This is a genomic window from Pseudoxanthomonas sp. USHLN014 (assembly GCF_037153335.1).
Classification (GTDB): domain Bacteria; phylum Pseudomonadota; class Gammaproteobacteria; order Xanthomonadales; family Xanthomonadaceae; genus Pseudoxanthomonas_A; species Pseudoxanthomonas_A winnipegensis.
This window is the reverse complement of the sequence record NZ_JBBCKO010000010.1, coordinates 114,437-168,829: the sequence shown is the minus strand read 5'-3', so window position 1 is coordinate 168,829 and position 54,393 is coordinate 114,437. Positions and strand designations below refer to the sequence as shown.

Annotated in this window: 51 protein-coding genes (1 of these 51 running past the window's edge); 22 read left to right on the top strand and 29 right to left on the bottom strand. The window is 68.1% G+C overall.

The features are described from left to right. Positions 1-101: 101 nt before the first annotated feature. From WFQ05_RS17175 to WFQ05_RS17150, 6 genes are all read right to left on the bottom strand, one after another. Positions 102-266: a hypothetical protein gene (locus WFQ05_RS17175; protein WP_337054684.1), complete on the bottom strand. Its 165-nt coding sequence runs from the start codon at positions 264-266 to the stop codon at positions 102-104. Next, positions 245-1,345 (bottom strand): AI-2E family transporter, encoded by a 1,101-nt coding sequence (locus WFQ05_RS17170; RefSeq protein WP_337054683.1) that lies wholly within the window; start codon positions 1,343-1,345, stop codon positions 245-247. The genes WFQ05_RS17175 and WFQ05_RS17170 overlap by 22 nt, the downstream gene beginning before the upstream one ends. Before the next feature lie 13 nt (positions 1,346-1,358). Next, positions 1,359-1,946 (bottom strand): hypothetical protein, encoded by a 588-nt coding sequence (locus WFQ05_RS17165; RefSeq protein WP_337054682.1) that lies wholly within the window; start codon positions 1,944-1,946, stop codon positions 1,359-1,361. Continuing rightward, the gene (locus WFQ05_RS17160; RefSeq protein WP_130524470.1) at positions 1,943-2,437 is read right to left on the bottom strand and encodes a phage holin family protein; all 495 of its coding nucleotides are present in this window, start codon (positions 2,435-2,437) and stop codon (positions 1,943-1,945) included. The genes WFQ05_RS17165 and WFQ05_RS17160 overlap by 4 nt, the downstream gene beginning before the upstream one ends. Before the next feature lie 31 nt (positions 2,438-2,468). Beyond that, positions 2,469-2,825, bottom strand: coding sequence for a hypothetical protein (locus WFQ05_RS17155; RefSeq protein WP_130524469.1), 357 nt, complete (start codon positions 2,823-2,825; stop codon positions 2,469-2,471). Between the two features lie 108 nt (positions 2,826-2,933). Next, positions 2,934-4,415, bottom strand: a complete 1,482-nt coding sequence (locus WFQ05_RS17150; protein ID WP_130535007.1) for a Do family serine endopeptidase — start codon at positions 4,413-4,415, stop codon at positions 2,934-2,936. A 508-nt stretch (positions 4,416-4,923) separates the two neighbouring features. Between WFQ05_RS17150 and WFQ05_RS17145 the strand changes: the two genes are divergently transcribed. The 5 genes from WFQ05_RS17145 to WFQ05_RS17125 all read left to right on the top strand — a co-directional run bounded on the left by WFQ05_RS17145 (position 4,924) and on the right by WFQ05_RS17125 (position 11,512). After that, positions 4,924-7,077 (top strand): adenosylcobalamin-dependent ribonucleoside-diphosphate reductase, encoded by a 2,154-nt coding sequence (locus WFQ05_RS17145; protein ID WP_337054681.1) that lies wholly within the window; start codon positions 4,924-4,926, stop codon positions 7,075-7,077. A gap of 143 nt (positions 7,078-7,220) precedes the next feature. Further along, positions 7,221-7,766, top strand: coding sequence for a hypothetical protein (locus tag WFQ05_RS17140; protein ID WP_165403008.1), 546 nt, complete (start codon positions 7,221-7,223; stop codon positions 7,764-7,766). Between the two features lie 114 nt (positions 7,767-7,880). Next, positions 7,881-8,765, top strand: coding sequence for an NrdJb (locus tag WFQ05_RS17135; RefSeq protein WP_337054680.1), 885 nt, complete (start codon positions 7,881-7,883; stop codon positions 8,763-8,765). 24 nt (positions 8,766-8,789) lie between these two features. Next, on the top strand, positions 8,790-11,114 hold the full coding sequence (locus WFQ05_RS17130) for a hypothetical protein (RefSeq protein WP_337054679.1): 2,325 nt from the start codon (positions 8,790-8,792) through the stop codon (positions 11,112-11,114). Between the two features lie 179 nt (positions 11,115-11,293). Next, positions 11,294-11,512: a hypothetical protein gene (locus WFQ05_RS17125; RefSeq protein WP_337054678.1), complete on the top strand. Its 219-nt coding sequence runs from the start codon at positions 11,294-11,296 to the stop codon at positions 11,510-11,512. A 161-nt stretch (positions 11,513-11,673) separates the two neighbouring features. On the opposite strand, the gene WFQ05_RS17120 is transcribed toward WFQ05_RS17125, so the two are convergent. From WFQ05_RS17120 to WFQ05_RS17110, 3 genes are read right to left on the bottom strand one after another with little or no spacing between them, the layout of a single operon-like run. Then, entirely contained in the window at positions 11,674-12,282 is a 609-nt protein-coding gene (locus tag WFQ05_RS17120) for a DNA-3-methyladenine glycosylase I (protein ID WP_337054676.1), read from the bottom strand. Between the two features lie 31 nt (positions 12,283-12,313). Next, positions 12,314-12,601 carry a YciI family protein gene (locus tag WFQ05_RS17115; RefSeq protein ID WP_337054675.1) on the bottom strand — a complete coding sequence of 96 codons (288 nt, stop codon included), beginning with the start codon at positions 12,599-12,601 and terminating at the stop codon, positions 12,314-12,316. A gap of 41 nt (positions 12,602-12,642) precedes the next feature. Further along, a complete protein-coding gene (locus WFQ05_RS17110; RefSeq protein ID WP_337054674.1) occupies positions 12,643-13,224 on the bottom strand; it encodes a helix-turn-helix domain-containing protein in 582 nt (193 codons plus the stop codon). A gap of 412 nt (positions 13,225-13,636) precedes the next feature. Here WFQ05_RS17110 and WFQ05_RS17105 point away from each other — a divergent pair, with 412 nt between their 5' ends. The 5 genes from WFQ05_RS17105 to WFQ05_RS17085 all read left to right on the top strand — a co-directional run bounded on the left by WFQ05_RS17105 (position 13,637) and on the right by WFQ05_RS17085 (position 17,945). Beyond that, on the top strand, positions 13,637-14,230 hold the full coding sequence (locus WFQ05_RS17105) for a hypothetical protein (RefSeq protein WP_337054673.1): 594 nt from the start codon (positions 13,637-13,639) through the stop codon (positions 14,228-14,230). A 4-nt stretch (positions 14,231-14,234) separates the two neighbouring features. Next, positions 14,235-14,813, top strand: coding sequence for a hypothetical protein (locus WFQ05_RS17100; protein ID WP_337054672.1), 579 nt, complete (start codon positions 14,235-14,237; stop codon positions 14,811-14,813). A gap of 230 nt (positions 14,814-15,043) precedes the next feature. Further along, positions 15,044-16,144 carry a M28 family peptidase gene (locus WFQ05_RS17095; RefSeq protein ID WP_337054671.1) on the top strand — a complete coding sequence of 367 codons (1,101 nt, stop codon included), beginning with the start codon at positions 15,044-15,046 and terminating at the stop codon, positions 16,142-16,144. Between the two features lie 334 nt (positions 16,145-16,478). After that, positions 16,479-17,141 (top strand): hypothetical protein, encoded by a 663-nt coding sequence (locus WFQ05_RS17090; RefSeq protein WP_337054670.1) that lies wholly within the window; start codon positions 16,479-16,481, stop codon positions 17,139-17,141. A 351-nt stretch (positions 17,142-17,492) separates the two neighbouring features. Continuing rightward, the gene (locus tag WFQ05_RS17085) at positions 17,493-17,945 is read left to right on the top strand and encodes a hypothetical protein (RefSeq protein WP_337054669.1); all 453 of its coding nucleotides are present in this window, start codon (positions 17,493-17,495) and stop codon (positions 17,943-17,945) included. A gap of 406 nt (positions 17,946-18,351) precedes the next feature. On the opposite strand, the gene WFQ05_RS17080 is transcribed toward WFQ05_RS17085, so the two are convergent. Beyond that, positions 18,352-19,632 (bottom strand): carbohydrate porin, encoded by a 1,281-nt coding sequence (locus tag WFQ05_RS17080; protein ID WP_337054668.1) that lies wholly within the window; start codon positions 19,630-19,632, stop codon positions 18,352-18,354. 472 nt (positions 19,633-20,104) lie between these two features. Here WFQ05_RS17080 and WFQ05_RS17075 point away from each other — a divergent pair, with 472 nt between their 5' ends. The 3 genes from WFQ05_RS17075 (at position 20,105) to WFQ05_RS17065 (ending at position 21,948) form a co-directional block, all read left to right on the top strand. Continuing rightward, the gene (locus tag WFQ05_RS17075; RefSeq protein ID WP_337054667.1) at positions 20,105-20,752 is read left to right on the top strand and encodes a dihydrofolate reductase family protein; all 648 of its coding nucleotides are present in this window, start codon (positions 20,105-20,107) and stop codon (positions 20,750-20,752) included. A gap of 108 nt (positions 20,753-20,860) precedes the next feature. Continuing rightward, positions 20,861-21,319 carry a hypothetical protein gene (locus WFQ05_RS17070; protein WP_165494604.1) on the top strand — a complete coding sequence of 153 codons (459 nt, stop codon included), beginning with the start codon at positions 20,861-20,863 and terminating at the stop codon, positions 21,317-21,319. A 131-nt stretch (positions 21,320-21,450) separates the two neighbouring features. Beyond that, positions 21,451-21,948, top strand: a complete 498-nt coding sequence (locus WFQ05_RS17065; RefSeq protein WP_337054666.1) for a TspO/MBR family protein — start codon at positions 21,451-21,453, stop codon at positions 21,946-21,948. A 105-nt stretch (positions 21,949-22,053) separates the two neighbouring features. On the opposite strand, the gene WFQ05_RS17060 is transcribed toward WFQ05_RS17065, so the two are convergent. Together WFQ05_RS17060 and WFQ05_RS17055 are read right to left on the bottom strand one after the other, a co-directional pair. Then, complete coding sequence (locus tag WFQ05_RS17060; RefSeq protein ID WP_337054665.1) at positions 22,054-23,274, bottom strand: hypothetical protein; 1,221 nt, start codon at positions 23,272-23,274, stop codon at positions 22,054-22,056. Positions 23,275-23,472: 198 nt separating this feature from the next. Beyond that, positions 23,473-24,003 carry a GNAT family N-acetyltransferase gene (locus WFQ05_RS17055; protein WP_130535029.1) on the bottom strand — a complete coding sequence of 177 codons (531 nt, stop codon included), beginning with the start codon at positions 24,001-24,003 and terminating at the stop codon, positions 23,473-23,475. A 140-nt stretch (positions 24,004-24,143) separates the two neighbouring features. On the opposite strand from WFQ05_RS17055, the gene WFQ05_RS17050 reads away from it, so the two are divergent. From WFQ05_RS17050 to WFQ05_RS17040, 3 genes are all read left to right on the top strand, one after another. Continuing rightward, positions 24,144-24,605, top strand: a complete 462-nt coding sequence (locus tag WFQ05_RS17050; protein ID WP_337054664.1) for a YbaK/EbsC family protein — start codon at positions 24,144-24,146, stop codon at positions 24,603-24,605. Between the two features lie 403 nt (positions 24,606-25,008). Next, positions 25,009-26,502: a DUF1800 domain-containing protein gene (locus tag WFQ05_RS17045; RefSeq protein WP_337054691.1), complete on the top strand. Its 1,494-nt coding sequence runs from the start codon at positions 25,009-25,011 to the stop codon at positions 26,500-26,502. Between the two features lie 29 nt (positions 26,503-26,531). Then, positions 26,532-27,734 carry a DUF1501 domain-containing protein gene (locus WFQ05_RS17040; protein ID WP_337054663.1) on the top strand — a complete coding sequence of 401 codons (1,203 nt, stop codon included), beginning with the start codon at positions 26,532-26,534 and terminating at the stop codon, positions 27,732-27,734. 64 nt (positions 27,735-27,798) lie between these two features. Here WFQ05_RS17040 and WFQ05_RS17035 read toward each other — a convergent pair whose 3' ends face one another. Both WFQ05_RS17035 and WFQ05_RS17030 read right to left on the bottom strand, forming a co-directional pair. Further along, entirely contained in the window at positions 27,799-28,596 is a 798-nt protein-coding gene (locus WFQ05_RS17035; protein WP_337054662.1) for a hypothetical protein, read from the bottom strand. Positions 28,597-28,769: 173 nt separating this feature from the next. Then, a complete protein-coding gene (locus WFQ05_RS17030) occupies positions 28,770-29,123 on the bottom strand; it encodes a DUF3147 family protein (protein ID WP_130516726.1) in 354 nt (117 codons plus the stop codon). A gap of 316 nt (positions 29,124-29,439) precedes the next feature. Between WFQ05_RS17030 and WFQ05_RS17025 the strand changes: the two genes are divergently transcribed. After that, positions 29,440-30,387, top strand: coding sequence for an amidohydrolase family protein (locus tag WFQ05_RS17025; protein WP_337054661.1), 948 nt, complete (start codon positions 29,440-29,442; stop codon positions 30,385-30,387). A gap of 80 nt (positions 30,388-30,467) precedes the next feature. On the opposite strand, the gene WFQ05_RS17020 is transcribed toward WFQ05_RS17025, so the two are convergent. The 3 genes from WFQ05_RS17020 to WFQ05_RS17010 all read right to left on the bottom strand — a co-directional run bounded on the left by WFQ05_RS17020 (position 30,468) and on the right by WFQ05_RS17010 (position 32,772). After that, positions 30,468-30,902: a DUF3597 domain-containing protein gene (locus WFQ05_RS17020; protein WP_130516731.1), complete on the bottom strand. Its 435-nt coding sequence runs from the start codon at positions 30,900-30,902 to the stop codon at positions 30,468-30,470. Between the two features lie 84 nt (positions 30,903-30,986). Further along, entirely contained in the window at positions 30,987-32,144 is a 1,158-nt protein-coding gene (locus WFQ05_RS17015) for a hypothetical protein (protein ID WP_337054660.1), read from the bottom strand. Between the two features lie 37 nt (positions 32,145-32,181). After that, entirely contained in the window at positions 32,182-32,772 is a 591-nt protein-coding gene (locus WFQ05_RS17010) for an NAD(P)H-dependent oxidoreductase (RefSeq protein WP_337054659.1), read from the bottom strand. A 126-nt stretch (positions 32,773-32,898) separates the two neighbouring features. Between WFQ05_RS17010 and WFQ05_RS17005 the strand changes: the two genes are divergently transcribed. Beyond that, the gene (locus tag WFQ05_RS17005) at positions 32,899-34,140 is read left to right on the top strand and encodes a DUF1444 family protein (RefSeq protein WP_337054658.1); all 1,242 of its coding nucleotides are present in this window, start codon (positions 32,899-32,901) and stop codon (positions 34,138-34,140) included. A 71-nt stretch (positions 34,141-34,211) separates the two neighbouring features. On the opposite strand, the gene WFQ05_RS17000 is transcribed toward WFQ05_RS17005, so the two are convergent. The 4 genes from WFQ05_RS17000 to WFQ05_RS16985 all read right to left on the bottom strand — a co-directional run bounded on the left by WFQ05_RS17000 (position 34,212) and on the right by WFQ05_RS16985 (position 41,472). Next, positions 34,212-35,828, bottom strand: coding sequence for an alpha/beta hydrolase-fold protein (locus WFQ05_RS17000; protein ID WP_337054657.1), 1,617 nt, complete (start codon positions 35,826-35,828; stop codon positions 34,212-34,214). Between the two features lie 179 nt (positions 35,829-36,007). Further along, positions 36,008-37,621, bottom strand: a complete 1,614-nt coding sequence (locus WFQ05_RS16995; protein WP_337054656.1) for an alpha/beta hydrolase-fold protein — start codon at positions 37,619-37,621, stop codon at positions 36,008-36,010. 67 nt (positions 37,622-37,688) lie between these two features. After that, entirely contained in the window at positions 37,689-39,923 is a 2,235-nt protein-coding gene (locus tag WFQ05_RS16990; protein WP_337054655.1) for a penicillin acylase family protein, read from the bottom strand. A 187-nt stretch (positions 39,924-40,110) separates the two neighbouring features. Beyond that, positions 40,111-41,472, bottom strand: coding sequence for a glycoside hydrolase family 16 protein (locus WFQ05_RS16985; RefSeq protein ID WP_130516743.1), 1,362 nt, complete (start codon positions 41,470-41,472; stop codon positions 40,111-40,113). Positions 41,473-41,790: 318 nt separating this feature from the next. On the opposite strand from WFQ05_RS16985, the gene WFQ05_RS16980 reads away from it, so the two are divergent. Next, positions 41,791-42,321, top strand: a complete 531-nt coding sequence (locus tag WFQ05_RS16980) for a DUF2059 domain-containing protein (RefSeq protein WP_286575433.1) — start codon at positions 41,791-41,793, stop codon at positions 42,319-42,321. Positions 42,322-42,499: 178 nt separating this feature from the next. Beyond that, on the top strand, positions 42,500-44,224 hold the full coding sequence (locus tag WFQ05_RS16975; RefSeq protein ID WP_337054654.1) for a cellulase family glycosylhydrolase: 1,725 nt from the start codon (positions 42,500-42,502) through the stop codon (positions 44,222-44,224). Positions 44,225-44,228: 4 nt separating this feature from the next. On the opposite strand, the gene WFQ05_RS16970 is transcribed toward WFQ05_RS16975, so the two are convergent. From WFQ05_RS16970 to WFQ05_RS16960, 3 genes are all read right to left on the bottom strand, one after another. Continuing rightward, the gene (locus WFQ05_RS16970; protein WP_337054653.1) at positions 44,229-45,248 is read right to left on the bottom strand and encodes a purine nucleoside permease; all 1,020 of its coding nucleotides are present in this window, start codon (positions 45,246-45,248) and stop codon (positions 44,229-44,231) included. Between the two features lie 52 nt (positions 45,249-45,300). Beyond that, positions 45,301-45,771: a DUF1456 family protein gene (locus tag WFQ05_RS16965; protein WP_130516751.1), complete on the bottom strand. Its 471-nt coding sequence runs from the start codon at positions 45,769-45,771 to the stop codon at positions 45,301-45,303. A gap of 202 nt (positions 45,772-45,973) precedes the next feature. After that, positions 45,974-47,422, bottom strand: coding sequence for a GGDEF domain-containing protein (locus WFQ05_RS16960; RefSeq protein WP_337054690.1), 1,449 nt, complete (start codon positions 47,420-47,422; stop codon positions 45,974-45,976). A 160-nt stretch (positions 47,423-47,582) separates the two neighbouring features. On the opposite strand from WFQ05_RS16960, the gene WFQ05_RS16955 reads away from it, so the two are divergent. Both WFQ05_RS16955 and WFQ05_RS16950 read left to right on the top strand, forming a co-directional pair. After that, the gene (locus tag WFQ05_RS16955) at positions 47,583-48,563 is read left to right on the top strand and encodes an NAD(P)H-quinone oxidoreductase (protein ID WP_337054652.1); all 981 of its coding nucleotides are present in this window, start codon (positions 47,583-47,585) and stop codon (positions 48,561-48,563) included. Between the two features lie 108 nt (positions 48,564-48,671). Then, on the top strand, positions 48,672-49,994 hold the full coding sequence (locus tag WFQ05_RS16950; RefSeq protein ID WP_337054651.1) for a glycoside hydrolase family 2 TIM barrel-domain containing protein: 1,323 nt from the start codon (positions 48,672-48,674) through the stop codon (positions 49,992-49,994). Here WFQ05_RS16950 and WFQ05_RS16945 read toward each other — a convergent pair. From WFQ05_RS16945 to gndA, 5 genes are all read right to left on the bottom strand, one after another. Then, the gene (locus tag WFQ05_RS16945; protein WP_131660405.1) at positions 49,978-50,412 is read right to left on the bottom strand and encodes a VOC family protein; all 435 of its coding nucleotides are present in this window, start codon (positions 50,410-50,412) and stop codon (positions 49,978-49,980) included. The genes WFQ05_RS16950 and WFQ05_RS16945 overlap by 17 nt on opposite strands. A gap of 105 nt (positions 50,413-50,517) precedes the next feature. Next, entirely contained in the window at positions 50,518-50,769 is a 252-nt protein-coding gene (locus tag WFQ05_RS16940; protein WP_130516760.1) for a hypothetical protein, read from the bottom strand. Positions 50,770-51,139: 370 nt separating this feature from the next. Continuing rightward, on the bottom strand, positions 51,140-52,768 hold the full coding sequence (locus tag WFQ05_RS16935; RefSeq protein WP_337054650.1) for a GGDEF domain-containing protein: 1,629 nt from the start codon (positions 52,766-52,768) through the stop codon (positions 51,140-51,142). Between the two features lie 121 nt (positions 52,769-52,889). Beyond that, positions 52,890-53,732 carry an endonuclease/exonuclease/phosphatase family protein gene (locus WFQ05_RS16930; protein ID WP_337054689.1) on the bottom strand — a complete coding sequence of 281 codons (843 nt, stop codon included), beginning with the start codon at positions 53,730-53,732 and terminating at the stop codon, positions 52,890-52,892. Positions 53,733-53,957: 225 nt separating this feature from the next. Continuing rightward, positions 53,958-54,393, bottom strand: the end of a protein-coding gene (gene gndA, locus WFQ05_RS16925) for an NADP-dependent phosphogluconate dehydrogenase (protein ID WP_337054649.1). 977 nt of this gene lie beyond the right edge of the window; only the last 436 of its 1,413 coding nucleotides appear in the window; its start codon lies off the right edge, out of view; the stop codon is at positions 53,958-53,960.

The following is a 54,393-nucleotide window of genomic DNA, read 5'->3' as shown; positions in this document are numbered from 1 at the left end:
TGCGCTCCTCGCGAAGCAGGGCACGGCGCCCAAACTCGCTTCGCTCAAACAGGGCGCCTCTTCGGCCCTGCTTCGCTGCGGTGCTCGGCGTGCTTTACGGCTCAGACAGGTGGAGCAACCGCAAAGGCAAAGGCAAAGGCAAAGGCAAAGGCAAAGGCAAAGGCCAAAGCAAAGGCCAAAGCAAAGGCCAAAGCAAAGGCCAAAGCAAAGGCCAAAGCAAAGGCCAAAGCAACAGCAAGCTGCGCTATTCCATCAGCCGCGCCCACCCCTCCATCCCCTGCACCCGCGCCAACACCAGCTTGATGCACACCAGCATCGGCACCGCCAACAGCAGCCCCACGATCCCCCACAGCGAACCGAACACCATCAGCGACAGGATCAGGATCAGCGGCGACAGGCGCATCTGCCGGCCCAGCACGATCGGCGTGACCACCTGGCCCTCCAGCGTGTGAAGGCCCAGGTAGATCGCCGCCGGCAGCAGCGAGGGCCAGGCATCGTCGAAGGTGGTCAGGCCCACCACCAGCATCATCACGATGCCGATCAGCGGGCCCACGTAGGGGGCGAAGTTGAGGATCGCCACCATCGTGCCCCACAGCAGCGCATCGGCCAGCGGGAACTTCAGCAGCATCAGCGCGCCGGCGAACAGCAGGCCCACCACACAGTTGATCAGGCTGATGGTCAGCACATAGCGCGAGACCGCGCGCTCGATGGACTGCAGGATGCCCACGGTCAGCTTCTGTTGCTGACGCCTAGGCATCAGCGCCACGGCATGGCGCTGCAGCGGCTGGCCATAGACCATGAAGAAGAACGTCAGCAGCACCACCGCCAGCACCGAGGCGATCATGCGCGGGGTGGCGGTCAGCGTGCGGTACGGATCGTCGGCGGTGCGCATCACCTGCGGGCGCCGGCCGGTGTCGCCGGCGGCGGCGCGGGCGAAGTTCTCGGCCGCCTGGTTGGCGTCGTAGACCGGCTTGGTCAGCTCATGCAGCTTGGGCGCGAGCTGGCGCAGCTCGCGCGGCGCTGCCTTGGCCCAGGCCGCGGCCGGCGGCACCATCTGGTAGGCCAGCGCCCCGGCCGCGGCCAGGCCCAGCAGCAGCACCAGCAGCGCACCGAGGAAGCGCGGCACGTACAGCCGCTGCAGGCCGCGCAGCAGCGGGTTGCCGACCAGCGCCAGGAACACCGCCAGCAGCACCGGCAGGATCACCGCCTGCGCCAGCCACAGCGTGTAACCGCAGGCCAGGAAGGCCAGGATCACCAGCGACAGCGGCCCGCGCGGGCGCGGCGCCACCGGTTTGACGGGCAGGGGCGTGGGTGCCGGCGAGAGATCGGCTTCGGACGTGGACATGCGGCGGCTGGCGTTAGCGTTCGGAGACGTCGGTGGCCGCTTCGGCCGGGCGCGGCGCCTGCGCCGCCCAGGCCTCGGTCTCACCGCGCGCCTCGGCGGCGCGGCCATAGGATGACACGCCGCGCGCCGGTGTCGGCGCCGGCCCGCCGTCGGCGGTGGCCAGCCCGGCCGCCCGCGCCGTGGTGTTGCCCTGCGCCAGCCGCGCCGCGTCGTCTGCGCCGGTGCTGGCGGCCGCCGCACCCGCCGCGGCGGCGGCCTGATGGGTGGCGCCGGCCGCCGACTGCGCGCTGCCGGCCGCATCGTGCGCCTTGTCCGCCGCCTGATCGGCCTGCCAGGCGGCCATGGCCGCCTGCAGCGAGGTGAACATGCCGGAGATCGCGCTCACCGAGCGCAGCCACTTGGTCGCCCCGACCGCGCGCATCGGCCGGGTCTGGCCGATCACGAAGCCCAGCCCCAGGCCGGCCAGCACGATGCGCCACGGCGTCCAGCCGCGCTTCCAGTGCCCGATCAGGGCATCGGCATCGGCCAGGGTCTGGGCGCGGCGGTGCTCAACCAGGGCCTCGGCGCGGTCCACGCGATGGCGCAGGTGAGCGAACTTCATGGCGTGCCTCCTTGCTGGGCGCGCAGCTGCTCGGCGGCCGAGCGCGCCTCCGGCCCGGCGTCTTCCTCATCGTCGTCGCCCAGGCCCATGGCCTTGAGCTGGCGCCGGGTAGCATCCATCCGGCTGAAGCCGAAATAGCGCAGCGTCTGCCACACGCCCAGCGCGGTGATCGCCAGGCTCAGGCCCGCGGCCACCGACAGCGCGCCGAGCCAGGACAGCCCAAGCCGCTGCAGCAGGGCGATCAGCGCGCCCATCAGCAGCAGCCAGCTGGACACGCCGAACGCGGCGGCCACCGACATCCACACCATCGCCCGCGCCAGCGAGGCGCGGGCCAGAGCGAAGTCGGCCAGGACCAGCCGGCGCAGCGATTTGGCGGTAGCCACCGCCGAGGACAGGCTGTCCTTACCGGCCTTGCCGACGCGCCGCAGGCTCTCGTCCAGCGAGGGCGTTGCGTCGTCGCCGGGGGCGGCGTCGTGGTCGGGCGCGCTCACGCCGGCTCCGGTGTCGCGGTGGTGCGGGCGATCAATCGCTGCTGCGTCCCAGCTTGGCGATGACCCAGCCGGCGGCCAGGGCGATGCCGAAGGAGGCCAGCGGACGCTCGCGGATCAGTTCGGCGGCGCTGTCGATCAGGTCGCGGCCCTTTTCCACCAGGGCGTCGACCTGCTCGCGGGCGGCTTCGCCGCCGAATTCGGCCGCGCTCAGGCCGGCCAGCGCGCCGTCGGACAGCTCGGCCTTGGCCGTGGCCTTGCCCAGGCGCAGCTCGTCGCCGGCGACCGAGGCGGCGCCCTTGACCGCATCGCTGGCGGCCGAGGCGGCGGACTTCAGGTGTTCCCCGGCCTCACCGAGGGAGGACTTCATCTTGTTGGCAGCGTCGGACATGGCATGGCTCCTTGAACGGGTGGGACAGCAGGTGGTCGAGCCTACCCCAGGGCCGCATGAATGCCCCGTCAGCGTGCCGCATGCGGCCCGTGACGGGACGGCCAGCATTCAGCGCATCAGCAGCGTGCCGTCCTCGCCGTCGCGCAACACGCGCAGCACCAGCTGCTGCGGCGGCTTGGCGAAACTGCTGCGGAAGCTGGGCAGGTCGGCGAAGCGGCCATTGCTGCCCTCGATGATCACATCGCCGCTGCGCAACCCGTTGGTCCAGGCACGGCTCCGCGGCTGCACCTGGCCGACCTGCACGCCACCGCCCACGCCGTTGGCGCGCAGGGTCTGGCGCAGGGCCTCGTCGACCTCGTTGAAGGTCGCACCGGACAGGCGCGGGTCCAGCTGCGCGCCGGGCAGGTCGCGCTGCTGTTCCTTCAGGCCTACGCGCAGGCTCAGCGGCTTGCCGTCGCGGCGGATGTCCAGGGTGACCTGGCTGCCCACGCCCTGCAGGCCTTCGAAGTTGTGCAGCGCCGCGCTGTTGTCGATGCGCTGGTTGTTGGCCTGCAGCACCACGTCACCAGGCTTGAGCCCCGCGGCGGCTGCGCCCGAACCGGGATACACCCCAGTCACCAGCGCACCGCGCGGCGTATCCAGGCCCAGCGCCGTGGCCAGGCGCTGATCCACGTCCTGCGTGGTCACGCCCAGCGTGCCGCGCTTGACCACGCCCTTGTTGGTGTAGAGCTGCTCGGCGATGTTGCGCGCCAGGTCGATCGGGATGGCGAACCCTAGGCCGATGTTGCCGGCCATCGAGCCGGAAGGATTGAAGCTGGCGGTGTTGATGCCCACCAGCTGGCCCTGCAGGTTGACCAGCGCGCCGCCGGAGTTGCCCGGGTTGATCGAGGCATCGGTCTGGATGAAGTTCTGGTAGCCGGCCACCGGGATGCCGCTGCGGCCCACCGCCGAGACGATGCCCGAGGTCACCGTCTGGCCCAGGCCGTAGGGGTTGCCGACCGCGACGACGAAATCGCCGACCTGCAGCTTGTCGCTGTCGCCCAGCGGGATCTGGGTCAGGTCCTTGGGCGGGATGCGGATCAGGGCCACGTCGGTGTCCGGGTCCGAGCCGAGGAACTCGGCCTCCACCGTGCGCCCGTCGCTCAAGGTCACCGACACGCCGTCGGCGTTCTCCACCACGTGGTGGTTGGTGAGCACCAGGCCGCGCTGGGCGTCGATGATCACGCCCGAGCCGAGCGCGCGCTGCACGCGCTCCTGCGGCATGTTGGGGATGCCGAACAGCCGGCGGAACACCGGATCGTTGGCGAACGGCCCCAGCGGGCTGGCCACGCGCACGGTCTGGCGGCTGTAGACGCTCACCACCGCCGGGGTGACGCGCTTGAGCATCGGCGCCAGCGACGGCACCGCCTGGCCTTCCACCGCGGCCGGCAGCGCCGCGCCCGCGGCGGCGGCCGGCAGGATCGCCGAGGACGGCGGCCCGTCCTCGCGCGCCAGCGCGGGATGGTCGAAGGTCTGGTACAGGCCAAGGGCGACGAAGCCGCCGAAGGCAGCGGCGGCGGTCAGGGACAGCAGAGTCGGCAGTGGGCGCATACGGGTCGGGTGGCGATCGGCATGGAAGGAGGCGCCCGGGGGCGTGCGGCATCGCGGCAACGCGCCTGTCCTCACCGCCCCCGGCAACCTGAACGAGTGTGATCAGCGGCGCCTAAACCGGCAATGAAATCGGCCCGCGCAGGCGCGGCGCGGGTTCCATGGAAGGTGCACCCGAGCGTTCCACGCAAACTGCGTGACGCGTGGTTGACAGCCCTCGGGGGCGGGACTACTTTCCATGGCTTGCGGCCCCAAGATGTAGCGAGGTGTCCGCGCAATGGCCCCAAGCCATAGGGTTTGGCTTGGGTTTCCCGGCGCCAGTGGGGAAGCGGCGCATGCATCAGGTGTGCAGGCGGTCCAGGCCGGACCGTCACCACAATCTGTCCGACGCTTCAGTGCCTTGCCCGGGCATGCGTGCGCACACGCCGCAGCTGACCGAAATTTCATCCATCTCGCGCGCGCGCCTAAGCTGGCGTGCGCGCCTTTCATCCATGACGGAGAGCTCCAATCCATGAGCACGGTGCGCCTTGAGGCGGTCAAGAAAACAGAAGCGGCCCGCGTCATCCCGATGCAGCCCGCGTCCCAGGACATCTGGGACAAGAAGTACCGCCTGAAGAGCAAGGCCGGCGTGGCCATCGATGCCGACATCGACGGCACCTACCAGCGCGTGGCACGCGCCCTGGCCGACGCCGAGCCGACCGCCGAGAAGCGCGCCTACTGGTACGAGCGCTTCGTCTGGGCGCTGCGCCGCGGCGCCATCCCGGCCGGGCGCATCACCTCCAATGCCGGCGCGCTGGAACACAAGCCGGCCACCAGCACGATCAACTGCACCGTCTCGGGCACCATCACCGACTCGATGGACGGCATCCTGGAGAAGGTCCACGAGGCCGGCCTGACCCTCAAGGCCGGCTGCGGCATCGGCTACGAGTTCTCCACGCTGCGGCCCAAGGGCGCCTTCGTCGCCGGCGCCGGCGCCTACACCTCCGGCCCGATGTCCTTCATGGATATCTTCGACAAGATGTGCTTCACCGTGTCCAGCGCCGGCGGGCGCCGCGGCGCGCAGATGGGCACCTTCGACGTGTCGCATCCGGACGTGAAGGACTTCATCCGCGCCAAGCGCGAGGACGGCCGCCTGCGCCAGTTCAACCTGTCCCTGCTGATCACCGACGGCTTCATGCAGGCGGTGGAGGACGATGCCGACTGGCCGCTGGTGTTCCCGGTCAACCAGAAGGAACAGGGCGACATCGACCTGGCCGACGCGGCGAAGGTGGTCTGGCGCGAGTGGCCCAACGCCGACCAGTACGTGCAGCGCGACGACGGCCTGGTGGCCTGCAAGGTGTACGGGCATATCCGCGCCCGCCACCTGTGGGACATGATCATGGTGTCCACCTACGACTACGCCGAGCCGGGCTTCATCCTGATCGACCGCGTCAACGAGATGAACAACAACTGGTGGTGCGAGAACATCCGCGCGACCAACCCCTGCGGCGAGCAGCCGCTGCCGCCCTACGGCGCCTGCCTGCTGGGCTCGATCAACCTGACCACCTTCGTGCGCGATGCGTTCACCGAGCAGGCGCGCTTCGACTGGGAGGAATACAAGGAAGTCGTGCGCGTGTTCACCCGCATGCTCGACAACGTGGTCGAGGTCAACGGCCTGCCGCTGGAGCAGCAGCGCAACGAGATCCTGCGCAAGCGCCGCCACGGCATGGGCTTCCTCGGCCTGGGCTCCACCCTGACCATGCTGCGCATGAAGTACGGCAGCGCCGCCTCGTGCGAGTTCACTGAACAGATCGCCCGCGACATGGCCGTGGCCGGCTGGGAAACCGGTCTGGCCCTGGCCAAGGAGAAGGGCGCCGCCCCGATCATGGAGGAGCGCTTCGAGGTAACCCCGGCGATGCTGCGCCAGCGCCCGGAGATGGAGCGCGACGGCTGGCGCGTCGGCCAGCAGATCGAAGGCAAGGTGCTGCACGCCAAGTACAGCCGCTACATGCAGCGCGTGGCCTCGGTCGCGCCCGAGCTGGTGGACGAGCTGGCCGAGGTCGGCGCGCGCTTCACCCACCACAGCTCCATAGCCCCCACCGGCACCATCTCGCTGAGCCTGGCCAACAACGCCTCCAACGGCATCGAGCCCTCCTTCGCCCATCACTACAGCCGCAACGTGATCCGCGAGGGCAAGAAGTCCAAGGAGAAGGTGGACGTGTTCTCCTACGAGCTGCTGGCCTACCGCGAGCTGGTCAACCCCAAGGCCATGCCGTTCTCCGAGGACGCCCAGGCCAAGCTGCCGGACTACTTCATCGCCGCCGACGACATCAGCCCCAAGGAGCATGTCGACGTGCAGGCCGCCGCGCAGAAGTGGGTGGACAGCTCGATCTCCAAGACCGCCAACGTGCCCACGGACTATCCCTACGAGCAGTTCAAGGACATCTACCGCTACGCCCACCAGCAGGGCCTGAAGGGCTGCACCACCTTCCGCTTCAACCCGGCCGCCTTCCAGGGCGTGCTGGTCAAGGAGGCGGACCTGGAGAACACCACCTACCGCTTCGAGCTGGAGGACGGCTCCTTCGTCGAGGTCAAGGGCAACGAGCAGATCGAGTACGACGGCGAGATGCACACCGCCGCCAATCTGTTCGACGCGCTCAAGGAAGGGTATTACGGCAAGTTCTGAGCGCCGCGCGCGCCGGCCCACACCGGCATGCGCGATGCTGGAAGACCCCTGCGTCGCCGGCAGCACGGCGCAGGGGGGACACCCGTAACACGCGGCTGCACTGGCATCGTCTTGGCACCCCTACGAGCCCTGATGGAGGGCACATGAGCACAGGAACGGAAATCTCGGCGACGCTTTCCGAAGCCGCCGAAAGTGTGAAGGAAAAGACCAGCGAGCTCGCCACCGTCGTGGCCGAGGCCGCTTCGCATGCCGCCGACACCGTCGCCAAGCGCGCGGCCACGGCGAAGAAGTCCGCCAGCAAGACATTGGAGAAGGCCAAGAAGGCCGTGACCAAGCGCACCAGCAAGGTCACCAAGGCGGTCAAGAAGACCGTGGCCAGCACCAAGCAGAAGCTGGTCGCCGCCAGCGCCTCGGCCAAGGCCGAGGCCGCCGCGCTGAAGGCCAAGGGCGTGGGCAAGAAGGTGGCCGCCAAGAAGGCTGCAAAGAAAGTGGCCAAGAAGACGACGGCCAAGCGGCTCGCCGCCAAGCCAGCGGTGAAGAAGGCCGCCGCCAAGAAGGTTGCGGTCAAGAAGGCCGTCAAGAAAGCCGCGGTGAAGAAAGCGCCGGCCAAAAAAGCCGCCGCCAAGAAGGCGCCCGCCAAGAAGGCAGTGAAGAAAGCCGTCAAGAAAGTCGCCAAGAAAGCGAAGTAACCCGCAGCACCGCCCTGGCCGCGCCCCGGCCAGGGCACACCGCCTGAGCGCGCCTACTGGCGCACGGCGGTGTCCTCCCACCCCAACGCAGTACCGCACCCAGGACCCAAGGCCATGGCCGTCAAGATCGACAAGAAAATCAAGGGCTACAGCGTGCTCACCCCGGAAGACAAGGCGCGCCAGGCCGCCGCGCCGGTGCCCGCCGAGTCCGTCAGCCGCGCCGCCGCCGAGGCCGAGCTGCCCGTGGCCGAAGTCATCCAGATGCACGAGCGCATCGAGCGCCCCGACGTGCTGGTCGGCAGCACCTACAAGATCAAGTCGCCGATGGTCGAGCACGCCATGTACGTGACCATCAACGACATCGTCCTCAACGCCGGGACCGAGCACGAGCACCGCCGCCCGTTCGAGATCTTCATCAACTCCAAGTCGATGGAGCACTTCCAGTGGATCGTCGCGCTGACGCGCATCATGTCGGCCGTGTTCCGCAAGGGCGGCGACGTAACCTTCCTGGTGGACGAGATGAAGGCCGTGTTCGACCCGCGCGGCGGCTACTTCAAGGCCGGCGGCGTCTACATGCCCTCGCTGGTCGCCGAGCTCGGCGCCATCGTCGAGGAGCACATGAAGTCCATCGGCCTGATCCACGACCCGGAAATGTCCGAGCACCAGAAGGCGATCCTGGCCGAAAAGCGCAAGCAGTACGAAGACCGCTCAAAAAAAAACACTGACGTAACCCCCAGCGCCAAGCGCAGCGAGGCGCCCGCCCCCTCCCTTTCGCGCAGCGAAGGGGAGGGCCGGGGAGGGGTCGCTCCTGCCTCTGCTTCCGCCTCCGCCCTCATCCCCAACAGCACCGCCGACCACGTCGAGGACATCGAAGTCACCGGCGACGGCGCCAGCTTCCCGCCCTCGGCCAGCATGTGCCACAAGTGCAACACCAAGGCCATGGTGATCATGGATGGGTGTCAGACGTGCTTGAATTGTGGGTATTCGAAGTGCGGCTAGCCTTTCTTAAGGAGGACGAACTGAATGAAAGGTTTCTTCGCCTACCCAGCCCGTCCTCCGCAAATTGGGGCAACGATTCGGTCTGCTATCGATGAGGTGAAGCGATTTCACGCCGTCACGGAACTCGTTGGATGGGAGGAACTCGATATTGCCGGCCGCTTTATTTCTTCGGAGGTTTTGAGGGGAGTTGATACATCAGATTTTCTGATTGCTGATATTACATCCCTGAATTTCAATGTAACTTATGAAGTTGGCTACGCGATTGGCAGAGGGAAGCGACTTGTTATCGTCCGAAACATTGCCTATGGGAAAGGGGAAGATGAGAAAATAAGGAGGCTCGGAATATATGATACTCTTGGATACAAGGATTATCAGAACTCGATCGAGTTATCTGGTCTTATAAAGTCGGTTAGGGATGTCGAGCCGCTTAGGCGTGAGGTTCCAATAGATCGAAATCAGCCGCTGTATGTAACAAAGACTAGATTTCAGAGTGATTATGCAATTCGCGTAGCTGCTCGAATAAAGAAATCTGGCCTTGGATACAGAAGTTTTGATCCTTCTGAGCAGCCACGCCTTTCCGCCATAGATGCCATTTCTCAGGTGGCTAGATCGCTTGGAGTTTTAGTGCATTTGCTACCGTCCGCGGTCGATGATGCTGAGGTGCACAACCTGCGATGCGCTTTCATTGCAGGATTGGCCGCTGGGATGGCCAAGGCCTGCACGCTCATACAAGAGGGTGAAGATCCGATCCCCTTGGATTACCGAGACTTGGTTGCTGTAATACACCATCCGTCAAAGATTGATGAGGTTGTCGCTGATCTCGCCGGTAACATTGTTTCTGGTTTGAATGAGCCAGGTGATAGTGAAGATCAAGCGGACGCTTCGCTTCTAGAGCGAGTTCACTTCGGTGCTTCATCCGCTGAAAATGAAATTTCAGATTTGGCTGATTATTACCTAGCTACTGATGAATTTAGAAGGGCACTGCAAGGAGAAGTGCGGCTTGTAGTCGGGAGGAAAGGATCTGGAAAGAGTGCTGTTTTTTTTCGCGTACGTGACAAAGTTTCCTCTGCTCGAAGAAATGTCGTACTAGACCTTAAGCCTGATGGCTATCAACTTGTTAAGCTTAAGGATCGTGTGCTTAATGTCATGGATAAAGGCAGTCAGGAGCATACGATTACGGCTTTCTGGCACTGCGTCTTAATACTTGAGATTGCTCGCGCGGCGCTACAGCTCGACAAGTCAACGCATCGGCTGGATGACTCTATTTATAAGTCTTACCTGCAACTAGAAGAAAAATATAAAGAATATGGCTATGATGCGGGCCAAGGAGATTTTGCTGAGCGTATATCGAGTTTGATTTACCGCATTGAGCAGCGTTTTGAGCGGCGTAATGACGATAGTGAGATTTCCTTGTCCACGCCGGAGGTGACGGCCCTAATCTATGACAATGATGTCCAAAAGCTTAATGCCGCTGTAGTAAGCCATCTTCAGAAGAAAGATTCGCTTTGGATATTGTTCGATAATATTGATAAGGGATGGAACCCTACGGGAATCGACGCATCTGATATTCTAACATTGAAGGCCCTTCTGGAATCATCAAGAAAGCTGCAGCGACAACTGGTTGCAGATGATATTGATGTTAGGGTTCTTGTTTTTTTGCGTAACGACGTTTACGAGATATTGCTCGACCATATGTCGGATCGAGGGAAAGAGCAAAAGGTTGTGGTGGATTGGCGAGACCCAGAAGCTCTAAAGCAAATAATCGCTTTGCGAATCACGACTAGTCTTGAGGAGGGTTCCGCGTCTTTGGATGATCTTTGGCCTCGGATTTCTGTTCGTCATGCGCATGGTGAGAGTTCATTTCAGTATCTTGTCGATCGATCTCTGATGAGGCCCAGATATCTACTCGATCTACTTAAGCATGCAAGAGGAAGAGCGGTTACACTGCACCACGAAAAAATAACGGAGGAGGATATTGACAAGGCGATTGAATACTTTTCATCCGACGTAGTCCAAGATACCAATCTTGAACTGAGGGACATATACCCGGCGCATGATGGGCTTTTGTATGCTTTTATCGAGGCTCCATCAGTCATTTCCTTGGAGGATGCTCGACTCAGGATTTTGATGTTTGGTGTTGAGGAGTCTCAGATTAGCCAAGTCATAAGTTTGCTTTTTTGGTACGGCTTTTTTGGAGTAAGGGATGAGAAGCACGAGGTGCATTATATTTATAATAAGGCTTACAACAAGAAATTGTACGAAGCTTATGTGAAGTCTCGGACGGAAGCGGGCGCTCCTCTAGTTATACATCCGGCATTCTGGGACGGGCTCACCATCGAGAGACTCTAGCCTGGTCCGAGTAGAGAAATAGGAGAACAGGGGGCGGCGTGCGATTTTGCTCGCAAGAGGAGAGAGTGCTCGGGCTCTTTCGGCCATTAAATTGCACTCTGATCCGTGATTTGGTCGGGCCTTGCCGAAAACTCTTCTTCAAGAGCGACCAATAGAGATCGTGATAAGGCTGGAAAAAAATGAAGGTCATCTATCTGGTCGGATGGAAGCCTGGCTGTGACAAAATTGGTCTCAATGGCATGCTAAGGGCACGGTTTAATTTTACTCTTGGTGAGGCCAAGAAGGCCGTTGACAATGTGCTGAAGGGAACGCGTGTTGAGCTGCACGTCCGCGACGACGAGTTAGAGGCCGTCTCCTCGGAACTTAATGCCTTTTGTGTCAAGTACGAATTGGCCTGAATTCGACGCTTGATGGTGATGATCTTTTCAGAGTCGTTCTGAAGGTCGAGCTAAAGGCGGAGCAAGGGTCAGCGTACGGCTTTCTACGCGAGTGACGCGGTCTGCTCCTATTTTCGCGAACATGAACCTGCGCCCTGATCCGTTGATCTGGCGTAGCTGCCTCAGCCTGCGATGGGCGGTCGGAAGCGCTTGCGCGCACGTGCGACTTGCGCACGCACCACGCAGTCTTCGGCGTGATCGTTCACCAGGCCCATCGCCTGCATGAAGGCATACACGGTGGTCGGGCCGACGAACTTCCAGCCACGCGCTTTCAGCGCCTTCGACAGCGCCACGGACTCCGGCGAGGTCGATCGGGTCTGGGGCATGGTCGGTGCCGGCGCCTCGTAGCGCCACACGAACGCCGCCACTGAGCCTTCGCGCTGCACCAGTGCCTGGGCCATGCGCGCGTTATGGATGGCCGCCTCGATCTTGCCGCGATGGCGCACGATGCCGGGATCCTGCAGCAGCCGGGCCACGTCGTGCTCGTCGAACGCCGCAAGGCGGTGGTAATCGAAGTCGAGGAAGGCGGCGCGGAAGTTCTCGCGCTTGGCCAGGATGGTGCGCCAGCTCAACCCGGACTGGAATCCTTCCAGGCAGAGCTTCTCGAACAGGCGACGGTCGTCGTCGACCGGGAAGCCCCACTCGGTGTCGTGATAGTGAAAGAACTCCGGCGCCGCCGCGCACCAGGCGCAGCGCGGGCGGCCGTCAGGGCCGGGAACGGTGGCGCTCATGCGAGGCCCCTGGGATCGCCGACACGCCGACTCACGGCAGCAGGAACTCGAGGCCGTTCGCCACCTTGGCCGGTGCCACCTCGACGATCTCGCTGTGCACCACGCCAGCGGCGACGAAGGGATCGGCCTGCAGCCTGCGCTCCAGGTCCGAGCGGCTGAGGCCATGCGCCAGGATCGCGCCGCCGGCCTGCGGCGCAAGACTGCCGGCCAGCGCAAACACGCCGTCATCGAAGCCTTGCTGCAACCACTGCGCATGCGCCTGCAGCAGCGGCGCGGCCTGGCTGCGGTCGACGGCGAAGCGCAGAAACACGATGAACATGCACGTACCCCTGTGGAAGAAGACGATTGAAGCCGAACCGATCACCCGGCCGTCGATGCCGGCGCGCTGGCGGCAACGGCGTCGAGCCAGGTCTCCATGCGCTCGACTTCGCGCTGGACGAACTGCGCATCGCCGAAGGCTTGCGTCAGCGCCGACACGCCCTGACTGAAGGCCAGCACGTGCATGGCCAGCGCATCGGCGTCCGCGCCGCGCCCGAGCCGTTCGAACTGGCGTCCAAGCCACTCACGGAACAGGACGAACAACTGCGTGGCCTGCGCCAGTCCAGGGTGTTCGAGTTTGGACAGCTCGCTGCACAAGGTCCCCACGGGGCAGCCATGGCGCATGATCAACGCCTGGTTGCGGACCACGATGCGGATGAAAGTGCGAATGCCATCGGCCGGCGCTGCCGCCTCTGCCTCCCAGCGCTGGAGCAGCGCGCGGGTTCCCTCCAGGCGCAGGCCGATCACGGCCTCCAGGATGGCGTCCTTGCTTTTGAAGTGGTGATAGAAGTTGCCACGGGAGATCCCCACCGCGTCGGCGACGTCGGCGAACGAGGTGGCCTCGTAACCCCGCTCATAGAACAGTCGGTCCGCCTCGGCCACGATGCGCGCACGTGTGTCCATTCTCGCCCCTGTTGTATCTAGGACAATCATCCTAATCTCGGGTGCCGAACTAGGTCAAGTGTCCTATTCGCGCGCCGCGGCTGTCGATGGATTCAGCGCCTGAGATAGATCACGGTGCAGCTCTAATTGGTCGTACGCCCTCGCAGAGAGGAAGGGCACTACGGCAGGAGCCTAAGTCGTGGGCCGGTCTGGAGAGATACCAAGCAATGAATGCCGCGATCGATTGATCTGGATGACACCCGCGCCGAAGCCGCGCCTCAGATGGGAATGCGATGCGCTTCCAGGCGCTATGCCCACCAAGCACGTGACAGGTTGCGCCGTTAGTGAAAGACATGTGTTTTCTGGATTGACTTGCAGCGGGCTTTCAAAAACGATGCTGGTGAAGGAAGTTTGATCACAAGGAGCATGTGAAATGACCAGAGCGCTCTGTCTCTTGGTGCTGCTTTATCTGTTCTCGCCATTTGCGTCGGCCCAGACCATGAACACTGGCTTGGGCTATTGCATCGATGGGATCGGAGAGGCGTCTTCGACACTTCGTTCCCAAGTGGCCGCCCATACCGCCGGCCGTCTGTACGGGAACCCTCCCAGGTACGACCCGGCGACGAAGATCATTTATGTGCCGCCATACTCATGCGACTCGTTCGATACCGTTGGCCTGTATCGCACCCTCGGCTATCTCTCCCATGAGCTTGGTCACCATGTGGCCGGCATTCCAGACATTTCGGCCCCGCTGACGCGCGACCAGTACATCACCAAAATGTGCGTCTGGGAGGCGAACGCGGTGTCGAACAATGGTGTGGTGAGGGGCGAGATTTCTGGCGCGACTTCCGGTTCGATCGTCATTCCGCTGATCGCACAGAATGAATCGACGATGCTGTCCATGCTCGCTAGTGGTAAGAGCCTCCAGGAGATTGGCCAGACCTTCTGCGACAACAACACCAATTCGACGGGTAAGACATATACCCAAGCGAATGGGGACTACTACGATGCCAACTATCCGTGGTGAGATCATGAAGACATCCAAGCTTGTCCCGTTTGTTTGCGCGTTGGCGATCGGTTCCCTCACTTGCGTGGTGGTCAACGCCGCGACGCCGGTCGTCCAGGCGCCAGAGGCTTCGCAGCAGGCCGTTCTGGCCCTGATCAACAATCTCGCCCAGAGTCGAGCGGCGGGCCGTGGCCTCTTGGAGGCCGACCTGCGCGCCAAGACGCAGGTCCGCAACGAAGCCGTTGTGGACGGCCGCACCTTTATGGGAGACACCAGCGTAGGCCTGGTGAAGGTGTCCTCCTCGATCGGCCCTGCGGGTGCGGAAGACACCGATCTGGTCATGCGTTTCAGTGGTGCGTGTGTGCATCGGGAGTTCGTGCGCGAGCACCTTCAACTGAAGGATGTGGTCTGGACTTCGCCGCCGGACGACCCCGCACCGACGATCGGCTACGCCTACTTCACCGGCGGCTCCGCCGTGACGCTGTTCTTCGATGCCACCGGGACCCGATGCCTGACGGCTGTGCGGATGGAGCCTGAGGCCGTGCTTCGGCAGCAGCTTCAGAGATCCAGGTCGACTCCCGCGCACCCGCAGTCACCTGGATAGGGTTGAGGTCTTCCCGACCATGGGGCCTTGGGCCTAAAGCCGGAAAACGGCGCGATAGCGCATCCGTCTCAGAAGGATGGCTCGGGCGAGCCATCCCGACGAAACGAGAAAGCTAAAGCTGAAGCGCTGGGGGCGGTTGGCACGATGGCCGCCGTTTCCGTTCCCTGACTCTGGCGCAGTGCGCGTGCGAGCGGGCTAGACTTCTGCCCCAGATCACCAGGGGGAGCAGGATGACGATCTACACGACCTTGCGCATCGCGCTGCTGTCGGCCGCACTGATGGCCGGCACCGCCCAAGCCAAAGAATCCCAGCTGCCGCAGCCGCAGGCCAGCCTGCTCGCCAGCATCTCCGCCGATGCGATGCGCGGAGATCTGTCCTTCCTGGCGTCCGATGCGCTGGAGGGGCGGGGCACGCCGTCGCGGGGGCTGGATCTGGCGGCCGAGTACATCGCGGCGCAGTTCCGGGGCGCGGGGCTGGAGCCGTTGGGCGATGACGGGTATTTCCAGACGGCGGACTGGCGCCAGATCGCGCCGGAGAAGGAGCGGGCGAAGTTCGCCGATGCGCCCGAGCCATTGATCGTGCGCAACGTGGTGGGTGTGCTGCGCGGTTCGGATCCGGTGTTGAGCAAGACCTATGTGCTGGTCACGGCGCATTACGACCATCTGGGCATCCGCAAGGACAAGGGCGATGACCCGATCTTCAACGGGGCCAACGACGATGGCAGCGGCACGGTCTCGGTGATCGCGCTGGCGCGCGCCTTTGCTGCGCAGCAGGTGCGCCCCAAGCGCAGCATCGTGTTCATGACGGTGTTCGGCGAGGAGCATGGGCTGGTGGGCTCGCGCTACTACGGTGCGCATCCGCTGGTGCCGGTGGCCGACACGGTGGCCAACATCAACCTGGAGCAGATCGGCCGCACCGACGACAGCGAGGGCCCGCAGGTGCGCGCGGCCGCGATCACCGGCGCGGACTACTCGCAGGTCGCCGACGTGCTGCGCAAGGCGGGCGAGGCCACCGGCATCCGCATGACCAAGCACCCGGTCAACAGCGACCGCTATTTCGCCTTCAGCGACAACCAGGCGCTGGCCGACCTGGGCGTGCCGGCGCACACCATCAGCGTGGCCTACGCCTTCCCCGACTACCACGGCCCTGCCGACACCTGGGACAAGATCGACTACGCCAACATGGCCGCCATCGACCGCACCGTCGCCCTGGCCGTGTGGACCATCGCCAACGACCCGAAGGCGCCGCGCTGGAACGCCGACAACCCCAAGGCCGCCAAGTACGTCGAGGCCGCGCGCAGGCTGCACGGCGAGCAAAACGCCGCGCCCTGAGCGCGGTCCGCTTCCGGCGGCTCCCGCCCGGACAGGGCGGCCGAAGCGCGCGCGGAAGCCGCCCCGCGCGGTGTTGACACCGGCCACGGGGCGGAGCAATTTCGGTTTCGAGGAGCCTGGAAACGCCCCAGCGCGCGCTGCCCGCCCTTGAACCTGGTGTCCCGGTGCCTGCAGTCCGGCAGGGGCGCCCGATGCGATGGCGGCATCGGCAGGGTGGTCAGACCGCCCAGCAAGGCGCATGCGCCTGCCGGCGCGCTGCGGTGCCTGCGTCTCCTTCCCTTCCGTCCGCCGGGCATGGCGGGCGGTCACTTCGCGATGCCAAGGAGCAATAACGATGACGGACCATTTCTTCGATGATCGGAAGACGACGGGCAGCGCGCTGCCCGAGGACAGCCAGCACCTGCTGATGCAGGTCGGCCACCAGCTGCGGCTGCTGGCGCGGCTGGCGCAGCCCCGCCCCGGCGGCAAGCGGAAGCAGGCGCCCGGCGTAGGTGCGGCCGAGCTGGCCTTCAGCCTGGACCAGTTGGCCGGGCAGGTGGAGGCGGTGCTGCTGCGGATGTCGCGTCCGGCGCAGGCCGGCGCGGCGCTGGCGGCGGCCGAAGCCGCCGCGCCGTACGCGGTGGACGAGGCGACGCAGGCGCAGGGCCCGCGCCCGGCCTTCGGGGCGACGCTGGCGCAGCTGGACGCCCTGCAGCTGCTGGTCTCGGGCATCAAGGCCTTCGGCGATGCGGTGTTCGCCGAGCAGGCGGCCGACTATGCGGAAGGCAGCGTGTCGATGCTGGGCTTCGCGATCTTCAACCAGGCCAGCGAGATGGCGGACCTGCTCACGGAGATCGCGGCGCAGCCGCTGGCGCCGGGCGGCGGCCCCGCGTCGGTGCGGGAAGTCCGGCTCACGTATGGCGGCGGGTCCGTCCTGGCGTTGTGCCACGACGCGCAGGCCGCACCGCGTCTGCCGCAGGCCGTCGGCCGGATGGCCGGGGCGATGCGGTTGCACTGACGCGCGCGCACCGCGATCGGTGGGAAGCAGCGGCGGCCTCGGCCGCCGCTGTTGTCTGCGGAATGAAAGGCGGCTTGCGGGGGCGTCGTCGCCTTGGGCGTGGTGCGAAGTGGGTTTGCGCGTTGCGTTCGCGCATGGTGCGGCGGCTGGGTTCCGAGCCGCGTGGTCAGCGCCTGTGCTTGCGGAAAGACGCGCCTGCCGACGTTTCGGCTGACACGCCGTGACCGGCTATGGGCCTACCGGGGGGCAGCAGTACGGGCGTGCCGCGCGTGCTCGCCAGCTCGCTCTGCAGACATCGAGCACAGCCAAGCGGGTAGGCTAGTCTCCTATCGTTCGCACCAAGGTTCTGCCATGCCCCTCCATCCCGACTTCCCCGTCGTCGAAGGCCATTACCCGCTCACGCCGGACTGGGCGATCACGCTGGACGCGCCCTACAACCGGCGCATCGAGGACGGCGATCTGGTGCTGTGGAACGAGCGCGTCACAGTGTGGATGACGATCTGGCACAACGATGGCGGGGCCAGCATCGAGGCGCGCCTGGACGATGTGCGCCAGCATCAGTCGCCGGAGGCGCACGATATCGAGCAGGCGCAGATCGGCGATATCCGCTTCTACGCCTATCGCCTGGCCGAGGAGATGGACGACCCGGACGATGCACGCAGGCCGGGCTATTACGGCCATGCCTTCGCCGAGGACAGCCAGGTGCAGATGGCGGTGTACTTCGACGATGAGGAGGATCTGGCGGTGGCCCGGGCGCTGCACCAGAGTCTGGTGCATACGGGCGGTGGTGACGCTGTGGAGTGAAGGTGTTCGGAGTGCGGCTGGCGGTGGCTCGCGGTGGCTGAGGTCGGCACGCAAAAGGCTCCGCTACTGGACATCGGCTTGTCGCTGTCAGATCGCCGAAGCCTTTGAACCTGCAGCCACGCAAGTAACTCACCACCGTCGTTCCCGCGAAAGCGAGCCCAGCGACTCTCACGCGGAAGCGTCAAAGTCCATGGATTCCCATGTGCGCGGGAATGACGGGCTTTTCTCTTGCCGAAGGCGTTGAGTCTGGAGTCATTCCCATCACCCACCACCGTCGTTCCCGCGAAAGCGGGAACCCAGGGACTTTCGCGGGAGAGCCTCCAAGGCGCTGGATTCCCGCGTTCGCGGGACTGACGGATTTCCGAAAGCTGGTTGCCCATTCGCGCTTCGGTGTCCGCGATGCGCCCTAAAACGTCGCCCGAACCTGCAGCCCCACCGCCAGCGCATCACCCGCGCGCCTGTAGCTGAAGGTGCCCGGATCGACGATGTACTGCAGGTCCGGGCGCAGCGTCAGCCAGGGCCTGAGCTGGGCGGTGTAGGCCAGCTCGTACAGGCGTTCGGCATCGGTGAGCTGATAGAGCGGTGAATCGCTCGGCACGCCGGTGTCGGCCAGTTCGACGCGCTGCGCCGCGCGCAGGGCGCCGTTGACCTTGGCGCTGGCGTAGCCCAGCGCCAGGCGGTCCTGGCTGCGGGTGCCGATGCCCTGGTAGTACAGGCCGGCCACGCGCCAGTGCCGCAGGGGCGAGGTCGCCTGGTCGGTCTGCATGTACTCGCCAAAGACGGTGAGTCCGCGCGTGGGGTCGGCGGTCTCGACGCTGAGCTTCTGCTCGGCCAGCAGCCACACGCCGTCGCGCCCGCTGACGCTGGCCGCGGTGCCCAGCCGCCTGGCGCGGGAGGTGTCGGCGTAGGCGCCGATCTGGTAGCTGCCGGCGTAGGGGCCGCCAGCACCCGGCGTCCAGGCCAGTTCGAGTACGAACAGCGAGCCGGTCGTGCCGCTGGCGAAGGGGCGGAAGGCGGTGTGCACGTTGTTGCCGCGCAGCTGCGGATTGACCTGGAACCAGCCGCCGCGCAGGACCACACGCGCGGCCAGCGGCCACCCGGCCTCGGCCCCCCAGCGCGCCACCGGGTAGTTGTACCAGCCGCTGTTGCCGGTCATCGACAGCGGGTGCGCGCACAGCGCCGAGTTGAGGAAGCTGTTGCCCGCGGCCAGCAGCCCGAAGTGGCTGCCCATCGCGTAGAAGCCCAGCTTGAGATAGCCGCCGTCGGCGAAGCCGTAGTCGAAGCTGACCTCACTCAGCCGCGTGTAGGTGCCGCCATAGACCTGCTGCAGGGCGAAGCGGTTGCCGACCAGATCGGCCGAGGCGCTGCGGCCGCGGCGATCGTTGAGCGTGAGGTGGAACGCCCCGCCGCGCCAGCCGGCCAGCCGATCCATGGCCAGGTCCAGGCCGACGCGCAGCTGCTGCGCATAGCGCGCACCGCTGGCCCCGTCGCCGTTGTCGATGACGTCCACGGCCTCGCCGATGTAATCGCCGCGCGGCGCGACACCGCGCGTGGACCAGTCCTGGCGCACGCCGCCCCAGTCGCCGGTCATGGTGGCGGCCTGGTCAGGCGTGGCGTGGGCCTGCGCGCAGATCAGCAGCGCGCACAGCAGGGCACAACAGGAACGGCCGGGGGAATGCCGATGCATGGGTTGGGGGTCCGCGGGCGTGGCGTCGGGGAAACCGCGCGCGGTGGCGGCGCGTCGGTGCCGGGAGGCCTCTGGGGTTACGCCGTTCGGAGCGCGGCGCCGCCATGGCGATGCGTTGGGAGGGCTATCGACGTTGAAGCTCCTGCGACGCCACCTTGGGAAAGGTGGTCCCGGCGTCGCCGCTCACCGGCGGCATCGCACCGATACGCCCCCGAAAGACCCGAATCGTCGTTCCCGCGAACGCGGGAACCCAGCGACTTCCGCAGGCAAGGGCCAACGATCGTGGGCCGACTTACAGGGCGGCTGCGGGTTTTCCGGCCATTCCCGTCGCGGAGCCGTAAGCGCTAAAGCAGGACCCAAGGCATCCGTCGCCGGCGTCGCGGCATACCGTGGCCTGGTTCGCGCACCGCAGCGGGCCATCGGCGCGCGGTTGAGGGAAGATGCTGCCTATAGCGCGTCCGGGAGGCTGGCGATGTCGAAGGTCCGTGTCGAAGGTTTCACCCTGTCCCTGGACGGCTTCGCCGCCGGGCCGGGTCAGCGCCTGGAGGCGCCGATGGGCGAGGGTGCACAGGATCTGCATCGGTGGCTGCGCGGGACGCGCACCTTCATGCAGACGCTCTTCGGCAAGGAGGGCGGCAGCACGGGACTGGACGACGAGATCGCCGCGCGCGGGTTTGAGAACCTCGGCGCCTGGATCATCGGGCGCAACATGTTCGGGCCCATCCGTGGCGACTGGGGCGACGCGGACTGGCGCGGCTGGTGGGGCGACGATCCGCCGCACCACGTGCCGGTGTTCGTGCTGACCCACCATGCGCGGCCCAGCGTGCCGATGCAGGGCGGCACGGTCTTCCACTTCGTCACCGGCGGCATCCATGAGGCGCTGCGCCTGGCGCGCGAGGCGGCCGGCCCGCGCGATATCCGCATCGGCGGCGGCGCCGACACCGTTCGCCAGTATCTGCAGGCCGGCTTGATCGACCAGCTGCATCTGGCCATCGCGCCGACGCTGCTGGGCTCGGGCGAGCGCCTGTTCGACGGTGTGGACCTGACGGTGTCCGGTTACCGCTGCACCAGCTTCCGCGCCTCGGACGCGGCGCTGCATGTGGTGCTGGAGCGGGGCTGAGCCGCAGGCGTCGCAGCGCGGGTAGTTTCGTCCTTGCCCGGTGGCGGGTGTTTGTCGAGAATGCGGTTGGGCTGCGCATGGAGCGCGAGCCAGAAAAGGGGAAAACACATGAAGCGTGTTGTTTCGGCCGTCCTCGCGATGGCGAGCCTCTGCGTGGCCGGATGCGCCACCTACAACGTCGGCGGCGCATCGGCATCGGCGCAACTGAAGAAGTTCGAGCCGGTGCCCGGAAAATCGAGCCTGTATGTGTGCCGCGAGAAGGCCTTGCTGGTGGCGCGCGGGGTCAAGACCGTGGTCCTGGTCGACAACGAGCCGATCGGCGCACTGAAGGCCAACAGTTTCGTGCATACCGATCTCGCGCCCGGAAAGCACGGCGTGCTGCTGCGGCACGACGGCATCAATGCCGGCGCCGGCGGCTTCATGACCATCGACACCAAGCCCGACGAAGTACGCTTCCTGTGGGTGGGCGTCACCGGCCACGGCTGGGGTGTGCTGACGGTGGACAACTTCGATGACGAGGCCAAGGCGCGCCAATGCGTGCTGGGTGCCGAGTACTCGGTGCCCTGAGCCCGATTGGCCGGCATCCGCTGTAGCGGGCGTCGCGACGAATCCCGACGCGCCCCTGCCCCTTGCTGACGCCGCGCAGTCACGGGCGGCGCTAGGCTGCCGCGCGATATCGATCGCGTACGAGGTGTGGGATGCAAGGGGTTTCCGGAAAGCGCCAGGTGCTGGGGCTGGTCGGCTGGCTGCTGCTGGTGTTGGTCGCCGGCGCCATCGGCGCGGCGGCGTCGGTGCAGGCGGCGACTTTCTACGCCACGCTGGCACAGCCGTCCTGGGCGCCGCCGGCGGCGGTGTTCGGGCCGGTGTGGAGCGTGCTGTACGTGCTGATGGGCATCGCGGCGTGGCTGGTGTGGCGACGCGGCGGCTGGGCCGCGCAGCGGCGGGCGCTGACCGTGTTCGTGGCGCAGCTGGCGCTCAATGCGCTGTGGAGCTGGTTATTCTTCGGCTGGCACCTGGGCGCGGCGGCGATGCTGGACATCGTCGTGCTGTGGGTGCTGATCGTGGTCACGGTGGCGATGTTCTGGCGCGTGCGGCCGCTGGCAGGCTTGCTGCTGCTGCCGTATCTGGCGTGGGTCACTTTCGCCAGTGCGCTCAACTACGCGGTGTGGCAGCTCAACCCGCAGGCGCTGGGATGAGCGAAGCGGGCGGTCGGGAAATGAGCGATCGCAGCATCGACCGTCATGCGACCGTCATGCCGCCAACCGCGCTGCCTAAGCGGCTGGGGCCGTTCGACGCGGGCGTCAGAGGCCCTTCAACAGGCCGCGCAGCAGCTTCTTGCCGGTGCTTTCCTTCTCCGCGGGCTGGTTCGGGTCGCTGGCCGGCGACTGCGGGTCCTGGCCAGCGCCGCTGAGGTCCATGCCGAGCATGGCGCTGGCGGTGGACTTGGTGCGCACGCGCACGTTCCACTCCGGCGTCCAGGGCTGCTTGGGGTCGGCCGGCCTGGGCGGCCAGACCAGATTGGTTTCGGGGCCGTAGGCGATCATCGACAGCAGCCCCGCGCCGGTCTCGCCGCCGTCCTTGAGGATGCCCTTGGGGATCTGGCAGCGCGTGGTGTCCGCGCCCAGCAGCACCTTCTCCTTGACCCAGCGCTCCAGGCTGCCGCCGGGCAGGAAGTCCATCAGTCCGCTGCCCATGTCGGGCATCTCGGCGCTGCTCCACAGCACCATCTCATTGCCCTGCTTGGCCATGACGTTGATGAAGTAGGCGCCGGCGCGCGCCACCGGCTGCCAGCTCAGGACGATGCCGTCGGCCGGCGCGCCCTGCTGCTGCAGGACGATGTCGGGCATGAAGTCGGCCTGCGGGCCCAGGGTGAACTTCAGCGACTCCGGCACGCCTTGGCCGGTGATGCGGTGCTCGCCCTGCAGCGAGGCGCCACGCTCGGCGCGCTTGCGCGCCTTCTGGTTGGGCCATAGCGCGTAGCTGGGGTCGGGCCGCACGTCGCGGTCGGGCGCGCGGCGCGCCTCGATCGTGCCGCTGGCCTCGGGCATGCCGTTGCGCATGCGCACCTGGATCACGCGCGGCTGGCCGGGGCGGATGCTGGCGCCGCAGCCCCAGTACACCAGCATGCGCGCCTCGGTGGCTTCCATCAGTGGGCCGTCACCCTGCGAGTCGGGGATGACCGCCCGCGTGGGCGGCAGCAGCGGCAGGGCATCGCCCAGGCCCAGGCCGGTCGGAATCGCCTGCTGCGCGGGCAGACCGGGCGCCAGGGTGTTGTGCAGGGCGATGTCGAAGTACAGCCCACTCGCCCCGGCCGAACGCGCGTCGGGATAGCCCAGGTCCTGCTTGCCGCCCAGCATGCCGGCGAAGCGTCCCAGCGCGCCCAGGTCGGGCATGCCGGCCATCCTGTGGGTGTCCACGTCGATGAAGACCTGGGTCGGTGCGGCCGGCGCGGCGGCGCGGGTGGGCAGGGCCAGCAGCAGGCAGGCGGCGAGGGCGGCGGGCAGGAGGCGGTGGCTGGACATGGGCGTTCCGGTGGCGTGCGTGTCCCGGGAATGCGCAAAACGGCGCAGGGACAGGCCATGCGGCGCGCATCACGCGCCGATGCGCCGGGTGCGCGGCCCAAGGTGGTCGCGCCGGATTTGATCAGGTCGGTGGATCCGACCTTCCTGTCAGCCCTCGCGGCGTCGGAGTCCGTCGCGCCGCCGGCAGTGGGAGCGAGTTCAGCCGTCGACCGGCTGCGCGGGTGTTTCCAGCAGCAACTGGTAGAAGGCCAGGTCCAGCCAGCGGCCGAACTTGAAGCCCACCTGCGGCAGCGTGCCGACATGGCGGAAGCCCAGGCGTTCGTGCAGGGTCACGCTGGCGGTGTTGCTGGCGTCGATGCCGCCGATCATCGCGTGCAGGCCCTGCGCGCGTGCGGCCTCGATCAGCGCCTGCACCACCACCCGGCCCAGGCCCTGGCCGCGGTGGTCGGGATGCACGTACACCGAGTGCTCGACCGAATACTTGTAGGCCGGGAAGGCGCGGAAGGTGCCGTAGCTGCCGAAGGCCAGCAGCGTGCCGTGCGCGTCCTCCACGCCGATCACCGGGAAGCCGCCATCGCCCTTGGCCTTGAACCAGGCCGTCATCGTCGCCGGCGTGCGCACCGCGTACTCGTACAGCGCGGTGGAGTGGAGGATGGCATCGTTGAAGATGTCCAGGATCGCGGCGGCGTGCTGGTCGTGCGTGCAGCGCACGAGGGTGTGGGCGGACATGGGGCTCTCTGGGCGAGGGAACGGCGGCCGCGGGGCTTCGCGCAACGGCGGCGCAGGCAGGCAGAATAAGGCGTCGGCGTCATCGTGTCCCGGTGCCCGCCGCGAAGCTCGCCTTCCTTCCTGCCTTCAAGGAGCACGCCGTGTCGATCGATTCCGTCCGCGCCTTCTTTCAGCAGCACGCGCCCGAGGTGGAGGTGATCGAACACGCGCAGAGCACGGCCACCGTGGCGATGGCCGCCGAAGCGCTGGGCGTGACGCCGGGGCAGATCGCCAAGACGCTCGCCTTGGGCCTGGACGATGCGCTGTTGCTGCTGGTGATGGCCGGCGATGCGCGCTTGGACAACCAGAAGTTCAAGGCCGCCTTCGGCACCAAGCCGCGCATGCTGCCGCCGGAGCAGACCCTGGCGCTGACCGGGCATCCGGTCGGCGGCGTGTGCCCGTTCGGCTTGGCCGGACCGGCGCGCATCTGCTGCGATGTCTCCCTGCAGGCGCATGCCTTGGTGTATCCGGCCGCCGGCTCGCCCAACAGTGCCGTGTGCCTGGCGCCGACGCGCCTGGCCGACCTGGTGCAGGCGCAGTGGGTGGATGTGGGCAAGGCCTGAGCGCGGCGGTCGCGCCGGCGCGCTGAGGCGCGCTCGCACGAACCGCGTCGTCGCCTCCCGTGCGCATGGCGGTGGCGTGCGCTTTCCGCGCCGGCTTCCCTTCGGACGCCAACCGTGGCACGGTCGCAGCATCCGCCAACGCCGCGTTTCGCGGCCTCCCAGGCGACGTGCGTTGCCACGCGGCGCCACATCGCGCCACGTCTGAATCCGTGCCCCCCGCGCGGTCGCGTTCCGACAATTGCTTAACCCGCGTGCAAGACGCCGGGGCTAGGGTTTTCACGCGGCGCACATGGCCCGCAACGCCCGGAGGTGGTCGATGCACCCGCCTGCAACCCCGTCTGATGCTCTGCTCTCCCGTGCGCGTCGAAGCGCGTTGTCACTTGGCCTGTTGGCCGCGTCCGTCCTGTGCGCGTTGCCGGCCGCCGCGCGCGATGCCAGCCCGACCCCGGACCAGCTGCGCTGGCTGGAGCGGGTGCAGTTCGGCCTGGACAGCGCGAGCGTGGCCGCGCTCGGCCAGCAGGGCCAGCGCGACTACCTGCGCGCGCAGCTGCACCCGGATGCGGGCGATACCAATCTGCCCGCGGCGGTGCAGGCCCAGCTGCAGGGCTACGAAGGACTAAACGTGTCGGCGCCGGCGGCGCTGACGCAGCTGGCGGCGCGGCAGAAGGAGATCAACGCCATGCCCGACGGCGATGCCAAGGCCGCCGCGAAGAAGGCGCTGCAGGAACAGAAGAACCAGAACGTGCAGCAGGTGCGCCAGGCCGAATTGCTGCGCGCGGTCTACGACCCGGATCAGCTGCGCGAGCAACTGGTGTGGTTCTGGCTCAACCACTTCAGCGTGCAGGCCGACAAGGCGCGCGTGGGCTGGGTGCTGGGCGACTACGTCGATCGCGCCATCCGCCCGAATGCGCTGGGTCACTTCTCCGACCTGGTGCTGGCCACGCTCAAGAGCCCGGCCATGCTGGACTACCTGGACAACGCGCAGAACGCCAAGGGCAAGGTCAACGAGAACTACGCACGCGAGCTGATGGAGCTGCACACGCTCGGCGTGGACGCCGGCTATACCCAGCACGATGTGCAACAGCTGGCGCTGGTACTGACCGGCGTGGGCATTGCGCCGCCCGATCGCGACGGCCCGCCCAAGCTCAAGCCGGCCCAGCAGGGCCAGTACCTGCGCGAGGGCGCGTTCGAGTTCAACCCGGCGCGCCATCAGGAGGGCGACAAGACCCTGCTGGGCCAGCGCATCGCCGGCGGCGGCTTCGACGAGGTGCGCAGCGCGGTGGAACTCATCACCCGCCAGCCGGCGTGCGCGCGCTTCATCTCCAGCCAGCTGGCGCAGTACTTCGTCGCCGATACGCCGCCGCCGGCGCTGGTGGACAAGATGGCCAAGGCCTTCCTGCGCAGCGATGGCGACATCGCCAAGGTGATGGAGGTGATGGTGAGCTCGCGCGAGTTCGCCGATGCCGGCCAGCGCAAGTTCAAGGATCCGTACCGCTACCTGGTGTCCTCGATCCGCTTCGCCTACGACGGCCAGGTGATCGCCAACCCGGCGCCGCTGGTGGGCTGGCTGGGGCAGCTGGGCGAGCAGAGCTTCGGCCGGATCACGCCCGACGGCTGGCCGCTGGCCTCCGACGCGTGGAACAGCTCGGGCCAGATGGCCAAGCGCTTCGAGATCGCCCGCGCCATCGGTGGTGGCGATGCGCGGCTGTTCACGCCCGCCAAGGCCGATGGCAAGGCCGAGCAACAGGGCGGCTTCCCGATGCCGGCCTCGCGGCTGTTCTATGCCGCGATCGAGCCGACCTTGGCGCCGGCCACGCGCGAGGCGCTGGCCAAGGCGCGTTCGCAGCAGGAGTGGAACGCCTTTTTGCTGGCGTCTCCCGACTTCAACTACCGCTGATCCCTACATCCCTGCACGAGGGTGTTCCCATGAAACGTCGTGATTTCCTCATCGCCAGCGCACTGACCGCCGCCGCAAGCGGCAGCCTGGGCTGGTCCGGGCGGCTGTTCGCCGCTCCGCCGAAGGATCGCAGCCGGATGCTGGTGGTGTTCCTGCGCGGCGGTTACGACTGCAACAACCTGCTGGTGCCGGTGGCCAGCGATTTCTACTACGACGCGCGCCCGACCCTGGCCATCGCCAGGCCCGACCCGGCCAACGACAAGAGCGCCATCGCGCTGGACGCGCACTGGGGCCTCAACCCGGTGCTGCGCGACAGCCTGCTGCCGCTGTGGCAGAGGAAGCAGCTGGCGTTCGTGCCGTTCGCCGGCACCGACGACCTGTCGCGCAGCCACTTCGAGACCCAGGACGACATCGAATCGGGCGAGGCCGGCGCCGACCGGCACGACTATCGCTCCGGCTTCCTGGCGCGGCTGTCGGCGGTGATGACCGGCGTGCCGGCGATCGCCTTCACCGACTCGCTGCCGCTGAGTTTCCAGGGCGCCGGCGAGATCCCCAACCTGTCGCTGCGCAACGATGCCAAGCCGGTGTTCGATCCGCGCCAGTCCGACATCCTGGCCGGCATGTACCAGGGCACCCAGCTGGCCAGCGCGGCGCGCGATGGCCTGGCCCTGCGCCAGCAGGTGAGCCAGGCGCTGCAGCAGGAGATGATGCAGGCCAGCCGCGGCGCGGCCAGCGCGCGCAGCTTCGCCGACGAGACCCGGCGCATGGCCGTGCTGATGCGCGACAAGTACCGGCTGGGCTTCGTCGATGTCGGCGGCTGGGACACGCACGTCAACCAGGGCAGCACCGACGGCCAGCTGGCCAACAACCTCAAGAACCTCGGCCAGGGCCTGGCGGCCTATGCCGATGCGCTGGGCGACGATTGGAACGACACGGTGGTGGTGGTGCTGAGCGAGTTCGGCCGCACCTTCCGCGAGAACGGCGACAAGGGCACCGACCATGGCCACGGCACCACGTACTGGGTGCTGGGCGGCGGCGTCAAAGGCGGGCGCATCGCCGGGCCGCAGGTGGACGTGACACAGGCCAACCTGCTGCAGAACCGCGACTATCCGGTGCTGACCAACTACCGCGAGCTGTTCGGCGGCCTGCTGCAGCGCATGTGGGGCTTGAACGGCACCCAGCTTGAGCAGGTCTTCCCCGGCGCCAAGCCGAAGGATCTGCAGCTGGTGTGAGTTACGACAAAGCGACAGGGCGCCACGCGGCGCCCTGTCGTGTCTTCAGTGTGTCGGATCGGACTCAGCCGCGGCGTCCGCCGTCGAAGGGCTCGTCGGACAGATAGGCATCGCGCACCGCGCCCTTGGCCTCGTCCCAGTCCAGGCGCGAGCTGCCGCGCGCGCTGTTCCAGCCCAGGCGCAGCTCGTCGGCGACGGTGTCGTCCCACATGCGCCCGCCGAAGTCGCTGCTGAAACGCGAGCGGGTACCATAGCGGTAGGCCGGCACGAAGTCCTCGTACTGGTGCTCCGGGCCGCGATACGGCGCACGTTCGAAGTGCGTGCGGAAGCGCTCGTCGCTGTCGGCATAGGCCAGATGGCTGCGGTCGGCGCGCTCCCAGGCATCGCGCGCGGCGGGGCGGGCCTGCTCCCATTCCAGCGTGGAGGTGCCGCGGTTGCGCGGCCAGTCGCGTTCCAGCTCGGCCTCGCGTTCCTCCCAGCTGCGGCCGGGCTCGGCCTCGCGCGCCTGCAGGCCATAGCCGTAGACGCTGGCGTAGTCGCGATCGAAGTCCTTGGCCGGATCGTAATAGGGACGGTGCTTGTGCGCGGCGCGCCAGTAGTCGGCCTCGACGGTTGGGTCGAGTTTCTCGGCCACGCCCTTGCCGACGGCGCCACCGGCGACCACGCCCACCGCCGCGCCGATCAGGGTGCCGATCGGTCCCAGGACCGAACCGGCCGCCGCGCCGACGGCGGCGCCACCGACCACGCCACCAACGCCCACGCCGACCGGATGCGCGCCGGGCGTGCCGGTGATGGGATCGCGGTTCGGATTGGCGACGGTCTCATCGACGGTCGGGTCGTACTTTTCATTGGCCCTGCTCACTTGCATCTCCCATGTCCGGCCGCGACGTGCGGCCGTTGCTGTGGGAACGACGGTGCAAGCCGCGCCGTTAACCACCCGTGGCACCGGCGTGAGCAAGTGTTCGGATGCGTTGGAGCGTTAGGTCTTGTGAGCGGGCCTGCACAAGCGTGAGCAGGGCAGATTGCGAGCCTTGCTTACGGCAGCAGCTGGATCCCGAACGGCCGCACCGCCAGGGCGAACAGCCAGAAGCACACCACGGTCAGCGCCGCGCTGGCGCCCAGCGTCCACCAGAAGCCCAGCCGCGGCAGCAGCAGGGGGAAGGCGAGGAACATCGGTAGCGTCGGTACCACGTACCAGAAGGTGTACCAGGCATGGTTGGCGATCTTCTCCGCCGGCTGCCGCTCCAGCTGCAGCCAGACCAGGGCCAGCAGCGTGACCAGCGGCAGCGCGGCGAGCAGGCCGCCGAGCCGGTCGCTGCGCTTGGCCGCTTCGGACACGACCACGACGATCAGCGCGGTGACGGCGTACTTGGCGATGAGCCAGGGCATAAGCAGCGTTCGTTTGGGAGAGGGGCGAGGCAGTCTAAGGCGCGCTCCGGGCGCAGACGACGCGCGTCACCGACCGTCGCTGAAATCCCTCCACCGTCATTCCCGCGAACGCGGGAATCCAGGGGCTTTGGCCTTTCAGCGCGCCAGGCGCCGGCTTTCCGCTTCCGCGGAAACGACGAAGTGCTGCGGACCGTTCTAGACTAGCCCCCTGCGCCAGAGGCTGTCCGGCGCGCTCCGCAGTCCACGTTGACTGGGAAGCCTGGCGCCTTTGCGACCCCTTCCGGGGCGCCCGTGCCGACCGTTTGGGGAAACGCGTATGCAACTTCGAATCCTGATGCTCGTCCTGAGCGTCCTGCAGGGGCGTCTGCTGATGCCAGGGCTGCTGTGCCTGCTGGTGGCCAGCATGGCCTGGGTGGCCGTGGCCGAGCCCGAGCGCGGGCCGCTGATCCTCGACATGCACCTGCACGCCCTGCCGGCGCCGGGCGCCGCGCCTGCGCCCTGTCTCGAGACGGGCGGGAGCTGTGCGGCGCCCGATGCCGCCGCCGCGCACCGGCATACCCAGGCCCAGCTGCGCCGCTACAACGTGATCGGCCTGGCCGCCGTGCAGGACAGCGGCCAGGCCATGCCGGCGTCCGAAGCGCGCGCGCCCGGCCACCTGGCGCTGGACCCGCTGCGCATCGACGCGGCGACCGAGGCGCGGGTCCAGGCGCTGCGCGCCAGCGGCCAGCTGACCCTGCTCGGCCTGCGCCGCCCGGCGACGGACATGGCGCTGGACGATCCGCGCATGGAACCGCTTTGGCAGCTGGCCACGCGGGTGGACCTGCCGGTCGGCCTGTACCTGGGCAGCCAGGACGCCAGCCAGGCCGGCGCTGACGCCGAGCTGGAGGCGCTGCAGCGCGTGCTGGCCCGGCATCCGCAGCTGCGCCTGGACCTGGTGCACGGGGCGCAGCCGCTCTCCGAGGCGCTGCTGGCCGTGCTCGATGCCCATCCGCAGGTGTACCTGGACGTCGGTCAGCTGGTCGCAGGCCAGGACCGCCCGGCCTTCTACCGCGACCTGCGGGCCATCCTCGATGCCGGCCTGGGCGACCAGGTGATGTTCGGCTCGGGCAGCCCGGCCTGGCCGGCTTCGATCGGCGCGTCCATCGACACCGTGCGCCGCGCGCCATTCCTGGACGATGGCCAGAAGCGCGACATCTTCTACAACAACGCCGCGCGCTTCCTGCGCCTGGAGCGCCAGCCGGCGCCGGCGTCGCGCACGATCTGAACGAAAAAACCGCGCGCCATCACAGGGATGGCGCGCGGTTCGAGGCGTGCGAGGCCGCCGGCAGGCGGCCCGGCGCGGGATCAGTCCTTCAGCTCGGCCGGCACCTTGCCGCCGTTCTCGGCCAGCTTCTTCATCACCGCCTTGTGCAGGGCGATGTTCTGCTCGGCGCTGCCGGCCTCGCCGGCGTGGACGTTCAGCTCCTCGGCCAGCTCCTTGCGGGCGGTCAGGCTGGAATCCAGGTCGAGCAGCTTGAGCAGGTCGACGATGGAGTGCTGCCAGTCGCTCTTACCGCCCTTGCGCGCGGCGATGTCGGTCAACACGGCGGCGACATCGACCGGCTCGGCCGGCGTCGCGGGCGCAGGCGTCCGCGCGGGCGGGGCGATGCCAGCGGTGGCTTCGCTGCCGTCGACGATGACCACTTCGGGCTTGGCCGTGGCGCTCGGCGTGGCCGCGGTGGTGGCCTGCGGCGAGGCGTGGCCGAAGATCTTGTTGACGATGCTGGAGAAGAGGCCCATCGCGATGTCTCCTTGTATGACGGTGGAACGGGGAGGCTAGCGACCCGGTCGCTCAGATCGGATGAAGCCGCCGCGTCGGCCGCGTTACGGGGCCAGCGAGATCGGCACGAAGGTGGCCTGGGTGAGCACCGGGGACTGCCATTCCTCCTTGCCGCCATGGCCGGCGTACCAGGTGCTGCCATCGCGCTTGACCAGGTAGGTGCCGTAACTCAGCGAGAACACCAGGTCGATGTCGCGCACGGTGAGGCGCTTGGGCTGCTTCACGTAGCCGGTCTTCTGGCCCAGGCCCAGGGTGCCCCAGTCGGTATTGCCCCAGCCCATCGCGCTGCCGTCCTCGAACTGGGCGATGGCGTTGTACATGGACAGCTGCACCGCCTTGGGCCCACGCACGCCGGGCACCGGTAGCGGCTGCACGGAGAAGCGCTCCGGCGGATCGTCCCGGAGCCCGTCGCCGAGCATGTAGTTGCCGCGGGTGCCCCACGCGAGCAGCGTGCCGTCGCGCCGGATGGCCATCGAGGTGTAGGCGCCGGCGGCGATTGCGACCACCTCGTTCAGGCCATCGACGGCGGCGGGCAGGTCCAGTGCGGGCTCCTGCACCGGCTGGCGGCCCAACTGCCCATAGCGGTTGCTGCCCCAGGACAGCACCGTGCCGTCGCGGCGCAGCGCCAGCGTGTGCGTGAAGCCCATGGCGACCTGGGTGATGTCGGTGGCGCCGGGTACGCGCACCGGCGTCAGCGCGGGCGGGCTGGCCTCGCCCCAGCGCTTGTTCGCCAGGCCGTCGCCGATCCTGCCTTCTTCGCGCCGGCCCCAGGCGCGCAGCGTGCCGTCTTCGAGCAGGGCGATGGCGGTGCCTTCCCGGCCATAGAGGTGGCGCACCGGGGGCAGCGCCACCTGCATGACGCCGCCACCCCCGCCGCCCCAGGCCAGGACACGGCCGTCCTCGGTCAGCGCATAGCTGTTTTCGCCGCCGCCGGCGATCTCACGGATGCGGGCCGGCAGCGCGATCGCCGTCGGACGCGCCCAGCGCGTGCTGCCGTACTGCTGCGGGTTCGGCCCCAGCTGCCCGTCCTTGAACGTGCCCCAGCCCACGACCGTGCCGTCCTCGCGTAGCGCGAGCATGGTCCCGTCCGAGCCGCTGAGCTGGACGATCCGCGGCTCGGCCGCGGAGGCGGAGAGCAGGGGGAACAGGAGCAGGCACAGGACCAGCAGCGCGCGCATGGCGGATTCCAGCAGGCAGGACATGCCAGAACACGCAAAACGGGGCCTGCAGGGGACGTGGTCAGTACGGCGGCTTGTGTTTGGCGCGCTGGGTGCGCGCGGCCTCGGTCCACCAGGCCAGATCGTCGGCGAAGCGCGCGAAGCTCCTTTCCAGCGACTTGCCGGCCTCCTCGATCGGCTGGCCGTCCGCATCCAGCGTCTTGCCGATCGGACCGACGGTGACGGTGCTGGAGATCACCACCATGCCCATCTCCGTGAGCGTGCCATGCCAGGCGAAACTGGCGTGCGCGCCAGACAGGCGGCCGGCCGAGTAGCTGACGATGCCGGCCGGGCGCCAGAACCATTCCTCGAGGAAATGGTCGGTGAGGTTCTTCAGCCCCGGCTGCATGCCCCAGTTGTATTCGCCGGTGACGAACACGAAACCATCGGCCGTTCGGATCTTCTCGGCCAGCGCCTCCATCGCCGGCGGCGCCTCGCCCTTGGGATATTCCTTGTACATGCGGTCCAGCATCGGCAGGTCGACCGCCTTGGCGTCGATCAGCTCGGCCTGCGCGCCGCGCGCGTTGAGCGTGCGCACCGCGTACTCGGCCAGGCGGATGCCCATGCGGTCGCTGCGATAGGAACCATAGAACACGAGGATACGGTCGGACATGGGCGTGAGATCCATTTCTGGGGAGGAAGTTCGGAGGGCTCATCGTAGTGGGATGCACGCATCGTCTGTGTGTTGTCCTATAAGTGAAGCAGCGCGATCATGCCGCCCTGAACAAAAGGCAAGGCCGTGCTGACCAGACTGTTCGACGTCATCTTTCGCAGAGCGCTGTTTCGCGATGCATTCGCCCGCCGATACATGGCGTGCCTGCGTGAGTCTGGGCTGAGCGGCTCGCTGGTGTACGAGCCGGACGCGTTCCGCATCGTGACCGACTACGGCATCGCCAACCTGGATAATGCCTACCGTGCGTACAGACAGGCGCCGCGTGGCCAGCGCAAGGCTGTCATCGTGCGATATGCCGCGCTGATGCCACGCGAGCACGTCAAGGACAGGTCATGGGATGAGGTCCGCGACCAACTGCGGCCGGTGATCCGCAACCGCGGTTCCTTCGTCGAGAGCAGTCTCGATGTGGTCCTCAAGAAGGGGTGGGACGCTTATCATCAGCCCGTCGGACGTCCATGGGGGGAGGATTGCTTCGAGTTGCTGGCGGTCGATGCAGGAGAGGTCATCACCACGTTCACCAACGGCCCTTCCAAGGCGTGGAACGTGAGTCTCGATCAGGCGCTCGGAATGGCGCGCACGCAGCTTCGTGACGTGACGCCAAATGCCTTCAGGGAGCATCTTCCCGGCGTGTACATCGGAGCCTGGTCCGACGGTTACGACAGTAGCCGCGTGCTGCTGCCTGACGTCGTTCACCGGGCGCCGGTAGGCGGCAGCCCGGTCTTCATGATTCCCACCCGTGATGTCGTACTGGTCGCCAGCGCATCCGACGAATCCGCGCTTCGGCGGATGGCGCGGTCCGCGCTGGAGTTCGCACGGGAGGGGCGTGTGGTTTCGGCAGGGATGTACACCTACCACGACGCAAATGTCGTGTCGTTTCCGCTCAAGGACCCGGAGGTCCGGTGTTGCCTGGATGAGTTGCGACGTGACATCGACCAGGAGCAGTACGCGCAACAGAAGCGTGTACTGGACAAGATCAACCAGGCGCTGGGAGAGGATGTCTTCGTCGCCACTTGCCTGCGTGCCACATACCGCGACGCGTCTGAAGTGTGCGGCGCCACGCCCTCTTATCTTCTGGCCACATGGACCGAGGGGATAGCGACCTCCTTGCCCAAGGCGGATCGCATCGCGTTCGTGGTGACGAGCGGCAGCCGGGCCGGAGATACGCTTGTGGTGGATTGGAGTGCGGCGATGCCGCTGCTGGGCGACTTATTGAGCGATGATCGCGCGTTGTATCCACCGCGCTTCAAGGTCAACGGCTTTCCACCGGAGGATGTGCTCTGCCAGCTTGAAGCGATCCGCACCGCCTGAGCGGGCGCCTATCGCCCTGGCAGGTGAGGGACGCGGCGATGGCCCATGGTTGCCACCGCCGCGCTTGCGGCCTACTGGCCCGGCCGGGCCACCGCGTACATTTCCTTGGCGATCTGCTTGAGCAGGGCGTTGTTGTCCTCGCCTTCCTTGTACAGGTCGAAGTGGGTGCGGCCGTCCAGGAAACGGAAGTCGCTCCTGGCGTGCAGGCCGTCGAGCACGGCCTGGAACTTGTGCGCCGCGCCGTCCAGATAGAACGTGTCGGCGGTACCGACGATCACGTGGATCTTGCCGTCCAGGTCGGGCCTCAGTTGCGGCCACTGCGCTGCCACGCGTGCGGCGATGTCGTAATGCGCTTTCCAGTAGGCCACGACCTTGGGATCGACCTGGCCGGTGTCGCGATCGAACATCGGCATCGGTGCGCCGTCGACGCCGCGCGGCGAGAACACCCATTCGAACGAGGCCATCTGCCCGCCGTACGGACCCAGCACGCGCTCGAGCTTGATGAAGGTCTCCGCGGTGGCGATGACCTTGCCCGCATCGCGCACCAGCGGCACGGCGCCGCCGTCGGGCCGGCGGTATATGTTGGCGTTCGGCGCGTAGAGATCCACGCCGGTGAAGTCGTGGAAGTCGCTCGGATCCGGCGAGGTCGACCAGGTGCCGCCGAACAGCTTCGGGTAGCGCGTCTGCAGCCACAGCGTGGCCCAGCCGCCGGACGAGTGACCGGTGAGGAAGCGGCCGGAGGGCTTGCCGTCCATGCGGTACTGCTTTTCCAGCGCCGGGATGAGTTCCTCGGTCAGCGCCGTGCCCCACGGGCCGTTGTTGACCGAGTCGGCGAACTCATGCGTGCCGGTCGGCGTGGCCTGATCCAGGAACACCCAGATCATCGCCGGCATCTGCTGGCGCGCCATGGCGTCCCAGGTGGTCACGATGCTGCCGGCGAAGCTGTCGTAGTCGCCGGTGAACCCATGGGTCACATACACGGTGGGATAGCGCGTGGCCGCCTTGGCGTCGTAGCCGGGCGGCACCAGCACGCGAGCGCGCAGCTGGATGTCGCGGCCCCAGAACGCGCTCAGCGCCGGGCTGGTGATCGAGGCGTCGAAGCTGTGCGCCTTGGCCTGCGGCAGCGCGGCGCGCGCGGCCTCGGGCAGGCGCGGCGACAGCGCCCACGGGTCGGACTTGGTCGGCAGCGTCTGCGTCAGCGACAGACTCGGCAGCGGCTTGCCCTTGCCCAGCGTCACCTGCGTGACCGCGCTGACCAGGTCGCCGCCGTTGCGGCCGGTGTAGTTGTAGCTATGGTCGACATCCAGCACGGCCTGCACGAGGTAGTCGCCATCGGCCAGCGTGGAGAACGGCGCCGGGAACGCGATCTGGTCCAGGTCCACCTGCACGCTTGCGCCCCCTCCCAGATGCGTCACCTCCTGCGCGGCAATGGATACCGACTTGGGCGAGAACGGGCTGGTGTCGATCGAGGTGACCTGGCCGTCCTTGGCGGCGGCTTGCGCCGCCTTGGCCTCGGTGGCGAACACCAGCAGCCGCCCCGAGGTCGGCGCGGCGCCGGCCGGCAGGGTCACCTGGACGAAGCGATGCGGCGCGGGCGTCGTCGCCGATGCAGCCTGCGCCTGCAGGGACGGCCCGTAGGCACTGAAGGCCAGCGCCAGGGCGGTGGCGGTTACGAGACGATGCAGCATGGAAGCCCCCAGGTTGGATGACGCGTGCTCGAGATGCGCAGTGTAGGTGTTTCGTCCATCGCTCAGCCCTGCGCCACCTCGGGACGATCGCGGTGTTCGGCGTGCGCGGCGACGTCGGCCCCGGTGCACCACACCGGCCGCAGCCGGCCGGTGGCGTGCCATCGTCGCGCGCCGGCGGCCTACTGGCCCGGCCGGGCCACCGCGTACATTTCCCGGGTCATCTGCTTGAGCAGGGCGTCCTCGTCGTCGCCGTCCTGGTACAGGTCGAAGTGGGTGCGGCCCTCGCGGAAGCGGACATCGCTCTTGGCATGCAGGCGATCCAGCACCGCCTTGAGCCTGCGTGTCGGGCCGTCCAGGTAGAACGTATCGGCGGTGCCGACGATCACGTGGATCTTGCCGTCCAGGTCGGGCGCCAGCTGCGGCCACTGCGCGGCCAGGCGCGCGGCGATGTCGTAGTGCGCGGTCCAGTACGCGGCGACCTTGGGATCGACCTGGCCGGTGTCGCGGTCGAACAGCGGCATCGGCGCGCCATCGACGCCACGCGGGGAGAACACCGATTCGTACGAGGCCAGCTGCCCGCCGTAGGGACCCAGCACGCGCTCGATCTTGATCAGGTCCTCGGCCGTCGCCACGACCTTGCCCGCCTCGCGCGCCATCGGGGCAACGCTGCCGTCGGGCAGGCGATACATGTTGGCGTTCGGGGCATAGAGATCCACGCCGGTGAAGTCGTGGAAGTCGCTCGGATCCGGCGAGGTCGACCAGGTGCCGCCGAACAGCTTCGGGTAGCGCGTCTGCAGCCACAGCGTGGCCCAGCCGCCGGACGAGTGCCCGGTGAGGAAGCGGCCGGAGGGCTTGCCGTCCATGCGGTACTGCTTTTCCAGCGCCGGGATGAGTTCCTCGGTCAGCGCCGTGCCCCATGGACCGTTGTTGACCGAGTCGGCGAACTCGTGCGTGCCGCTGGGGACGGCCTCTTCCAGATAGACCCAGATCATCGCCGGCATCTGCTGGCGCGCCATGGCGTCCCAAGTGGTCACGATGCTGTCGGCGAAGGCATCGTAGTTGCCGGTGAAGCCGTGGGTCACATAGACGGTGGGATAGCGTGTGGCGGCCTTGGCGTCGTAGCCGGGCGGCACCAGTACGCGGGCGCGCAGCTGGATGTCGCGGCCCCAGAACGCGCTCAGCACCGGGCTGGTCATCGAGGCGTCGAAGCTGTGCGCCTTGGCCTGCGGCAGCGCGGCACGCGCGGCCTCGGGCAGGCGCGGCGACAGCGCCCAGGGGTCGGACGTGTGCGGCACCGTCTGCGCCAGTGACAGGCTGGGCAAGGGCTTGCCCTGGGTCAGCTTCACCGCGGTGACCGCGCTGACCAGATCGCCGCCGCTGCGGCCGGTGTAGTTGTAGCTGTGGTCGACATCCAGCACGGCCTGCACCAGGTAGTCGCCGGACAGGGTGGAGAACGGCGCCGGGAAGGCGATCTGGTCCAGATCCATGTCCACGCTGCCGCCGCCTTCCAGGTGCGTCACTTCCTGCGCGGCGATGAACACCGAATGCGGCGCGGACGGATTGCCGTCGACCGCGGTGATCTGGCCGTTCCTGGACGCGGCCCGCACCGAGGCGGGGTCGCTGGCGAACACCAGCAGCCGGCCCGAGGTCGGCGCCGCGCCGGCCGGCAGGGTGATGTGGACGAAGCGGTGCGGTGCCGGCGTGTCCGCCGCCGCATCGCGCGCCTGCGTGACGGGCGCACAGGCACTGAAGGCCAGCGCCAGCGAGCCGGCGACTGCAAGACGGTGCAGCATGAAGATCCCCCTGGGATTGAAGGTTGCGAGCTTCCAACGAACGCAGTGCAGGCGTGCCGCGCGCGGCTCAGCCCTGCGGCACCTCGGGACGATAACGGCGCTCGGCATGCGCGGCGACATCGGCCTCGGTGAACCACACCGGCCGCAGCCGGCCGGTGGTATGCAGCGGAGCCTGGTCGGCGAAGTGGGGCGAGGCCGGATCGCCGCTTTCCCCGCCCACGCTCACCGCCCAGGCCTGCGGCCCGTCGGCGCCGAAGGCCACCACCGCCACGAAGCTGTTGCCCGAGGTGGTGTAGCGCAGGCGCGTGCCGGGATAGGTGCGCGACTCGGCGCTGGCCAGCGAACCCCAGCGCGAGGTCGTGAACGGCACCGGCAGGCTCGGCTTGGCATCGTCGAAGGTCTGCACGATGGCGCCATCGTTGCGCTGGTAACGGTTGATCTCGCCCCAGGGCACCCGCCAGCGGCCGAAGTCGCGCTGCAGCTGGTCGACCACGGCCTGCAGCACCGCCAGGCGCTGTTCGGGCGTGGCCAGGGTGGCCATCGCATCGACGCCGCCGCGATCGCGTTCGCGCGCCAGCGGGGTGATCTCCTTGAGCAGCGCGTCGGCCCAGGTCACCGCCAGGGTGGTCGGCACCGAGTCCAGCCCCCAGCGACGATCCCAGCCGGCCAGCGCGGCCATGGGGCCGGCGAGGGCGGCCTTGCGCGCATCGCCGTCGGGCAGGCCGGCGTAGTCGTGCTGCAGCAGCGGCAGCAGCGTGTCGAAGGCCGGCAGCCACGGGTCGTAGGCCGCCTCGATCAGCTGCTGCGGGGTGAAGGTCGGCCGCGCGCTGAGCACGGCGATGGCATGCGGCGCGCGCGCGTTCTCGCCGGCCTGGTCCATGTAGCGCGGGAAATCGTTGGCGTTGGGGCTGTCGGCGCCGGCCGCGCTCCACGGCCAGTTGTTGGAGTTGTAGACCCAGCCGTTGCGCGGGTTGACCACCTGCGGCAGCGTGTCCAGCGCATGCAGCCCGTCCCAGGCGGTGGCCGGGTCGCTGCCGTCCACCGGCTTGCGGTAGTCCACGTGCGCATGGCGGATCGGCACGAACTGCGGATGCAGATAGGCCGTGGTGCCATCGGCATCGGCATAGAGCGTGTCGTTGGACGAGTTGGCCTGCAGCGCGGCGACCTTCATGAAGTCGGCGAAGCCGCCCGCCTTGGTGCGCAGGAACGACTGCTGCAGCGCCGCCACCGGCCGGTCCATCATGGCGAAGGCCACCCAGTGCGTGGCGTCCTGCGCGCGCACGATCGGCCCGTGGTGCGTGGCCCAGACGGTGAAGCTGCGCTGCGCCTGGCCGCCGGCCGCGGTGCGGTAGGACAGGGTGACCTGGCGCTGCTGCAGCGGCCGCAGCGTCTGGCCATCCCGGTAGCAGGGGCTGCCGTCGGCGCAGGGCGCCAGCGTCTCGACGAACTCGTCGACGTTGTCCACGCCGCTGCTGGTGTGCATCCAGCCGGCATGACGGTTGAAGCCCTGATAGACGAAGAACTGCCCCCAGGTCACCGCGCCATAGGCGTTCAGCCCCTCGTCGCTGCGCATCTGCAGCTCGGAGCGGAAGAAGTAGCTGGTGTGCGGATTGATCAGCAGCAGCGCGCGGCCGTCGGCGCTGTGCGAGGGCGCGATGGCGATGCCGTTGGAGCCGCTGGGCAGGCGCAGCTGCGGTTCGCGTTCCAGCAGCGTCATCGCCACCGGCTTGCGCTCGTGGAAGGCCTGCAGCTGGCTCAGCGCGATGCGCTCGATGTCGCCGCCGATGCTGCCTTCGCTGAAGCTCAGCGCCATCCACGGCTCGAAGTGGGTCAGCAGCCGCGGCTTCACCTGCGGATGAGCGGCCAGGTAGGCGTTGAGCCCGTCGGCCCAGGCCTGCATCAGCGTCTGCAGCCAGGCCGGGCTGGCCTGGTAGTCGGCCTGCAGTCGCGCCGGATCGTAGTAGAGCCGCTGGCGCAGGTCCTGCCACAGCATCGTCTCGCCTTCGACCTCGGCCAGTCTGCCCAGGTTGACCAGGTAGTTGGTCTCGATGCGGTTGAAGTCGTCCTCGGCCTGCGCGTAGATCATGCCGAACACCGCGTCGGCATCGGTCTTGCCGTGCACGTGGGCGATGCCCCAGGTGTCGCGGGTGATCTCCACCTGCGCGGCATGCTGCTGCCAGCGGGCGCGTTCGCCGGCATCGGGCGCGGCCAGGGCGGTGGACGCCGCCAGCCCCGAAGCGAGCAGGCTGGCGGTGAGGACGAGGGCGTGTCGGGACCTGCGGATCGAGCGGGGCAAGGGCATGGCGGCGGCGTGGTGGGGTGGCCCCGCATCCTAGCGCTCCCACCCCGTCCCGCGCCGCCGCAAGTGAAGCCTCTCAGCCCCCGCACCCTCCCTACCGTCGTTCCCGCGAACGCGGGAACCCATGGACGTTGACCGGAAGACCCAGCACCCAGGCCGTCCCCCCAAGAACGACGGTCAGGTACTCACCCTACGGACTCTGATACACCACATCGTCGATGGCGAAATCCACAGCCGCCGGCGGCGGATCGGACACCACCATGAAGGGCTGCTTCACCGCGGTCAGGTCCAGGTCGTAGAAGGCGCTGAAGGGAATCGTCACCTGGTGCCAGTTGCCGTCGCGCACCAGCCCGTAGCTGTTGCCGCCGTTGACGAAGTCCACCCAGCTGTCGCCGAAGGAGGTGTTGATGCCGATCTTGAAGGTGCCGGTGGCGTTGGTCTTCATCTGGAACCTGAGCGAGCCGCCGGCGTAGTTGCTGAAGTTCTTGAAGCCGCTGCTGATGCCCAGCCCGTACCAGTTGTTGGCCGCCGCGTGATACGACATCACCTGGCTGCCCTCATAGGCCGCCCCGTTGTTGGGCGTCAGGTTGTTCCACAGGTACAGGTCGGTGCCGTTGCCGTAGTCCAGCTGGCCGCTCAGGCCCGCGCGCTCGGAGAACAGGCCGAAGGTGCCGGCCGGGGCGGCGTGGTCCGCGCCGATATACAGCTCCGAGCCGGGCGTGTCCTGGTACAGGCGGATGTAGTCCACCTCCATCTTGCCGGGGATGGGTGCGGTGATGCCGGCCACGTCGTGGATGCCCGGGTAGTTGCCGCCGACGGCCAGGTTGAGCAGCAGGAACTGCTGGGCGTGGAACTCCTGCAGCGAGGCGCCCTGGATGTCGGAGATCGCGAACTCGAAGTACTGCTGCCCGTCGATGGACATGCGGATGTAGTTCGCGTCCCAGGTCAGCCGGTAGGTGTGGAAGTCGTTCTGCAGATCGACCGGGCTGTTGTAGTCGCTGCCGTAGTCGGCCTGCGAGCCGTTGTAGTCCCAGTGCACCGCAGCGCCGACGCGGCGGTTGGCCATGCCGTCGGCGATGGCCTGGGCCGAGCCGGCCTCCATCATGTCGATCTCGCCGCGCGCCGGCCACACGCCGACCGCGCCCAGCATCCAGTAGGCCGGCCACAGGCCGTTGCCCACCTGCGGGATCTTGATCCGCGCTTCCAGCGTGCCGTACTTGAAGTGCATGCGGCCCTCGGTCTTCAACCGCGCCGAGGTGAAGGGCATGCCGCCGAAGTCCTCGCGCCGGGCCTCGATGACCAGATGGCCGTTCTCCACGCGCGCGTTCTCCGGGCGGCTGGTGTAGTACTCCAGTTCGGCATTGCCCCAGCCGCAGTTGCCGATCTGGCAGCCGGTGCCGACGTCATAGGTCCATTTGTTGCCATCGATGGCGGTGCCGTCGAAGTTGTCTTCCCACACCAGCGTCTGGGCCTGCACCGCCGGTGCGTAGCTGGCACACGCGGCGCTGAGGATCACGGCGGACGACACCGCCAGGGCACGGAATGAGCGCATGGTCTATCTCCCTTGGATGATGGCGCGACCGCCTCCGCGGCGGGGCCAGCGCCGACGCTCCTCCGCGTATGACAGCGCTGTCAAAGCCTGTTTTCAGCCATGTGCGAATCCGCGGGCTCTGTCACAGCCACGCGTTCGCGACGCATGAAGAACGGCGTCGTTTTTGCCGAGTCTTGCTGCATGACAACAGCGATGACACATGCAAGTGTTTGAAGTGGAAGCGTTTACTGGCGCTTTGTCCCGGCTCGGCCCTAGCGCAGAATAGGGTTGCGATGTCCGCATCGGGCGGACGTGCGAACCAAGACAGGGACGTCCTGCATGTTGAAGTCCATTTTCGCTGCCGCGCTGCTGTACGCGGTCGCTGTTGCCGCACCCGCCGCAGAAACACCCGCAAGCGAAGCCTCGGTCAGGGAGCTGCTACAGGTCACCGACGTGCGCGCGTTGGTCCAGTCCATGGAAGGCCAGATCCGGGAAACCGTCGGGCAGAACCTGCAGCGTGCGACCCAGGGGCAGGCGCTCAATGACGCGCAGCGCGCCATCATCGACAGGACCGGCAAGAAGATGCTCGATGTCATGATGGAACAAATGCGCTATGACGTCATGGAGCCGGACTACGTCCGCCTCTACATGGAGAGCTTCAGTCAGTCCGATGTCGAGGGGATGCTCGCCTTTTATCGCTCGCCCGCGGGCCAGAGCATGCTGAAGAAGATGCCGGTGTTGATGAAGAATTCGATGGCCTTGATCCAGGAGCGGCTGCAGCTGCTGCTGCCTCGGATCCAGGAGATGCAGGGCGAGATGATCGAACAGCTGCGGGCAGCCAAATCCGGGGATGCGTCCGGCAAGGAATGAGGAGGGTGCGACCCGGCGTGCGCCGCGCATGGTGATGCACGCCATCGGCGCGGCGCGGGCCTGACGGCGCATAGGGCGTGTAGCGGGGCGGGTGGCGGGCCGGATGCTGCATTGCAGGCGACGCCCGCCTCCCGCCCAGCTTAGGCTTGACGGTCCCGAAGCGATGTCCGAGGCCTCCATGCCGTTTTTCCGTGTCTTCGCACTGGCCGCGCTGCTTGCGCTGCTGACCGCTCCTGCCGTCCACGCGCAGCCGCGCGGGTTCCTGCGCGCGCAGGGCACGCAGATCGTCGATGAGGACGGCAAGCCGGTGATCCTGCGCGGCATGGGCCTGGGCGGCTGGATGCTGCAGGAGGGCTACATGCTGGAGCTGCCCAAGTTCGGCGCCCAGCGCGTGATCCGCCAGCACATCGCCGAGTTGATCGGCCAGGACAAGACCCAGGCCTTCTACACCGCGTGGCTGGACCACCACACCACCAAGGCCGACATCGACGCGATGGGGGCGTGGGGCTTCAACTCGATCCGCCTGCCGATGCACTACGCGCTGTACACGCTGCCGGTCGAGGACGAGCCGGTCAAAGGCCGGCAGACCTGGATCGAGGACGGCTTCCGGCGCACCGACGCGCTGATCGCCTGGGCCAAGGCCAATGGCATGGTGGTGATCCTGGACCTGCACGCCGCGCCGGGCGGGCAGGGCAACGACCTCAGCATCGCCGACCGCGACCCGTCCAAGCCCTCGCTGTGGGAGGACCCGGCCGCGCAGGACAAGCTGGTCGCGCTCTGGGAGCAGCTGGCGCGCCGCTACAAGGACGAGCCGGCGGTCGCCGCCTACGACCTGATCAACGAGCCGAACTGGGGCTTCACCGATCGCGCCGACGTGCACGGCTGTAAGGAGACCGGCAACGCGCCGCTGCGCGCGCTGCTCGAACGCACCACGCGCGCGGTCCGCCGCATCGATCCGCGCCACATGATCGTGCTGGAGGGCAACTGCTGGGGCAGCAACTACGCCGGCGTGCTCGATGCGGGCCTGTGGGACGACAACCTGGTGCTGAGCTTCCACAAGTACTGGGACACGCCCGACCGCGCCAGCATCGCCAGGATGCTGGCGTTGCGCGACCGGCATCGGATCCCGCTGTGGCTGGGCGAGACCGGCGAGAACTCCAACGACTGGTACACCCGCACCGTGGCGCTGGCCGAGGGCCAGGGCATCGGCTGGAGCTGGTGGCCGCTGAAGAAGATCCGCTACAACAACCCGCTGCAGATCGTGCCCAATCCCGGCTACGACGCCCTGCTGGCCTACTGGAACGGCACGGGCCCCAAGCCCTCGCCGCAGGCGGCCGAGGCGGCGCTGATGCAGTTGGCCACGCACGATGTGGCCTTCGCCAACAACCTGCAGCATCCCGATGTGGTCGATGCGCTGCTGCGCGCGCCGCATTCGGACCGGGCGCGGCCGTTCAAACCGCACCTCGTCGAGGCCGCCGGCGGGGCCTGGGCCGCCGTGGACTTCGATCTGGGACCGGACGGCGTGGCCTATCACGGCCGCACGCCGGCCAACGAGTCGAGCGAGCCCGGCGGCCTGGTCTGGAATGCGCTGATGGCCTATCGCAACGATGGCGTCGACCTGGGCCGCGATCGCGACGGGCAGCTGCACGTGGCCGGCCTGCAGTCCGGCGAATGGCTGCAGTACACCTTTACCGCTGCCGTTGCCGGCCGCTACGACCTGACGCTGGACATGCAGGGCGCGGGCCAGGTGGCGCTGGTGCTCAACGGCGATGCGCAGCCGCCCGCGCAGGCGGCCGGCGCGTTCCGGGGGCTGGCGCTTCAGCCGGGCACCAACACCTTGCGCATCCGCTCCGAAGGCGCGGCGTTCGACCTGAAGACGCTGCGCTTCACGCCGGCGCGCTGAAGCCTCAGCGCGCCGGCACGCCGTCCTGCCACTGCGGCCAATGCGCGACGATGTGGTCGACCACGCGCGCGCCGACGGCCTCGATGTTGCGCACGGTCTCGGGGAAGCCGCCGGCGGTCTCGCCCGGCGCCGGGTCCAGATGCTGCAGCGTGGTCTCGTGCGGGTTGCCCTGGTCGAAGTTGACCGCGCCGCGCAGGCTGAGGATGCGATCGGTGCCGTGCGTGCGCTGGATCACCAGCGTCAGCGCGGCCGCCTCCATCTCGGTGATGACGTAGTCGTCGGCGCCGTAGAGTTTGGCGATGTACTGCGCCTGCCGCGACAGGCCGGGGCCATGGAAGAAGGTGTCGCCGGTCATGTGCGTGCCGGTGCCCACGAACGGCGCGCGCCGCGCGGCCGCGTCGGGATAGCGCAGGCGATACGCCCGTGCCGCGTCGGAATCGGCCAGCGGCACGCCCTGCGACAGCTGCATCGCCCAGCCCACCAGCGCCGGGTTGAGATGGAACACGCGATAGGCCTCGTAGCCCTTGCGCGGCATGAAGGTCGACGCGCCGGGCGTGTTCTCCTCCGGCGCCCAGCGATGCCCCAGGTCGTAGTCCACCAGCCAGCTGGCCCAGTTGACCTCGCCGATGGTGCCGCGCTGCGGCGGCGTGCCGCCGACGCCGGTCAGCAGGTAATAGCTATGGGAGAAGTCGAACGCGGGATTGAGCAGGATCGCCTGCATCGAGGCGGCGCTGTTGACCTTGCCCATGCCCAGCACCGCCCCGCACACGCCCTCGGCGTTGCAGTAGACCGGATTCAGGGCGCCGGGCACGGCGATGGGTTTGGCGTCGGCCCAGTAGCGCTCGTACCAGTGCTGGAACTCGCCGGCGCGGTCGCCGCTGTTGGCGCCGATCTCGAACATCGCCGCCACGAACACCTTGACCTGGATCGGCGCCGGCGTCGCGGCGTTCGCGCAGAGGCTGGTCAGCCCCGCCAGGGCGGTCAGGCAGGGCAACACCACACGGGCGATCAGGGAACGTGGCATCGGCAGGCTCGGACAGGGGAAAGGCGCGCCGGCAGCCCCGGCGCGAGGGCGCTCAGGCGCCGCGCAGGCGCAGGGTCAGGCCCTTGAGGAAGGCGCGCAGCAGCTGGTCGCCGCAGGGGCGGTAGTTCTTGTGGTCCGGCTGGCGGAACAGCGCCGAGAGCTCCGGCTTGGACACCGGGAAGCCGGCGGCCTCGAAGATCGCATGCATGTCCACGTCCTTGAGCTGGAAGGCCACGCGCAGCTTCTTCAGCACCAGGTTGTTGGTCACCCGCGTCTCCACCGGGCGCAGCGGCTGGCTCTCGTCGCGGCCGCGGAACTGCACGATCAGCCCGTCCAGCACGTGCGCCAGCAGCGCATCGCTGCACGGCGCGAAGCCTTCCTCGTCCTCCTTCTTCAGCGCGGCCTGCAGCTGCGCGCGATCGATGGAGAAGGCCGGGTCGGCCAGCTGTGCGATCTCGATGAGTTTGGGCTCGCTCAGATCGAGCATGTAGCGCACGCTGCGCAGGACGTCGTTGGTGATCATGGGTGGGGCTCGGCAGCAACGCCGCGTGTGCGGCAATCGCGCATTTTACGTCCTCGCGCGGACCCGCTCGTCACTCGCCTCGGCCGCGCAACAGCGAGGCCACCCATCCAACCCCCGTCGTTCCGCGAACGCGGGAACCCATGGACGTTCGCACTGAGCGCGGGACGCACCAGCTCCCGGTTCCCCTGGACAACGGCGCCCGTCACCCCTGGCCCGCGGGCACCGGCCCCGAAAGCGGCCCCAGCGCCCGAAACGCCAGGCGGTTGCGCCCGGCCCGCTTGGCGTCGTACAGCGCCGCATCGGTCGCTTCCAGCAGCGGCGCGGGATCCGGGCCCTCGACCTGCCACGTCGCGCCGACCCCGACGCTGACGGTGACGTAGGGCCCGGGCTCGGGCGCGTTCAATCGGCGCTGTTCGACAGCGGCGCGCAGCGCCTCGGCCATGGCCTGGGCGGCCGGCGCATCGGTGGATGGCAGGATCACCGCGAACTCCTCGCCGCCATAGCGCGCCACCACGTCCAGCGCGCGCGTGCAGCCTGCGGCCAGGGTCTGCGCGACCGCGCGCAGATGGGCATCGCCGACCTGGTGGCCGAAGGCGTCGTTGAGGCGCTTGAAGTGATCGATGTCGATCATCAGCAGCGCCAGCGGCTCGCCGGAGCGGCGCGCGCGCTGCCATTCGCGGCTCAGGGCGGCATCGAACTCGCGGCGGTTGGCCAGCCCGGTCAGCGTGTCCACGCGCGCCAGCGCACGCAGCTCCTCGCGTTCGGTCATGGCGCGCAGCTGCAGCAGCACGCTGCGCGCGCCATAGCCCAGCAGCGCGAACACGAAGCCGCCGATCGCCCAGCGCGGATGCCCGCCGACGATCATCGCCGAGGTGACCAGCACGCTGATGGGCAGCAGCAGCGGGCTGCCGGCGCGTACGATCGAGGCCAGCCGCGGCAGCTGCCAGTCGGGACGCGCATCGGGTACCGGGCGCAGCGCCAGCGACACCAGCAGCAGGAACGGCACGTCGATCAGCAGATCCCACAACGCCCCGAACTGGCCGTCCGCGGGTTCGCCGTGGTTGATGTAGGCCGCCACGCCCAGATAGACCCAGGCGAAGGCGGCCTGGCTGCCATGGAAATGGCGCTGGGCCGCGGTGCCGGCGGCCAGCCAGCGCAGCACCGAGAAGACGGCGATGAAGGCGTTCTCCACGTCCAGCATCAGGGCCAGCCGGTCCAGCCCATCCTCGCTGGCGCTGCTCAAGGTGGCGAAGGTGAAGGTGTGGACGAAGAACAGCAGGCCCAGCGCGATCGCCATCAGCGCATCGAGCAGGCGCAGCGGCCACCCTTCGCCCTGATGACTGGCCAGGACGAAGGTGAGCGGCACTCCGTAGAGCACGTACAGCAGGACGCTGGCACCGGAGGTGGACGAGGCGTTGCCCAGTACCGTGGTCTGCAGCATGTTGACGCCCATGCCACCGGCCCACAGCAGCAGGCCGATCGCCAGCGCGATCCAGCCGCTGGCCGCCACGTTGCGTCGGCTGCGCCACAGGCAGGCGGCCGCGGCCAGCAGCGGCGCGCCGAGCAGGAACGCGAACGACACCGCCTCGGCATGGGCGGGTAGTGCCCACATCGCCGCCGCGTGGATCAACAGATATAGCCAGGGCAGCATGCGCACGCCGTCGGGTCCTCCCTTGGCCTCACCATACGCGGCCGCGAGCGCGGCTCACAAGCCGGTGCGCCAGACACGATGCAGCGTCCCATCGCGCAGACGCGCCCGTCGCCGCCGCGGGCTTAGCATGGCCGCCCCCCGAGTCCGCACAGGTGTCTGCATGCCCGATTCCACGATGACCGCCATCGCCATCCGCGACGGCAAGGGCGCGGCCGACGCGCTGCATCCGGTGCAGGTGCCGCGCCCGGTGGCGGGCGAAGGCAAGGTGCTGATCCGCGTGCATGCCGCCGGCATCAACCGGCCGGACCTGCTGCAGCGTCAGGGCCACTATCCGCCGCCGCCCGGCGCGCCGGAGACGCTGGGGCTGGAAGTGGCCGGCGAGGTCGTCACGGGCGCCGGCCGCTGGCAGCCTGGCGATCGCGTGTGTGCGCTGCTGGCCGGCGGCGGCTATGCGCAGTACGTGGCGGTGGACGCGCGTCAGGTGCTGCCGCTGCCGGAAGGCTGCGACTTCGTCCATGCCGCGGCGCTGCCGGAGACGGTGTTCACCGTGTTCGCCAACGTGTTCGAGCATGGCCAGCTCAAGGCCGGCGAACGGCTGCTGCTGCACGGGGCCACCTCGGGCATCGGCGTGATGGCGATCCAGATGGCCAAGGCCGCCGGCGCGCAGGTGCTGGCCACCGCGCGCGGCGCGGACAAGGCCGCGCAGGCCCGCACGCTGGGCGCCGACATCGCGGTGGACACCCGCGCCGGTTCGTTCGTCGAGGCGGCCAAGGCGGCCGGCGGCGTCGATGTGTCCCTGGACATGGTCGGCGCCAGCGTGTTCGCCGACACGCTGGCGGTGCTCAACCCGCGCGGCCGCATCGTCTACATCGCCGCCCAAGGCGGCGGCACGCTGGAAGTGCCGATCATGGAGCTGATGCGACGCCAGGCCGTGCTGACCGGCTCGACCCTGCGCCCGCGCAGCGCGGAAGAGAAGGGCCGCCTGGCGGCCGAGATCGAGCGCCGCGTCTGGCCGTGGATCGCGCAGGGTCAGGTGAAGGTGCTGGTCGACCGCACCTTCCCGCTGGAGCAGGCCGCGCAGGCGCATGCCTATCTCGAAGCCGGCCAGCATCTGGGCAAGGTCGTGCTGACGATGGCGTGATCCGGTCGCCGCTTCGGCCCGCACGCGACGTGGCATCATCGCCATCCCCCACCGATTCGAATGCGCCCACGCTGCATGGCGTGCGGTGCCTGCACTGAGGAGCGGGGCATGCGGGTAGGCAGGGGGTGGGTGTTGGCGCTGTTGCTGGCGAGTGTGCCGCTGGCGCAGGCCCAGGCGCGGGCCGAACGGCCGGCGCAGGTGCGGATCGTCGAGCGGCCGGAAGGCTTCGTGCTGCTGGTGGACGGCCAACCGTTCTACGTCCGCGGCGCCGGCATGCGCGGCGACGCGCGCGAGCAGGATGCGCTGGCCGCGCGCGGTGGCAATGCCTTCCGCACCTGGCAGACCGGCGCCGACACCGCCCGGGTGAAGGCGATGCTGGACCACGCGCAGGCCAAGGGCCTGAAGGTGGCGATGGGCATCGAGGTCGCGCGCGAGCGGCATGGGTTCGATTACGCCGACGCCGGCGCCGTGGAGGCACAGCGCGCGCGCATCCGCGGCGAGGTGCTCGCCTGGAAGGACCATCCCGCCGTGCTGATGTGGGTGGTCGGCAATGAGCTGAACCTGGAATCGACCAACCCGCGCGTCTGGAACGCCGTGGGCGCGCTGGCCGACATGATTCACCGGATCGATCCGAATCATCCGGTGATGACCACCGTGGCGGGCCTGGACAAGCCGCTGGTCGAGGCGATCAAGGCGCGCGCGCCCGCGCTGGACCTGATCGGCATCCAGCTCTACGGCGACCTCGACCGGCTGCCGGAGAAGCTTCGCCAGAGCCAGTGGACCGGCCCTTATCTCGTCACCGAATGGGGACCGACCGGCCATTGGGAGAGCCCGCTCACCGCCTGGGGCGCGCCGATCGAGGACACGTCCACCGACAAGGCGCGGCTGCTGGCGCAGCGCTACCGCCAGGTCATCCAGGCGGACACGCGTCAGGGGCTGGGGTCGTTCGTGTTCCTGTGGGGCCAGAAGCAGGAGCGCACGCCGACCTGGTATGGCCTGTTCCTGCCGGACGGCACCACCACGCCGGCGGTGGATACCTTGCAGTGGCTGTGGACCGGCCACTGGCCGCGCAACCGTGCGCCGTCGATCCAGGCGCCGACGATCGATGGGCAGGGCGCGCGCGCCAGCGTCACCCTGGCGCCGGGCAGCGCGCATACCGCGTCGGCGCCCGCGCAGGATCCCGATGGCGATGCCCTGGACTATCGCTGGACCGTCCTGCGCGAGAGCCAGGCCACCAGTGTCGGCGGCGATCCGGAAACCGTCCCCGCCCAGGTCGATGTGGCCATCAGCGACACGGCCAACGGCGCGATGCGCCTGGTCGCACCGCAGGCGCCCGGCAACTACCGGCTGTTCGTCGAGGTCCGTGATGGCCAGGGACATTCGGCCACCGCCAACCTGCCGTTCCGGGTCGAGCTCACTGCGGAAAAGTGATCCGCACCGCCTCGGCGCTGCGTTCGGCCGGGCCGTGGAAGACCGCCTCGATGTTGTTGCCATCGGGGTCGAGGACGAAGGCCGCGTAATACCCCGGGTGATAAGGCCGCAGCCCGGGCGCGCCGTGGTCGCGGCCGCCGTGGGCCAGGGCGACCTTGTGGAAGGCATCGACCATGGCCGCATCGCGCGCCTGGAAGGCCAGATGATGGCGTCCGGTGAGTTCGCCGGTGGCCGCTGGGCTGTCGGCGCTGGAGACGAACAGCTCGTCCGCCCAGAAGAAGCCCGGCCCGGTGCCGCCGATGGGGATGCCCAGCGCGCCGAGCACGGCGCTGTAGAAGTCCTGGCTGGCATGCAGGTCGCGCACGACCAGATGCAGGTGGTCGATCAGGCGGCCGCGGAAGAGTTCCTGCGTTTCCATGGGAGCGCTCCGGCTGCGGTTGAAGTCGACCCAAGGTTTTAGCACTGCCACCGCGGCGGGCCCGTCACGCCGCTGACGGCCAGGACAGCACCCACCGCGTCGCGCTCATTCGTAGAACGCGTCGGAGGCGTCGATCTCCAGCCCGTTGGCCTTGGCGTAGGCGACCGCGGCGCGGCACGCGGCCAGCGCGACCGGGTTGTCTTCCAGATGCGACACCGGCGCGCAGCGCATGGTCAGCAGGTCGGCGTCGTGGCACAGCGACGCCGTGCCATCGGCCGTCACGCAGATGGTGTCGTCGCCCGAGGTGACGAAGTACAGCCGTTCGGTATTGCGTCCATAGAGATGGAAAAAAGCCATTGCACTCTCCTTGTGTTGAGCGCTGGCGACCACGGTACAGACCGCGGCCGACCAGCCTGTTCAGGCATTCTCACGAACCCCGCCGGAGCCCGAACCGTCATCCAGACTTCACTCCGACGCGACACCATCATGCGACGTTGGCCGACGTTCGCGACAGAGGTGCTGAATCGCGTCCCACCCGCCGTTTTTTGCGTCGCTCGCTTCGCCACCCTCGATCTGCCCCTTCGGCACCGCCGCCAGCGGTCGCCATCCGGCCGACGGGCGAGGCTCTGACGAGCACCCGAGCCTCACGGCAACCCGCGACCGCCTCCGCGCGACTGCCTGTCAGGTCAAGCGATTCACGCCGCCGTGGCGGCGCAGTTGGCGGCGCCTAGCCGACCTCTGCCAGCGTCGCCCGATCGCGCCCGGCGCGCTTGGCGGCATACATGGCCGCGTCGGCGCGCTGCAGCAGGCCGCGCGTGTCGCGGTCCTGCGGCAGCAGCCCGGTGATGCCGGTGCTGAGCGTGACGCGCAGCTCGGGCAGTCCCAGATCCCGGGCGATCGCATCGAGCGGTTCGCGCAGCGCGTCGATGCGCCGCAGGGCATGCGCCGGCTCGGCGTCGGGCAGCATGACCAGGAACTCCTCGCCGCCCATCCGCGCGACATAGTCCTGGCCACGGAACACCGCGCGCAGGGTCGCCGCCACGCGCTCCAGCACGCGGTCGCCCACGTCATGGCCGTAGCGGTCGTTGATGTCCTTGAAGTGGTCGATGTCCAGGAAGCAGACCGTCAACAGTCGGCCCTCCTGCTGGGCGCCGGCGCGCGCCTGGGCCAGCCGTTCCAGCGCCGCCCGGCGGTTGGGCAGCCCGGTCAGCGCGTCGGTCTGCGCCAGCAGGCGCATCTGATCGCGCTGCTGACGCAGGCTGCCCAGGCGCAGGGTCAAGGCCATGCTGGCGGTCAGGCCGAGCCAGACGCCGGTCACCATCAGCGTCTCCACTTCCCACAACGCCAGAAGGGTAGGCGCGAACAGCTCCAGCCCCGTGGCGAGCAGCAGTGGCGCCAGGCATGCCAGCGTGATCATCCCGCCGGGCTGCCGGCGGACCAGCGCCAGCACCGCGCGTGCGGCCAGCAGCACGCACAGCGCCACGAAGCCGACGCCATCGAGCAGCCAGATGGTCCGCAGGGCCGCCTCGGGCAGCACCAGCACCACCGCCGACAGCAGCAGGAACGCCACCGAGACCACGCCGGCGAGCCGATACACGCGCGACGAGGCCTTGCCCGGATCGCGCAGCATGCGCAGGGTCAGGCCGATCATCGCCGTCGGCAGGGCGGCGATCAGCCGCAGCGCCAACGCCTCGTCCAGCGGCAACCAGGGCCGCGGATAGGTCCACAGCCCGGACAGCAGGGCGATCCACAACGCAAAGGTCACCGCGCCGATCGCCGCGGACAAGAAAGCGCGCTCGCGCGTGGCGATGAAGGTGAGCAGGCAGGACAGCACCAGCGACAGCACCACCGCCAGGCAGGCCACCCGCATCGAGAAGCGCAGCGTGTCCTGGCGCTGCACCACGGCCGGTTCGCCCAGCATCACGATCGGCCGCCACAGCGGCAGCGCCGCCTGGTCGAACTCGACCTCGATCGGCTGCAGGTTGCCGCGCGGCGGCACCAGCACCGTGCCCATGCCGGTGCGGAAGCGCGAGTCCAGCGTGCGCGCGTCCAGCGGCGTGCCGCAGCGCTCGCGCGTGCCGTGGCGGATCTCCACCTGCCCCTGGTAGATGTTCATCGCCAGCGCCGCCTGCGGCGTGCCCGGCCAACCGCCGACGGGCGGCGCCAGCGGAATGCGCACATGGCCGGGGCGGTGCTGGTGGCGGCAGGGATCGATGTGTTCCTCGGCCAGCGCCGGCTGGCCGGACACCACGAAGGCCCGCGGCTGCGACGCCGGCGCGCAGGCGGCCAGCCCGAGGACCAACAGCAGGACCAGGCACAGCAGCCGGGAAAGACGCGACGCCAGGTCGGAGGTCATGGGCTTGGCAATAAGCGCCGCCACGCGGCGGACGACCATGGTATCGGCTGGCGCCAGCCGATCTGCAGTCCGGCGTGCGATCCGTGTGCGCGCCGGCCCGGTCAGGCCGGCCGGGCTTCGCTCAGGGCTTGGCGGCGGCCCGCGCCGGGAAGGCGAAGGTCGCCACCACCGGGAAGTGATCGGACGGATAGCGCGCACCGTCGTGGTCGGTCAGCGTGGCCACCGTCAGCGGCTGCAGGCCGCGGTAGAGGATCCAGTCGATGCGCTTGTCCGGCGTGCCGGTGAAGTCGTGGAACGTGCGGTCCGGCCCGCTGTGCGAGGGCGCCGTTTCCCAGCTGTCATGCAGCAGCGTGGTCAGGGTGGCGTGCGGCGCGGAGTCCGGCGTGGTGTTGAAGTCGCCGGTCAGCACGATCGGCTCGTCGGCCGGCAGCGCCTTGAGCCGCTGCGCGATCAGCTGCGCGCACTTCACCCGCGCGGCCTCGTCCTGGTCGCGGTAGGGGAAGTGGGTGTTGTAGAGCACGAAGGTGCGCCCATCGGCGATCCGCTCGAAGCGCGCCCAGGTCACCATGCGCGGCAGCGGATGGCCCCAGCTGATGCTGCCCGGCACCTCCGGCGTGTCGGACAGCCAGAAGTTGCCCGAATCCAGCACCTTGAGCGCGTCCTTGCGATAGAACACGCCCATGTGCTCGTCCTCGTCGCCGCCGCGCCGGCCCTGGCCGAACCAGGCGTACTGCGGCAGGCGCGCGGCCAGATCGTCGGCCTGGCGCGTGACCAGCTCCTGGGTGCCCATCACGTCCGGCGCCTGCTCGGTGACCACGCGCGCGAGCAGGTCGCGGCGGTTCTCCCAGCGGTTCTCGTTGGTGTCCGCCGGCGTGCGCACGTTGAAGCTCATCACCTTCAGCGTGGCCGGCGCGGCGGCGAAGGCCTGCGCCAGCGGCAGGCCGATGAGCAGCAGGAGCAGCATGCGCGCCTGGCGATGACGTGCGAGCAGCAGGCGGAAGGCGGGAGGCAGCAGACGGGACAGGGGCATGGGACCGGAGCAGGCAACGCGACGGGCGTCATGGTCCGGCAAACGCGCGCCGCGCGAAACGCGGCGAAAGTCGCAAGGCGAAGGCCTACCTCCGGCAGGCAGTCCGCGATTTATTGAACTGCATCACATATTCGCCGACCCGCCGCACTGGCGCGCCGATCACGCGCCCCAGCTGGCGTGGAAGCTGCCCGGCGCATCGACGCGCTCGAAGGTGTGCGCGCCGAAGAAGTCGCGCTGGGCCTGGATCAGGTTGGCCGGCAGGCGCGCGCTGCGGTAGCCGTCGTAATAGGCGATGGCCGAGGCGAAGCACGGCACCGGGATGCCGGCCTTGACCGCCGTGGCCACCACCTCGCGCAGCGCGCCCTGGTAGTCGGCGGCGATCTTCTGGAAATACGGCGCCAGCAGCAGGTTGGCCAGCCTGGCGTCGGCCGCGTAGGCGTCGGTGATCTTCTGCAGGAAGCGCGCGCGGATGATGCAGCCGGCGCGGAAGATGCTGGCGATCTGGCCGTATTGCAGGTCCCAGCCGTATTCGTCCGAGGCCGCGCGCATCTGCGCGAAGCCCTGCGCATAGGACACGATCTTGCTCAGGTACAGC

Excerpts from the sequence above, each read along its gene's own strand:
- WFQ05_RS16965 (WP_130516751.1), bottom strand. The coding sequence starts at position 45,771 with ATGATCACCAACGACGTCCTGCGCAGCGTGCGCTACATGCTCGATCTG.
- WFQ05_RS16980 (WP_286575433.1), top strand. The coding sequence starts at position 41,791 with ATGTTGAAGTCCATTTTCGCTGCCGCGCTGCTGTACGCGGTCGCTGTT.
- WFQ05_RS17120 (WP_337054676.1), bottom strand. The coding sequence starts at position 12,282 with ATGAGCGCCACCGTTCCCGGCCCTGACGGCCGCCCGCGCTGCGCCTGG.
- WFQ05_RS17010 (WP_337054659.1), bottom strand. The coding sequence starts at position 32,772 with ATGTCCGACCGTATCCTCGTGTTCTATGGTTCCTATCGCAGCGACCGC.
- WFQ05_RS16985 (WP_130516743.1), bottom strand. The coding sequence starts at position 41,472 with ATGCGCTCATTCCGTGCCCTGGCGGTGTCGTCCGCCGTGATCCTCAGC.
- WFQ05_RS17100 (WP_337054672.1), top strand. The coding sequence starts at position 14,235 with ATGAAGACATCCAAGCTTGTCCCGTTTGTTTGCGCGTTGGCGATCGGT.
- WFQ05_RS17080 (WP_337054668.1), bottom strand. The coding sequence starts at position 19,632 with ATGCATCGGCATTCCCCCGGCCGTTCCTGTTGTGCCCTGCTGTGCGCG.
- WFQ05_RS17025 (WP_337054661.1), top strand. The coding sequence starts at position 29,440 with ATGCAACTTCGAATCCTGATGCTCGTCCTGAGCGTCCTGCAGGGGCGT.
- WFQ05_RS17040 (WP_337054663.1), top strand. The coding sequence starts at position 26,532 with ATGAAACGTCGTGATTTCCTCATCGCCAGCGCACTGACCGCCGCCGCA.
- WFQ05_RS16940 (WP_130516760.1), bottom strand. The coding sequence starts at position 50,769 with ATGGCTTTTTTCCATCTCTATGGACGCAATACCGAACGGCTGTACTTC.
- WFQ05_RS17140 (WP_165403008.1), top strand. The coding sequence starts at position 7,221 with ATGAGCACAGGAACGGAAATCTCGGCGACGCTTTCCGAAGCCGCCGAA.
- WFQ05_RS16990 (WP_337054655.1), bottom strand. The coding sequence starts at position 39,923 with ATGCCCTTGCCCCGCTCGATCCGCAGGTCCCGACACGCCCTCGTCCTC.
- WFQ05_RS17150 (WP_130535007.1), bottom strand. The coding sequence starts at position 4,415 with ATGCGCCCACTGCCGACTCTGCTGTCCCTGACCGCCGCCGCTGCCTTC.
- WFQ05_RS17015 (WP_337054660.1), bottom strand. The coding sequence starts at position 32,144 with ATGTCCTGCCTGCTGGAATCCGCCATGCGCGCGCTGCTGGTCCTGTGC.
- WFQ05_RS17130 (WP_337054679.1), top strand. The coding sequence starts at position 8,790 with ATGAAAGGTTTCTTCGCCTACCCAGCCCGTCCTCCGCAAATTGGGGCA.
- WFQ05_RS17090 (WP_337054670.1), top strand. The coding sequence starts at position 16,479 with ATGACGGACCATTTCTTCGATGATCGGAAGACGACGGGCAGCGCGCTG.
- WFQ05_RS17155 (WP_130524469.1), bottom strand. The coding sequence starts at position 2,825 with ATGTCCGACGCTGCCAACAAGATGAAGTCCTCCCTCGGTGAGGCCGGG.
- WFQ05_RS16945 (WP_131660405.1), bottom strand. The coding sequence starts at position 50,412 with ATGGAAACGCAGGAACTCTTCCGCGGCCGCCTGATCGACCACCTGCAT.
- WFQ05_RS17000 (WP_337054657.1), bottom strand. The coding sequence starts at position 35,828 with ATGCTGCATCGTCTCGTAACCGCCACCGCCCTGGCGCTGGCCTTCAGT.
- WFQ05_RS17085 (WP_337054669.1), top strand. The coding sequence starts at position 17,493 with ATGCCCCTCCATCCCGACTTCCCCGTCGTCGAAGGCCATTACCCGCTC.
- WFQ05_RS16975 (WP_337054654.1), top strand. The coding sequence starts at position 42,500 with ATGCCGTTTTTCCGTGTCTTCGCACTGGCCGCGCTGCTTGCGCTGCTG.
- WFQ05_RS17095 (WP_337054671.1), top strand. The coding sequence starts at position 15,044 with ATGACGATCTACACGACCTTGCGCATCGCGCTGCTGTCGGCCGCACTG.
- WFQ05_RS17075 (WP_337054667.1), top strand. The coding sequence starts at position 20,105 with ATGTCGAAGGTCCGTGTCGAAGGTTTCACCCTGTCCCTGGACGGCTTC.
- WFQ05_RS17030 (WP_130516726.1), bottom strand. The coding sequence starts at position 29,123 with ATGCCCTGGCTCATCGCCAAGTACGCCGTCACCGCGCTGATCGTCGTG.
- WFQ05_RS16935 (WP_337054650.1), bottom strand. The coding sequence starts at position 52,768 with ATGACCTCCGACCTGGCGTCGCGTCTTTCCCGGCTGCTGTGCCTGGTC.
- WFQ05_RS16930 (WP_337054689.1), bottom strand. The coding sequence starts at position 53,732 with ATGCTGCTCCTGCTGCTCATCGGCCTGCCGCTGGCGCAGGCCTTCGCC.
- WFQ05_RS16970 (WP_337054653.1), bottom strand. The coding sequence starts at position 45,248 with ATGCCACGTTCCCTGATCGCCCGTGTGGTGTTGCCCTGCCTGACCGCC.
- WFQ05_RS17165 (WP_337054682.1), bottom strand. The coding sequence starts at position 1,946 with ATGAAGTTCGCTCACCTGCGCCATCGCGTGGACCGCGCCGAGGCCCTG.
- WFQ05_RS16955 (WP_337054652.1), top strand. The coding sequence starts at position 47,583 with ATGCCCGATTCCACGATGACCGCCATCGCCATCCGCGACGGCAAGGGC.
- WFQ05_RS17105 (WP_337054673.1), top strand. The coding sequence starts at position 13,637 with ATGACCAGAGCGCTCTGTCTCTTGGTGCTGCTTTATCTGTTCTCGCCA.
- WFQ05_RS16950 (WP_337054651.1), top strand. The coding sequence starts at position 48,672 with ATGCGGGTAGGCAGGGGGTGGGTGTTGGCGCTGTTGCTGGCGAGTGTG.
- WFQ05_RS17065 (WP_337054666.1), top strand. The coding sequence starts at position 21,451 with ATGCAAGGGGTTTCCGGAAAGCGCCAGGTGCTGGGGCTGGTCGGCTGG.
- WFQ05_RS17170 (WP_337054683.1), bottom strand. The coding sequence starts at position 1,345 with ATGTCCACGTCCGAAGCCGATCTCTCGCCGGCACCCACGCCCCTGCCC.
- WFQ05_RS16960 (WP_337054690.1), bottom strand. The coding sequence starts at position 47,422 with ATGCTGCCCTGGCTATATCTGTTGATCCACGCGGCGGCGATGTGGGCA.
- WFQ05_RS17135 (WP_337054680.1), top strand. The coding sequence starts at position 7,881 with ATGGCCGTCAAGATCGACAAGAAAATCAAGGGCTACAGCGTGCTCACC.
- WFQ05_RS17125 (WP_337054678.1), top strand. The coding sequence starts at position 11,294 with ATGAAGGTCATCTATCTGGTCGGATGGAAGCCTGGCTGTGACAAAATT.
- WFQ05_RS17070 (WP_165494604.1), top strand. The coding sequence starts at position 20,861 with ATGAAGCGTGTTGTTTCGGCCGTCCTCGCGATGGCGAGCCTCTGCGTG.
- WFQ05_RS17145 (WP_337054681.1), top strand. The coding sequence starts at position 4,924 with ATGAGCACGGTGCGCCTTGAGGCGGTCAAGAAAACAGAAGCGGCCCGC.
- WFQ05_RS17115 (WP_337054675.1), bottom strand. The coding sequence starts at position 12,601 with ATGTTCATCGTGTTTCTGCGCTTCGCCGTCGACCGCAGCCAGGCCGCG.
- WFQ05_RS16995 (WP_337054656.1), bottom strand. The coding sequence starts at position 37,621 with ATGCTGCACCGTCTTGCAGTCGCCGGCTCGCTGGCGCTGGCCTTCAGT.
- WFQ05_RS17055 (WP_130535029.1), bottom strand. The coding sequence starts at position 24,003 with ATGTCCGCCCACACCCTCGTGCGCTGCACGCACGACCAGCACGCCGCC.
- WFQ05_RS17110 (WP_337054674.1), bottom strand. The coding sequence starts at position 13,224 with ATGGACACACGTGCGCGCATCGTGGCCGAGGCGGACCGACTGTTCTAT.
- WFQ05_RS17020 (WP_130516731.1), bottom strand. The coding sequence starts at position 30,902 with ATGGGCCTCTTCTCCAGCATCGTCAACAAGATCTTCGGCCACGCCTCG.
- WFQ05_RS17060 (WP_337054665.1), bottom strand. The coding sequence starts at position 23,274 with ATGTCCAGCCACCGCCTCCTGCCCGCCGCCCTCGCCGCCTGCCTGCTG.